Here is a 54,591-nt window from a genome sequence, read left to right on the forward strand (position 1 = left end):
CTACGTAAGTAGTAAGACCCCTTGAAGACGACGAGGTAGATAGGTCAGAGGTGGAAGTGTGGTAACACATGGAGCTGACTGATACTAATCGGTCGAGGGCATGACCAAGCAAGGTGATAGGTGAATGGATGATTTCTTGTATGCAGTTTTGAAGGTACATGACAGTCAACGATATGTTGACTGTTTTTTATTTTATAGAATTCTTCTTTTAGGAAGATTTTTTTGTAAAAATGTGGGGGAAAAAATGGAATATAAAATTAGAGAAATTGAAAGAAAAGATAATCAGAAAGTAGAAGATTTAATAAGAGGTTGTTTGATAGAATTCGGAGCGAATCATGAGGGGACAGCCTGGGCTGATCCGGATCTGGGAAGATTTTCAGAAATATATAATTCAGAAGGCAGCAAGTATTGGGTTGCAGAAGATGAGAATGGACGAATAGCAGGAGGAGTTGGAATCGGTCCGCTTACCGGAGTGAAAGATGTTTGTGAATTACAGAAAATGTATTGCCTTCCGCATGCAAGAGGAACTGGGGTGGCCCACTCTCTGATCAAGATTGCATTGGATTATGCAAAGAAATATTATGTGACTTGTTATTTAGAAACGATGAAAAATATGACAGCTGCTCAAAAATTTTATGAAAAGTATGGATTTCAGAGGACATGCAATTCTCTGGTGAAGACAGAGCATTTTGCTTGTGATATTCATTATGTGAAAGAATTAGAAAGATAGCGGCAGCTTGGAATTTCTTGGATCATTTGTTTGTTTGATACATTATAGAAAATCCTTCGCATGGCTAATGTCATACGAAGGATTTTCTATATCAGAATATTTATTTGTGTTCCAGGATTTTATCAATGCTTACTAATTTTACACTTAATACAAATACCTGGACTGCTGTTTTTAATTCTTCCAGTGTCGGATAAGACGGAGCAATTCGTATATTGCTGTCTTTTGGGTCTTTTCCATACGGGAAAGTTGCACCGGCATTTGTCATGATCAGTCCGGCATCTTTTGCTTTTGCTACGATGGCTTTTGCACACCCCTCTAAAGAATCAAAGGAGATAAAGTATCCGCCACGTGGTGCAAGCCAGCTGCCGATTCCAAGACCTCCGAGTTCACTTTCCAGTGTTTCCAGAACAACATCAAATTTCGGCCGCATAATGTCTGCATGACGTTTCATATGCTGTACCATACCATGGATATCTTTAAAATATCTTGCATGTCTTAACTGGTTCACTTTATCGTGTCCAATTGTCTGAATCTTCATCTGTTTTCTGATTTCTGCAAGGTTTGCATCAGATGCAGCGATTGCAGCAATTCCGGAACCGGGGAAACTAATCTTGGAAGTAGAAGAGAACTTATAAACCATATCCGGGTGTCCTTCTTTTTTACATTCCATTAAGATTTCAAGCAGATAATCCTGTTTATCCTCATATAAATGATGAATACCGTATGCATTATCCCAGAAGATTCGGAAATCTTCCGCTGCAGGATTTAATGCGGCAAAACGATGAACCGTTTCATCTGAGTAAGTGATTCCCTGTGGATTAGAGTATTTTGGAACACACCAGATTCCCTTAATTGCAGGATCAGAGCTTACCAGCTTTTCTACAATGTCCATATCCGGTCCGGTAGATGTCATAGGTACGTTAATCATCTCAATTCCAAAATATTCAGTAATAGCAAAATGTCTGTCATATCCCGGTACAGGACAGAGGAACTTTACTTTGTCAAGCTTGCTCCACGGAGTGCTTCCCATTACACCGTGAGTCATGCTGCGTGCAATTGTATCATACATGACATTCAGACTGGAATTTCCAAAAATAACGATATTATCTTTCGGAACCTCCATCATATCTGCAAGAAGCTGTTTTGCCTCTCTGATTCCATCCAGGACACCGTAATTACGGCAGTCGACACCCTCTTCACATATCAGGTCAGAGTCACTTCTCAATACATCCATCATTTCCATAGAGAGATTCAACTGTTCCGCAGACGGCTTACCTCTTGACATGTCAAGGTTCAGATTCTGTCTTTTTATTTCTTCAAATTGTGCTTCAAGATCGTTTTTCAATTGTAATAATTCTTCTTTAGATAATTCTTCGTATGCAGCCAATGTTCTATCCTCCATAATATATTCCACTCAATTTTAATATTCTATCATATTTTGACATTTCGTCAATGGGTTCTTGCAAATTTATTGCATTAAAATCAAATTTTTGCCGATTCTTTAAATAAAAATGAAATATCATGTTAAAAAATATGCAAAAATGATCTTTTTTGAAAGCAATGGGGAAGAAGATTGCAGTTGTAAATCAGAACATGGTATTGTATAATAAAACAGTAAAAACGGGGTGCTTACGGAAAGTAGGCTGAGAGTAAGCTGTGTTGCTTTGACCCATAACCTGATTTGGATAATGCCAACGTAGGGATATACAGTGTTTTGTAGAATTATTTCTGGCTGCTGTAATGCGAGTGCGTTGCAGCAGCCTTTTCTGTCGTTTTCGACAGATGTACCCCTCCGAAAAGTGCATGCCGCAGGGAAATCTCATTTATTATATATGTAGTAGAGAAAGGAGTAAACAAATGAGAGAGTACACAACACAAATGGAAGCTGCAAAAAAGGGAATCGTAACAAAAGAACTGGAGATTGTTGCAAAAAAAGAGCAGATGACGACAGAAGAATTGATGCCGCTGGTTGCATCCGGCAAAGTTGCCATCTGTGCAAACAAGAATCACAAGTGTCTGGATCCGGAAGGTGTAGGCTCCATGCTCAGAACAAAAATTAATGTGAATCTGGGCGTATCCAGAGATTGTAAGGATTATAATGTTGAGATGGAAAAAGTAATGGAGGCAGTTAATATGGGGGCGCATGCAATTATGGATCTGTCTTCACATGGAGATACGATTCCATTTCGAAGAAAATTAACCAGTGAATGTCCTGCAATGATTGGAACTGTTCCGGTATATGATTCTGTCATTCACTATCAAAGAGATCTGGACACGCTGACAGCAAAGGATTTCATAGATGTAGTACGTTTGCATGCTGAGGATGGAGTCGATTTTGTGACTTTGCATTGTGGAATTACCAGAAAGACAATTGATCAGATACGAAATCATAAGAGAAAGATGAATATCGTTTCTCGAGGAGGTTCGCTGGTGTTTGCATGGATGTGTATGACTGGGGAGGAAAATCCGTTCTATGAATATTATGACGAGATTCTGGATATCTGTCGGGAGTATGATGTAACAATTTCTCTGGGAGATGCATGCCGTCCGGGATGTCTTGCGGATGCTTCTGATGTCTGTCAGATTGAAGAACTGGTTCGTCTGGGAGAACTCACGAAACGTGCATGGGAGAAAGATGTGCAGGTTATGGTGGAAGGTCCGGGACACATGCCGATGGATCAGATTGCGGCGAACATGAAGATACAGCAGACCATCTGTCAGGGAGCTCCATTTTATGTACTTGGGCCTTTGGTCACAGATATTGCCCCGGGTTATGATCACATTACTTCTGCAATAGGAGGAGCAATCGCGGCTGCTTCCGGAGCTGCATTTCTGTGTTATGTGACACCGGCAGAACATCTTGCGCTTCCCAATGTAGATGATGTGAAACAGGGGATTATTGCTTCAAAGATTGCAGCTCATGCAGCTGACATAGCAAAAGGTGTCAGAGGCGCCAGAGAAATCGATGACCGGATGGCAGATGCCAGACGTGTGCTTGACTGGGAAGCACAATGGGCATGTGCGATGGATCCTGAGACAGCGAAGAGAATCTGGAATGAACGGAAACCAGAGTACGATGATACATGTTCCATGTGCGGGAAATTCTGCGCAGTCCGCAGTATGAATAAAGCACTTGCAGGAGAACATATAGATATTTTGTAAAACTAAGAGCAGGGGGCAAAATAATGTTGTTCCCTGCTCTTATATCAGAGTTATTTTTGGGGCTCCATTAATTCCAGAATCTTATCTGTCAGGCGAAATGCCACGTCTTCTTTACTCATTAATTCAAGTTCACATACAGAATCAGGAGTGATCATGGTTACGATATTCGTATCCGTCTCAAATCCGGCTCCTTTTACCTTAAGGTTGTTAGCTACAATCATGTCCAGATTTTTCTTTACAAGTTTCTTTTTTGAATTTTCAAGCATGTTCTGCGTTTCCATAGAAAAACCACACAGAAATTGACCGGAAGTTTTATGCTCGCCAAGATATTTTAAGATATCATCTGTACGTTCCAGCGCAATGGAGAGTTCAGCATCGGCTTTTTTCATTTTTTCGTCTGCAACAGAAGCCGGACGATAGTCTGCCACAGCAGCAGCTTTAATAATAATATTCATATCATTACTTCTGGAAGTGACGGATTCATACATATCTTTTGCAGATATTACAGGTACAACATCTACAAACATGGGCGGAGTGAGTGCAGTCCTGCCACTGACAAGTGTAACATCTGCGCCGCGCAGCATGCAGGCTCTCGCAATACAGTATCCCATTTTACCGGAAGAATGATTGGTGATATAGCGGACCGGATCGATAGATTCCTGTGTTGGGCCTGCAGTGACGAGAACCTTCAATCCTTTCATATCCTTTTTATGTGCAAGTTCCCGGTAGATATATTGAATCAGAGTTTCCGGTTCCGGCATTTTACCCGCACCGGTGTCTCCGCAGGCAAGGTGACCACAGGCAGGAGTGATTACTTCCATGCCGTACTTTCTTAAAAGATCCATATTATCCTGTGTGATTTGATTTTCATACATGGCGGTGTTCATAGCCGGAGCGATGATCTTGGGACAGCGACATGCAAGTACAGTAGTGGTCAGCATATCGTCAGCGATCCCATGCGCCAGTTTGGCAATGACATTGGCAGTTGCAGGTGCAATCATGACCAGATCGGCTTTTTTTGCCAAAGCCACATGTTCGACATTGAATTCAAAATTTCGGTCAAAGGTGTCTGTAACACATTTATGTCCAGTCAGAGTTTCGAAAGTGATCGGGTTAATAAAATTTTTGGCATTTTCTGTCATTAAGACATGTACCTGGGCACCTGCTTTTACCAGAAGACTGGCTAAAGAGGCACTTTTATAGGATGCAATGCCGCCGGTTACTCCAAGAAGGACTGTTTTTCCTTTTAACATAGTTCGATATCCTCATTTCATATAGTTCAGTTTATTCAGGTTAATGACTTGTACTAACACTATAGCTTTTTTTGAATTATCTTGCAAGAATTACTGTCAGGAGTTGCGAAAATAATGAAAAAGATATCATGTATCCATTTTTATACTTGTTACAAAAGACGTGGAATGATATAATGACCCGGTAATTGTATTGTATCCTGTATAACAGGAATGATAACAAGGAGGAAATGAAATTATGAAAACAAAGAAGCACGACACTCGTTGGATGGTCAGTGTTGCACTTATGGCGGCAATTATCATTGTCCTTGCGAATACACCGCTTGGCATGATTCAGCTTCCGGTAATTAAGGCGACAACTGTACATATTCCGGTCATTATCGGAGCAATTTTACTGGGACCGGGAGCAGGAGCGATTCTGGGAGCGGTATTTGGTATCTGTTCTTTGATCAGTAACACCATGGCGCCGACACTTTTGTCTTTTGCATTCTCACCGTTTATGAGCACAACAGGGATTGTGGGAGCAATAAAGGCAATCTGGATCTCTGTAGGATGCAGAGTTCTGATCGGTGTTGCGGCAGGATGGTTGTGGATATTACTTAACAAGCTGAAAGTGAATCAGACGATTGCACTTCCGATTGTTGGATTTGCAGGATCCATGGTAAATACGATAACAGTCATGGGAAGCATCTACCTCTTGTTTGCACAGCAGTATGCAGAGGCAAAAGAGGTAGCGATTACTGCAGTATGGGGACTGGTTATGGGCACGGTAACCGCATCGGGTATTCCGGAGGCAATCGCAGCTGCTATTCTGGTACTTGCAGTTGGAAAAGTGCTGATTGGAGTATTCCGCAGAATGAATATCGGTACTATCTAGTCGAGAAATGTTTTATATAATATGATAAAAAGGCGAAGACGCGTCGGGAAAGATGCTCTTTGCCTTTTTTTATATTTTAAGATTTTGGATATTGTAAAAAGGAAAAGGAAAGAGACCCATAGATTCTATGAAATATATGGGTTTGAGAAAAGCTGCTATGGATTTGAATTAATATTACAGAATAAAAAATAATCTCAGAAACGCCGAATTTACGTCATTTCTGAGACTTTGCGAGCAGGGGATGAGAGAATCGAACTCCCGCCAAAGGTTTTGGAGACCCCTATCATACCACTTGACCAATCCCCTGTGTATGCCTGTCGCACTAGATATTTATAACATATATGACCATGGTTTGTCAATCCTATTTTGGAAAAAATCTTATAAAATGTGAAAATGAACCACCTTTGCAATATTTTATAGACAATGCTATAATGAAACAGGAGTTAATCACCGGAAGAAAAACCATTGATAAAATTGTTAACTGGCCTGTAAGATAAGATCCAGGCCAGAGGGAGGCAGTACAGATGAAAGAAAAATTAATACAGGGTGGAATCGTGAATGGCGTGAAGATGCTGGTATGTCCGACCTGGGAGGATGATTTTCAGAAGGAGATACAGAAAACAGGGGGCTGTTTTCGGATTAATATTGATTATTCAGCAGTGGATGTTTCATTTTGGAGGGAACTGGAAGAGATTGCCATTCGTTTCGGATATAGTCTGGATACGGAAGCAAGAGATATGATACAGGAATATATAGACAAGTATAAGAAATACGAGGATCATTTCTGGGAATATGGAGAAAAGATCATTTCTTTTGAATCCTTTTGCAGAATGCTCAGTAAAAGAGCGGGGATCCAACCGAGGCAGGCGAAGGAATATGTTGTCTCCAATCTGCAGAATCTGGAAAACAAGGAAGTGCTGGATGCATTACTCTTTGCTCTGCAGCTGATCAAATCTGAAAATGGATTGGAAGGCACGCAGTGGACAAAGCCAACATGTGATTATATTAAAAAGGAATTTGAAAAAATGATTCTTTCATAATTTCATAATATGAAAAAAACTAATTTTTTAAGAAGGATTGAAACTAAGTTTTCATAAGCGTATAATATGAAAAAAGCATATTTTCGTAAGGAGGAGATTACATATGTTAGATAAAAAAGTAGTAGAATTATTGAACAACCAGGTGAATAAGGAGTTTTATTCCGCATATTTATATCTGGATTTTTCAAATTATTATTATGATATAAACCTGGATGGATTCGGAAACTGGTATAAGATTCAGGCGCAGGAAGAAAGAGACCATGCAATGCTGTTTATCCAGTACCTTCAGAATAATGGTGAAAAGGTAACGTTGGAAACGATTGAAAAACCGGCAGTCGAACTGACGAGTGCAAAAGCAATTCTGGCAGAAGGGCTGAAGCATGAACAGTATGTAACAGGCCTGATTCATAATATCTATGATGCAGCATATTCGATAAAGGATTTCCGTACCATGCAGTTCCTGGACTGGTTTGTAAAAGAGCAGGGTGAAGAGGAGAACAATGCGGATAATCTTGTAAAGAAGTTTGAGCTGTTTGGAGATGATCCGAAGAGCCTGTATATGTTGGACAGTGAACTTGGAGCAAGAGTCTACACAGCACCATCACTGGTTTTGTAAGAAAAAAGTGAAAAAGCTGGTAAAGAAGCTGGTGGATTAAGAATGAATAAAAATGGAGAGTCTGAGCGATTCTCCATTTTTTTGGTTAAATTGGGCGATTTCTGTATATGCTATGTCCGGAGGTAAGGATATGGACACATTATGGAACAGAATAACAGATTTTAATAAATATGAATCGCTTACGGAGGATGTCTGCGTAGATACGATTGTAATTGGTGCAGGTATCGCAGGCCTGATGACAGCATATTTTCTGAGAGACAAGGGGGTTCAGGTGGCTGTGCTGGAAGCAGACCGCATTGTGTCAGGTCAGACTGCCGGTACGACAGCCAAGATAACATCACAGCATAATATGATATATCAGCGTCTGATCCGGTGTTACGGAATAGAACGGGCCAGAATGTATGCAGGATGGAATGAATGGGCAATCTATGCATATGAGAAAATCATTGAAGATAAAAAGATAGAATGTAATTTTACGAGATGTTCCGCATACCTGTATTCCTGCAGAAAGGATATGGGGCTGGACCTGGAAGTGGAGTCTGCGAAAAAACTGGGGATTGATGCGGAATATAAGACAACGTGTGAGCTCCCTTTTCCGGTCAGACAGGCAGCAGAGTTCAAAAATCAGGCACGGTTTGATCCGCTGAGATTTCTGAAAGGAATTCTGGAAGGAATCAAGATCTATGAAAATTCAAGGGTATATAAGGTGGAAAGGATCAGAGAAGGTGAGACAAGACTATATACTTCGGGAGGAACTGTTACGGCAAGGAATGTTGTATTTGCATGCCATTTTCCATTTGTAAATATTCCCGGATATTATTTTGCACGGATGTATCAGTCAAGAAGTTATGTATTGGCGCTGAAAAATGCAGCACAATTCGAGGGATATTATCTTGGTGTGGAAGAAGATGGATATTCATTTCGAAATGAAGGAGAGTATCTGTTGTTTGGAGGAGGAAAACATCGGACAGGTGGGAATGCACAGGGAGGGAAGTATCATCTGCTGCAGAAAAAAGCGAAAGAATGGTGGCCGGAATGCGAAGAAATAGCCCACTGGTCTGCACAGGACTGTATGACGCTGGATGGGATTCCTTATATCGGAAGATTTGAGAAGAGGGCAGAAGACTGGTATGTGCTCACGGGATTTGGAAAATGGGGCATGACTTCTGCCCTGGCAGGTGCAAGAATCATATCGGATATGATTACCGGTAAAACAGTGGTAAATCAAGAGATCTATTCGCCACAACGTCGTATCTCCAATGCAATGGGAAAGGAATTTGCAAAACATAGTATGATCACAGCCGGAAATCTGTGCAGGGAGTTGCTGGCGGTTGAGAAAACGGTAAGATGGAAGACTACGGAACAGGAGATAGAATTGTCTTTGCGATGTCCGCATCTTGGATGCAGGCTTGCGTGGAACCCGGATGAAGCAACATGGGAATGTCCCTGTCATGGTTCGGGATTTGATCGTTTCGGAAATATATTGAACGGACCGGCACAAAAGGAATTATATAATCAAAGAAAAGCTTTTCTGGATGTAATGTTAACATTTATATCAAATACAGAAAACGGGAGAATACAAAATGCCAATCGGGAATATTATCAGAGAGAAGAGAAAAGAAAAAGGATATATACAGGAACAGGTAGCAGATTATCTTGGGGTATCTGCCCCTGCAGTCAATAAATGGGAAAAAGGGATAAGTTATCCGGATATCTCACTGCTTTCGCCGATCGCACGGCTTCTGGAAACAGATCTGAATACACTGCTGTGTTTTGAGGAAGAAATGACAGAAAAAGAGATGGATACATTCTGCAATCAGATGATGGAAGAAATCCAGAAAAATGGATTTAAAAGCGGATTCTGCATGGGTGAAGAAAAAATACGGAACTATCCGAATTGTGGAGTTTTTATCCAGAAGATCGCTGTTCTTCTGGATGGTGCACGTCTGATATATGGCTTGCCAGATCCTGCGGAAGATCAGCATTATTATGAAGAAAGAATTGAGAAATTTTACGAGAGGGCTTCCAGGGTGGGAGAAGGAGAGGCAAAAGCGTCAGCTTCTTTTATGCTGGCGTCCAAGTACATGGCAGGAGAACGATATGAGGAGGCGAGGGAACTTCTCGAGACGCTTCCGGATCGGTTGTCGATCGACAAACGTCAGATTGAAACACAGATTATGATCCGGGAAGAACGATACGAAGAGGCGAAAAAGCTTCTGGAACAGATGCTGGAAGCAGCTTTGAACATCTGGAATCTCAGAGATACATTTTTGTATCGGGATCTTGCAGTCAATACTTCACAGGAAGGAGAAAAGGAACAGGAAAGGAAAAAGTTGGCAGGAAAAATATCAGAAAAAGCTGAAGATGATGTGAAGGAAAAAGGAATAATAAGATCTGGAAAAGGAGAAAAATGCAGAGAATCTTATGCAGGGATAGATTCTCTGCATTTTCAATGTTATAATGGGAAACAACCGGGAGGTGTAAATATGAGAAATCATGAAGTGAAGACGAGACAGCCGCTTCTGGATGAAAACGGCAGTCTGCGGGAGCCTGGATGGTCCAGAAGTCAGGTACAGATCTATGACAGGAAACAGATTAAAGCCAGGAGATTTCGAATTAAAGAATGGGATTATTATCTGGTAATGAACGAAGAGTTTGCCGGGGCATTTACGATATCAGATGACGGATATATCGGTCTGCAGTCGGTCTCTCTTTTGAATTTTAAGGAAGGGTGGGAACATACGGAGACCATACTGAATCCGTTCCCGATGGGCAAGTTTCATCTTCCTGCATCCTCTGAATATGGAGATACGATTTATCGGGATGAGCGTCTGCATATGGATTTTCTGGTTACGGATGGGAAAAGACAGATCCTGTGTAATTTCAGGAATTTTTATCAGGGAAAGACATTTTCCTGTAATATTACTTTAGAACAGCCGAAGATGGATACGATGGTGATTGCAACTCCCTGGAAAGAGAAAAAGACGGCATTCTATTACAATCAGAAGATCAATTGCATGCCGGCATATGGAACCATGACTTTTGATGGAAAAACATATGAATTTTCAAAAGAGAGTGACTTTGGAACACTTGACTGGGGACGAGGCGTGTGGACATATGATAATCGATGGTATTGGGGATCCGGCAATACGAGAGTGGATGGAAAACCATTCGGCTTTAATATCGGATATGGTTTTGGCAATACGGAAGCAGCGTCAGAAAATATGTTATTTTATGATGGAAAAGCACATAAACTGGATGACGTAACATTTCATATTCCGGAAAATGATTATATGAAACCATGGAAATTTACTTCCAGTGACGGAAGATTTGAAATGGACTTTACGCCGGTTCTGGATCGTGCAGCCAGAACGTCGGCTCTGGTTATCCTGACAGATCAGCATCAGGTATTCGGACGGATGAGCGGGAAAGCAGTGCTGGATGATGGCAGAGTGATTGAAATGAAAGATGTGATGTGTTTTGCAGAAGACGTGCATAACAGATACTAGGAAAGAGGAGACTGATAAAAATGGAATTATGGGATATATATGATGAAAATAAAGAAAAGACAGGACGCACGATGAAGCGTAATGACTGGAATATGCAGCCCGGAGATTATCACCTGACTGTTCTGGGGGTATTGATGAGACCGGATGGCAAGTATCTTGTGACCAGGCGTAGAATGGATAAGGAATGGGCAGCAGGCTGGTGGGAAGTTCCGGGCGGCGGTGTCCGTGCCGGAGAAAGCTCAATAGATGCAGTGAGCCGTGAGATACTGGAAGAAACAGGTATTGACGTGACGGGAGCAGATGGCGGCTATGCTTTTACCTATAAAAGAGTAAATCCGGAGGAAAAGAACAATTATTTTGTAGATGTGTATAAGTTTATTCTTGACTTTCAGGAAGAAGATGTGAAGAAACAGGAAGAAGAGGTGTCAGGATATGCAATTGTATCCCTGGAAGAGATTAGGGAGTATGCAAAACAGGGAATTTTTCTGCATTATGACAGCATTCAGAAAGTCTTTGATGAGAACTGTTAACGGACAAGAAAAGTGTGAGCGGAATGCCCACACTTTTTTTGTCAGGAACAATATTTTGCAAGATCTTCTTCAAAATGCAGAACCTGGTCCTCCAGTTTCTGGTTTTCATCATCATTCAGCGAAGAAAGAAGAGAAGACATATTTGCTTTGATTCCGGATGGATCATATGGAACCTCCAAAGCAAAATCACTGAAAGCACGAAGCTTCTGAAAATACATGTTTGTTTCAGGCTCTTCATTGCCGCTTCTGCATATCTGATACATGGTGACAGAGTCCGTGGCGTTGACATCTGAACATTCCTTGCATATCCATTTTCCGAGATAATAATAACGACTGCCGATTTGATAGAGAAAACCGGGCAGGGTAAGCAGACGATCCAGTAACATGATAAAAATCCTCCTTGTAAATAAAAATATAGACGGAAACGGGGAACAAGTCAAGAAGGGGACGGGGGATTTTTAAAAATCCCCCGTCCCCTTCTTTATCCACATTATCCACAGCTGATTTATCCCCCATGCACCGAATATTGTGGATAAGATGTAGATCAGGGATCCTGCCAGATCTCCACAATACAAGGCGATGGTACGAAAGACTTTCTGCTGCATGTGATAATGTGGACTGATATAGAACATGTTGATGTCTCCATAAGGGTAGAAAGCCAGATTGAATATGGTGGCAATCATACAGCAGGCGAGGTAGAGTGAGGTTGCCTGCATAAAATAGTTTTGTTTTTTTTCATAGCGGTAGTCCCTGCCGGCATGCAGACCGATCAGGATCAGCAGAATGTGCCACAGGTAAGAATGAACCGTAAGTGGAAAGTAGGAATAATGCATGCCGCTGGTGTCAAAAAAAGCAAAAAATCCGCCTAATAAGCCGTAATCCATCAAAAAGACAATCAGAACGCTGCGTAAGACTGTGTTTTTAATAAATGGTATGATCAGGCAGACATACATCGGGATGCTGCATAGCTGAAACGGAAAATACCACCAGATATAAGTCCCGTCATTTGACAGAAAAGTCAGGGTAATCTGTTTCCACAATTCACTTGTAAGAAGAAGCATTCCACAAAGAAGGTAAAAGAGATTATTTGATTCTGACAGGGGTTTTTTATTCATAATGAAAACATTCCTTTGTGTTGGTAAGATAAGTAAGAGTGCTATTTGTCTTTCATTATAGCTTTCCGCATTATATATATCAAATAAAATGTTGAAATTACCAGTCGTTATGAATTATAATACAACAGTATGCCAATCGTATTCGGAAGATGATATGACAGTATGAAAAGACATTCGGAAGATTTGAGTAATGGAGTGTGGAATATGAGACCGAAAAATGCAGCGATTTTGATGTTGACAGCTTTCATATGGGGAACTGCTTTTGTAGCACAGAGTGTAGGAATGGATTATCTGGGTCCATTTACGTTCAATGGAGTAAGAAGTCTGATAGGAGCAGCAGCACTTTTGCCATGTATATGGCTTTTACAGATTTTAAATAAAAAAGAAGGAACTGTTAAGGAAGAGGGGAGTCGTAAGGATCTGATCATCGGAGGTATTGCGTGTGGCCTTTTATTATTTGCCGCCAGCAGCCTTCAGCAGATCGGGATTCAGTATACTTCAGCAGGAAAAGCCGGATTTATTACTGCATTTTATATTGTGATCGTACCGGTTCTCGGGATTTTTCTTCATAAAAAAATCGGATGGAAGGTATGGATTGCGGTGCTGCTTGCATTGGCAGGATTGTATTTTTTGTGTATTACGGAAAAATTTACAATTGGAAAAGGTGATATTTTTATATTTTTGTGTGCGCTTGTGTTTTCGTTACATATTATGGTGATTGATCATTTTTCACCAATGGTAGATGGTGTGAAAATGTCATGTATACAATTTTTGGTCTGCGGAATTGTCTCTATACCGTTTATGGTATTGACAGAAACACCCAGACTGGATGCAATGCTGGCGGGGTGGTTCCCGTTGGTGTATGCAGGAGTATTCTCCTGCGGTGTGGCATATACGCTTCAGATTGTCGGACAGAAGAATGTCAATCCGGCGATTGCATCACTGATATTGAGCCTGGAATCCTGTTTTTCCGTATTGGCAGGCTGGATGATTCTGGGAGAACGGCTGTCTGTGCGGGAATCGGCAGGCTGTATACTGATGTTTGCCGCGATTATCCTCGCTCAGCTTCCGGATAAAAAGACGGAAGAATAGAAGGATATAATCTGCAGATATACATAAAGAATGAAAATACAGAGCATGATATGGAGGATGAATGTATGAGATTTGTGATTCAGAGAGTAACGGAAAGTGAAGTTCAGGTGGATGGAGAAGTGCTGGGAAAGATCGGCCGTGGATTTATGGTTCTGATCGGTGTCAGTGATTCAGATACAAAAGAAATTGCCGACAAGATGGTGAAAAAAATGCTTGGTCTCAGGATATTTGAGGATGAACAGGGAAAGACCAATCTGTCACTGGAAACGGTTGGAGGAGAACTGCTTCTGATTTCCCAGTTTACACTGTATGCAAACTGTAAAAAAGGAAATCGTCCGAGTTTTATTGAAGCAGGAGCTCCGGATATGGCAGAAGAGATGTACGAGTATATTATCAGTAAATGTAAGGAGCAGGTACCGGTAGTGGAAAGAGGTCGGTTTGGAGCAGATATGAAAGTCAGTCTGATCAATGACGGACCATTTACGATCGTTCTGGATTCCGATAAACTATAATACGATCAGGTGCGGTGCGTGGCATAATATATAGGGGAAAAGGAAAAGTTAGAATTCTGCAGAACAGATAACAGGAAACAGGGGGTTCGGAAAATCTGTTCTGCAGATTTTTTTCGCTGTTATTTTGTTAAAAAACTAATTAATTATTTGTAAAAAAATACTTATATATTATTAAAAAACCATTAATATGTTGACAGATATAGGAATAATGCATAGTATATTCGTTAGAAAACTAATTAAATGAAATATTACATTCACAGGAGGATATATTTTATGAATATGATGGATGATTCCTCGATTTTTGTACTGCTGTTTCAGATCATGCAGTTGACCAAGTATCAGGCAATCAGACGTATGGATGAATTAAAGCTGAAACCGAGTCAGGCGGCGATTCTGTTTGTTTTGCATTGTAAAGGAAACATGTCCCAGAGAGAACTGGCCGAGGTAATCGGGATCACACCGCCATCTATGACGGTTGCATTAAGAAAGATGGAAGATCAGGGTTACGTTCTCAGGAAACCGGATCATAATGATCAGAGGATTATGCGGATCCATCTTGCTCCCAAAGGCATTGAATGTGTAGACGGAGTAAAGTGTGTGATAAAAGAAATGGAAGAACTGACTTTGAAAGGCCTGTCGCAGGAAGAGACGCTTTTTATGCGGAGACTGCTTTCTGAAATGAAGAAGAATCTTCTGGAATCAAGAGATTTTAAAGGTATGAATCTACAGGAAATTATGGACGTGACAAAGCCATCTTTAAAGAATGAATTATAAAACGGTAGAAAGGAAAGGCAAAACATGAGGAAATTACTGAAATTTTTAAAGCCATATGCCGGAGGTGTTGTGGCAGTGATCTGTGTTCTGGTTGTCCAGGCATTTTGTGATCTCTCCTTGCCGACATATACTTCTGATATTGTAAATGTAGGAATCCAGCAGGGGGGCATCGATGAGACCGTTCCGGAGACAATCGCAAAAGAAGATCTGGAAAAACTACTTTTGTTTGTTCCTTCAAAAGAACAGGAAATTGTAATGAAAGCATATACTGAGACGACAAAATCGTATGGATATGACGGGATCGTTATGGAATTAAAATCTTCTGTTCAAAAAAACGAAGAAAAAATGGAACAATTATCGTCCGTGCTTGGAAAACCAATGTTTCTTGTAACCGGATTTGATTCTGACAGTGATATGACAAAACAGATGAAAGAGCAGATGCAGGAGCAGATTGATGAAAAAATAAGTGATATGCCGGATTCCATGATCGAGCAGGCAGCTGCATCTTATATCAGAAATGCATATGAACATATCGGAATGGATGTGGATGAGATCGAGATCCGCTACATTCTGCGCACAGGAGGAAAGATGCTTGCGCTGGCTGCACTTGGCATGGTGGCAAGTATTCTGGTAGGACTTATGGCATCCCGGATCGGTGCCGGCGTAGGCCGTGGACTGAGGAGAGATGTGTTCCGGAAGGTAGTAGGATTTTCCAATGGGGAATTTGATAAGTTTTCCACAGCATCGCTGATTACAAGAAGTACGAACGATATACAACAGATACAGATGCTTGTCGTCATGATACTCAGAATGGTTATGTATGCACCGATCATGGCAATCGGCGGTATCTGGAAAGTATTTCATACGAATGTGGACATGTCCTGGATCATTGCACTTGCAGTCGGAATCATCGTGAGCATCGTAGCAGTACTGTTTATTGTGGTTATGCCGAAATTTCAGATCATGCAGAAACTGGTGGATCGGCTGAATCTGGTAAGCAGAGAGATTCTGACCGGCCTTCAGGTTATCCGTGCTTTTGGTACACAGAAACATGAAGAAGAACGATTTGATGTGGCGAATAAAGATCTGGTAAAAACGAATTTATTTGTAAACCGTGCAATGACTCTGATGATGCCTCTTATGATGTTTATCATGAATGGCATTGGAGTTCTGATTGTATGGGTCGGTGGGCACAGTATCAATGATGGGGCAATGCAGGTCGGAGATATGATGGCATTTATCCAGTATACTATGCAGATTATCATGTCGTTCTTAATGATTTGTATGATTTCTGTTATGCTTCCAAGAGCTGCAGTGTCTGCAGAGCGTGTAGATGAAGTATTGAAGAGCGATACGATGATACATGATCCCAAACAGCCGAAAAGGCTTTCAGAAGACGGAAAAGGTGAGGTCGTGTTTGATCATGTGTCTTTCCGATATCCGGGGGCTGATGAAGATGTTCTGCATGATATATCCTTTACTGCAAAACCTGGTGAGACAACTGCATTTATCGGCAGTACAGGATGCGGAAAATCAACACTTGTTAATCTGATTCCCAGATTTTATGATGTGACAGAAGGAAGAATTACCATTGACGGTAAGGATATCCGGGAAGTGTCTCAGCATGAACTTCGTGAAAAGCTGGGATATGTGCCGCAAAAAGGGATTCTGTTTTCCGGAGATATTGCTTCTAATATTATGTACGGTAATCCGGAAGGAAGTGAAGCAGAGATGTTGGAAGCAGCTTCCATCGCACAGGCAACAGAGTTTATTGAACAGAAGAAGAAAAAGTATCACAGTGCGATCTCACAGGGAGGGTCTAATGTATCCGGAGGTCAGAAACAGCGATTATCGATTGCGAGAGCGATTGCAAAGCATCCGGATGTGTATATCTTTGATGACAGCTTTTCTGCACTTGATTACAGAACAGATGCAACACTTCGGGCAGCGTTAAAAGAAAAGACGGCAGACAGTACGGTTATGATTGTCGCACAGCGAATCAGTACTATTCTGCATGCAGAACAGATCATTGTTCTGGAAGACGGACAGATCGTCGGAAAAGGGACTCATAAAGAACTGCTGAAAAACTGTGACGCATATTATCAGATTGCTTCTTCGCAGATGTCAGAGCAGGAACTGGAAAATGATATGAAGGAGGTGGGCTAATATGGCAAAAGGTATGGGACATGGAAAACATATGTCAACTGAGAAAGCAAAGGATTTTAAGGGCACGATGAAAAAACTGGCAGGATATCTTGCAGAATATAAAGCAGCGTTGTTCTTTGTCTGTGTATTTGCCATCGGAAGCACGATCTTCAATATTGTTGGTCCAAAGGTGCTTGGAAAAGCTACTACGGAAATATTTAACGGACTGGTAAGAAAAGTGTCCGGAGGAAGTGGAATAGATTTTGAAAAGATCGGAAAGATTCTTCTGCTCCTTCTGTGCTTATATATGGCCAGTGCAGCGTTTTCCTTTATACAGGGATATATCATGACGGGAATTTCGCAGAAGCTGACATATCGTATGCGAAAAGAGATCTCAGAAAAGATCAATCGTCTGCCGATGAATTATTATGACAAGATGACACACGGAGAAGTGTTATCCAGAATTACCAATGATGTAGATACACTGAGTCAGAGCCTGAATCAGAGTGCAACGCAGCTCATTACTTCGATTACAACGATCATAGGTGTATTGATTATGATGTTGAGTATCAGCCCTCTGATGACAGTGGTCGCCCTTTTGATCCTCCCGATTTCCATGGGAATGATATCTGTGATTGTAAAGCACTCTCAGAAATATTTTAAAAATCAGCAGGAATATCTGGGACATGTAAACGGACAGGTAGAAGAAGTTTATGGAGGACATAATATTGTCAAGGCTTTTAATAAAGAGGAAGATGTAATCCGGGCATTTGATGAAGATAATGAAATGTTGTATCAGTCCGCGTGGAAATCCCAGTTTTTGTCAGGAATGATGATGCCAATCATGCAGTTTGTCGGCAATCTCGGTTATGCCGGTGTCGTTATTCTTGGCGGAGTCCTGACAATGAAACAGGCGATTGAAGTGGGGGATATACAGTCATTTACACAGTATGTCCGGAACTTTACGCAGCCGATTCAGCAGGTGGCACAGGTGGCTAACATGCTGCAGTCTACAGCGGCAGCTTCGGAGAGGGTATTTGAATTTCTGGAGGAACGTGAGGAAGCGCAGACCGTTCCTGACCCGGTATCGATAGAGGGTCTGGAAGGAAATGTAGAGTTTGATCATGTTCAGTTTGGTTACAATCCGGATCACATTATCATCAAAGACTTCAGTGCCGGAATAAAACAGGGGCAGAAGATTGCAATTGTAGGTCCTACTGGCGCAGGAAAGACAACTATGGTAAAATTGTTAATGAGATTTTATGATGTCAATCGTGGTGCAATCAAAGTGGATGGTCATGATATCCGCGACTTTAACCGGGAAGAGCTCCGTCAGATGTTCGGTATGGTTCTGCAGGATACCTGGCTGTTCAAAGGAAGTATTGAGGATAATATCCGGTACGGAAAACTGGATGCAACACATGAAGAGGTTGTGGAAGCCGCAAAAGCAGCGCGTGTCCACCGGTTTGTTCAGACACTGCCGGGTGGCTACAATATGGAACTGAATGAAGAAGCAAGCAACGTTTCCCAGGGACAGAAGCAGCTGCTTACTATTGCAAGAGCAATTCTGGCAGATCCAAAGATACTGATACTGGATGAGGCTACCAGTTCCGTAGACACAAGAACGGAGATACAGATTCAGAAGGCGATGGATACCCTGATGGAGGGAAGAACCAGCTTTATCATCGCGCACCGGTTGTCGACGATTCGGGATGCAGACCTGATACTCGTCATGCGGGACGGAGACATTGTAGAACAGGGCAATCATGAAGAATTGTTGAAAAAGAACGGATTTTATGCAGAATTATATAATTCACAATTTGCAAAGACTGCATAACGTTAAAGCGATAAAAAGGGGACGGAGGATTTTTAAAAATTCCCCGTCCCCTTTTTATCACGTTAAAGGAGGAAAGTGATAATGGAACGTTTAGATCAGCAGTTTAATTTTATCAGGGAAATTGACAAGGAGAAGTTTATTGGCCGTCAGACTTATCTGACGGATGGAGAACGTAAGGAAAATGATGCAGAACATGCATGGCATATGGCGATTATGACGATCCTGCTGAGTGAGTATGCGAATGAGGAGATAGATGTGCTGAAGACGGTGACCATGCTTCTGATCCATGACATTGTTGAAATCGATGCCGGGGATACGTATGCTTATGATGAGGAAGCTAAAAAAACGCAGAAGGAACGCGAACAAAAGGCGGCAGAGAGAATTTTTGGCATGCTCCCGGAGGATCAGGGAAAGAAAATGAAGGATTTGTGGGAAGAATTTGAGGCCTGTGAATCGAAGGAAGCGAGATTTGCAAGGACAATGGACAACCTTCAGCCGATCATGTTAAATGATGCTACGGATGGAAAAGCATGGGAGGAGCATAATGTTCATCTGAGCCAGGTGATGGGAAGAAATAAAAATACACACAAAGGATCAGAGGTTTTATGGAAGTACGCCCTGGATCATTTTATCAGTCCTAATGTTGAGAAGGGACATTTGAGTACGGATGAACAGATCGGATAGATGCAAAAAACTTCAGAAAAAAGCGCTGGCAGAAGAAGATCTGGCAGCGCTTTATATAAAGCACAGAACGTGCAGAAGTGTGAAGGATAGAAAGTATCCTGTATGTGGATAGATTCCATGCAAAAAAGGACATAATAATACTATATAAAAATCAACCAATTGGGAAAATTGTAAAAATTTGAAAAATGCTTTACGAACGAAGTACTGAAAAAAGTACTAAGAATATAATTAGATTGTCTAAATTATAGCATACATATTGAAAAATGTAAATAAAAAACAGCAATTATTACAAGTTTTCTGCATAATTGCTGTTTTTTGAAAAATATAATATTATTTCATGGATAATCCTGCAAGAACGGATTTTACATGATTAATTTCCTGCTGTGTTGCTTTTGCGGCAGGAACATAATAGCTTTTTTCTCTTGCAACCTGATAAAGTTGTTCCTGAGACATTTCACACTGATTGCGGATCTGTTTCAGGCACTGTTTTAACTCCTTGTTTTCTGTCTGAGAGATCATCTCTCCATAGCGGACGAGTTCTCCGTTGACGCCTGCCAGAGCGTCACTGACCATTGTTTTTTCGTCTAACATATCAGAACCTCCTATAAGAATTTCATCAAATCCTGTTTGTTTTTCATGGCGGATTCGGCGGCATCCTGGAAAAGCTTTTTAACCTCCGGGTCTTTTGCCTGAGAAGCATAATCCTGCATTTTGCAGTGGCTGGTGTCATATCCGCCGATCAGATGGCGGAGATTTTGTAAGTCAAGTACAGATATTTCGGCCATAATAAATTCCCCCTTTTTTGAATTCAAAATTAGTATGTCTGGTTGTCGGAGAAAATATAATGTAAATTTTTGGAATTTTTGGAACTATTGATAAAAGAATTAAATATATATTTCATGTCTGGTGATGAATCAAGCATACATTCGGGGTGCCACTGAACACCACACGTATATGTATGATCTGTCGTTTCAATTGCTTCTATGATTCCATCTGATGCAATTGCACTGATCTTCAATCCTTGACCGAGGACATGAATGCTTTGATGGTGAAAACTGTTTACAAGAACAGAATCCTGAAGAAACGGATACAGCATACTGCCGGGGGAGACGGTAATTCGATGGCAGGTATCCGACCGGTTTTTTGATGTTTGCATGTGATTCAGAGAAGGAGAAGGGCGAAGAGAGATGTCCTGGTAGATAGTTCCGCCAAGTGCCACGTTTAAGACCTGCATTCCACGGCAGATTGCAAGAACGGGAAGACGAGAATTCAATATGTATTTCATGAAGGATAGATGAAAAATGTCTGTCCGGGTATCATAGCTTCCTTTATCTGTCCGGGATTCTTCTCCGAATAGCAGAGGATTGATATCATCGCCACCACAGAAAAGAAAGCCATGGCATATCTGGGTATAAGAAGAATAGAATTCTTCGTCGGATGTGATTGGAAGAATGACGGGAATGCCGCCGCAGGATTCAACTGCACATAGATAGGAAGCAGGCACATATTGATGGCTGCCGGTATATCCACAGGAAATAATTCCGATAATTGGTTTCATGGATGCTCTCCTTTTTGCTGATAATCTGATATAATTTTCATATATATTTTATGTGGCAGTTATGGCTGTATAGTAGTAGAAAGTAAAAGGGAGAAGAAAAGATGAAGTTGATCGATATGCATTGTGATACCTTGTGGAAACTGTTGGACCTGGATAAAGAAGGGGACCTGTCGAAGAATCATTGCAGTGTCAGTATTCCTTATATGAAGGCGGCGGGAACAACGGTGCAGTTTTTTGCCTGTTTCACATGGTTCGGAGAGTATGAAAATGCCGGAGGTTATGACAGCGCTTATGAACATGTCAGAACGATGATTGCGTATATGAAGCGTCAGACAGAGCACTTTTCGGAAGAACTGTCGCTGGCAGATTCCTGGAGTAAGATAGAAGACCATATGAATCAGGGGCGGATATCTGCAGTGCTGACAGTAGAAGAGGGAGGAGTTCTGAACGGCAGGATGGAACGTCTGGAGGAATTGTACCGGGAAGGGATAAGGCTGATTACACCGGTATGGAATTATGAAAACTGCATTGGATTTCCGAACAGTCAGGATGCGTCGATCATGGAAGAAGGGCTGAAGCCTTTTGGAAGAGAGGTCGTGGAATATATGGGGCGGCTGGGGATGATCGTAGATGTGTCGCATGCTTCTGATGGAACATTCTGGGATATACTGGAATGTGCCGGGGGACCGGTGGTGGCTTCTCATTCCAATTGCAGGGCACTTACAACTCACCCAAGAAATCTTACAGATGATATGATACGTGCACTGGCCGGGAGAGGAGGCGTTGCAGGAGTGAATTTTTATGGACCTTTCCTCGGAAATCCAAAGGTGTCTTCCGTTGACCAGATGGTTCGCCATATCCTTCATATGCTGAAAGTGGGTGGAAGTGAATTTCCGGCAATTGGCACGGACTTTGATGGTTTTGACGGGATGGAGATTATGGAGATTCCGGATGTATCACAGATGGAAAGATTGTGGGATGCATTGAAAAGATCGGGTGTGGCAGAAAGTCAGATTGATAAGATCTGGTATGGAAATGCGGCAAGAATCCTGCAAAGTGTATAATCATATTCTGAAAAAAGAGGTTCCTGATCCGTTTGAAGATATTCTGATATATACAATTTTCATATATGCAATTCCCTCAGGGATGCCACAATGGACATTTGCCTGTACGGCTTTCCCCGGGGAAATTGCATGATTCACGCTGGCAGAACGATTATTATTCTACCATGATGTCTGCGCTGGTCTGTATAGATTCTTTTGTATTTTCCGGTTTTCTTCTTCGAATGCTTGCAAATATGGAACCGGAAATATTGTGCCACACACTGAAGATTGCTCCGGGAAGTGTAGCCAGTGGATACATGGCAAAATGTGCAGCTGCCAGAGAAGTGGCAAGTCCGCTGTTCTGCATTCCGACCTCAATGGCCAGGGCAGTTGTCTTTCGATCGTCCAGATGTGCTGCATGTCCGATTCCCAGTCCAAGTAACAATCCAACCAGGTTGTGAAGCATGACGATGAGCAGCACAAGGAAACCACAGCCTGTGATCTTGGAAGCATTGGCTCCTACGATACCAAGGAGTACGGGAAGCAGTACGATCTTTACAGTGGACAATACCATACTGAGGAAAGAGACTTCCACCCAGGTACCGCCAAGCAGATAGACCAGTGTAGGTGTTGCGACCGGTGCAATCAGAGTGGAAACGGTTGTCATACCGACAGACAATGCCACATCTCCGCCTGCGATATAGGTGATGACGTTGCTGGCGGTTCCGCCCGGGCAGCATCCAACCAGAATAACGCCGATGGCGAGCTCCGGACTGAGTGAAAAGAGTTTTGCCAGTGCATATGCAGTCAGCGGCATAATGGTAAATTGAGACAGACACCCGATCAGTATCTCCTTCGGGTGTGTAAATACTATTTTAAAATCATCCAGGGTAATGGAAAGTCCCATTCCGAACATGGCAGCGGCCAGAAAAGCTGAAGTATAGTTGGTTGCCCAGGAAAAGGATTCCGGCCGGAAGAAAGCAATGATGGAAAAAATGATGATTACAATTCCGATGTTACGGGATAAAAAGCTGCTGATTTGTCCGATTTTTTCATAATATAAATCCCTTCTGATTCATGCGCACGTAAAGCTGCAGCCTTCTGTAATCAGTTCCTGTCCCTTTTTGACAGCGCGGGAAAGGCAAAGGGCGGCCTGTCTTTCCTCCGGGTTCAGATAAGTGTTGCGGGAAGATTTTGCAAGTCCGTCATGTGTCCCTCATGCAGATAGCCCATTGTAGGAACCAGTCCTACAGAAGGGCCTTCCTTTTTCCATGCTTTTACCAGTTCTCTTGTTTCTTTGATGGTTGTTGCTACTTTCATTTGTTGTATCTCTCTTCGTATTATTATTCGAAGATAGTCATCTGATGATTATTGAATAAATAAAAAAGACGCTGCATATGGACATACTTTTACCATGATCATATACAGCGATATTATCATTTCACAGAAAAAAGTACAAAAGAAGTGTAAGATATCAAAAAAACGTTTCCGCATTTTTTCCGGAAACGTTTTTTATGAGGGTGAATATTAGATTGAATTCTGATTGGTTTCGACTTCCTGCATTTTCAGAGCACGAACTTTCAGAGGAAGTCCGAACAGATTAATGAAACCGCTTGCATCATGATGATCATACAGATCGCCTGTTGTAAAGCTTGCAAGGGATTCGTTGTACAGGGAATATGGAGAAGTAGTACCTGCTTTTGTGATATTTCCCTTATAGAGTTTGAATTTTACTTCGCCGGTTACATATTCCTGTGTGCTTTCAATGAATGCCTGAATGGCTTCGCGCAGAGGTGTGAACCATTTTCCCTCGTATACAACCTGAGATAACTTATTGCTCATCATTTCTTTTACCTCATAAGTTGCACGGTCTAATACAAGTTCTTCCAGCTGCTGATGAGCTTCGTACAGGATGGTTCCGCCGGGAGTCTCGTAGACACCACGGGACTTCATTCCAACAACACGGTTCTCTACGATATCGCAGATACCGATTCCATGTTTGCCGCCAAGTTCATTTAACTTGCAGATGATGTCAGATACCTTCATCTCTTCTCCGTTGATGCTTTTTGGTACTCCTTTTTCAAATGTCATAGTCACGTATTCGCCTTTGTCAGGTGCTTTTTCCGGTGGAACGGTCAGTACCAGCAGATCGTCGTAATTAGGTTCCTGAGAAGGATCTTCCAGTTCCAGACCTTCATGGCTGATATGCCATAAGTTACGATCACGGCTGTAGCTGTGTTTTGCGTCGAAAGGAAGATCAATACCATGCTGTTTGCAGTATGCGATCTCATCTTCACGGGATTCTATGGTCCATACATCCGTCATTCTCCAAGGAGCGATAATCTTGATATCCGGAGCGAGAGCGCGGATGCTGAGCTCAAAACGAATTTGATCATTACCCTTTCCGGTTGCGCCGTGGCAGATGGCAACAGCTCCTTCTTTTCTCGCAATCTCAACCAGACGTTTTGCGATTGCCGGACGTGCCATGGCTGTTCCGAGAAGATATTTATTCTCATACACAGCATGTGCCTGTAAACATGGAACAATATAATTATCACAGAAATCATCTATGATATCTTCAATATATAACTTTGAAGCACCGGACATTTTTGCTCTTTCATCCAGGCCATCCAGTTCTTCTCCCTGTCCGCAGTTAATACAGCAGCAGATAACCTCATAGCCGAAGGTTTCTTTCAACCACGGAATAACAGTTGTGGTATCAAGACCACCGGAATATGCTAATACAACTTTCTCTTTCATCTTATATATCCTCCTGATGTAAAATAGTTTATCTGAGTAATATTTACTTTTTGAATTGCAAAAATTACTATACACCATAACTTATAAATATGCAAGAAAAAATTATATAAAACTTAAAAAAGTGGTTTTTATGCATAAAATGTATAAAAATATGCATATAAAATTCAAAAAAATACTTGAACAATATTCGATACAGATGTATAATTATGCAAGTTCTTAAATTGGGGACAGGGTATTTTGAAAAAGGGACAAGGGATTTTTAATTTGGGACGGAGGATTTTTAAAAATTCCCCGTCCCCACCCCGGAAAGGATGTTTATATATGATTAAGGCAGGCATTATTGGCGCAACCGGCTATGCCGGCGGTGAACTGGTAAGATTATTGATGGGACATAAGGATGTGGAAATTGTCTGGTATGGATCCAGAAGTTATATAGATAAGAAGTATGCGGATGTATATCAGAATATGTTCCGGATCGTGGATGCAAAATGTATGGATGATAATATGGAAGAGCTTGCAAAGCAGGCGGATGTGATCTTTACGGCGACGCCGCAGGGATTCTGTGCTTCAATGCTTACGGAGGATATTCTGTCAAAGACGAAGATCGTGGATCTGAGTGCAGATTATCGTATTAAAGATGTTGCGACGTACAAGAAATGGTATGGGATTGAACATAAAAGTCCACAGTTTATAAAAGAAGCAGTATATGGATTATGCGAGATCAATCGCGAAGATGTGAAGAAAGCAAGACTGGTTGCCAATCCGGGATGCTATACAACATGTTCGATTCTGACGGCGTATCCGCTTGCAAAGGAAGGAATCATTGATATGAATACTCTGATCGTGGATGCAAAGTCCGGAACTTCCGGAGCGGGCAGAGGGGCCAAGGTTCAGAATCTGTTCTGTGAGGTCAATGAAAATATGAAGGCTTATGGTGTTGCCACACACAGACACACGCCGGAGATTGAAGAACAGCTTGGCTATGCGTCAGGAGAACAGGTCATCATCAACTTTACTCCACATCTGGTACCGATGAATCGTGGAATTCTCGCAACAGAGTATGCATCACTGAAAAAGGATGTTACATATGAAGAAGTAAAAGCAATATATGATAAGTATTATAAGGATGAGAAATTTATCCGTGTGCTGGAAAAGGATGTCTGTCCGGAGACAAAGTGGGTGGAAGGCAGCAACTATGTGGATATTAATTTTAAGATTGATCCCAGAACAAATCGTATTATTATGATGGGGGCAATTGACAATCTTGTGAAAGGTGCCGCAGGGCAGGCGGTTCAGAATATGAATCTGATGTTTGGCCTTCCGGAGAGCGAGGGACTGGAACTGGTTCCGATGTTCCCGTAAACATAAGGAGGAAGGAGAAAACGATGTTGATAAGAGTAATGACGATTGAGGATTATGATCGGGTCCGTGCTCTCTGGATGAAAATCAAAGGATTTGGAATCCGCAGTGTAGATGATTCCAGAGAGGGTGTGGAGCGATTCCTGAAACGAAATCCTGAAACCAGTGTGGTGGCAGAAGAAGACGGAAAAATTGTAGGTGCGATTCTCTGCGGACATGACGGCAGGCGGGGATGCCTGTATCATGTATGTGTAGATGAGCAGTATCGGATGCGAGGAATCGGGAAAGCAATGGTAGTATTTGCCATGGAGGCATTGAAAAGGGAACAGATCAATAAAGTATCCCTCATTGCATTTACAAAGAACGATATCGGCAATGCATTCTGGAAAGAGATCGGATGGACTGGAAGAGAAGATCTGAATTATTATGATTTTACACTGAATGAAGAAAATATCACTGCATTTATTCAATAAAAAGGATGAAGAAGAAACAGGTATAAAGAAAGGAAGAGAAGAATATGAAACAGATCAAAGGCGGAGTAACCGCAGCAAAAGGATATGAAGCAGCATCAACAGCAGCAGGGATCAAGTATACAGACAGAACAGACATGGCGATGATATACAGCCAGGTTCCATGTGTGGCAGCAGGAACATTTACCACGAATGTAGTAAAAGCCGCACCGGTAAAATGGGATCAGCAGGTGGTAAAAAGCGGTGCAAAAGCGCAGGCAGTCATCGTTAATTCCGGAATTGCCAATGCATGTACAGGTGCCGAAGGATTCGGATACTGCAAAGATACTGCAGAGGCAGCAGCAAAGGCACTGAATATCTCCGCAGATGGTGTGCTTATCGGTTCGACAGGCGTCATCGGAAAACAGATTCCGATCGCGAAACTGACAGCCGGAGTGGAAGTGCTGGCCGGTAAGAAAAATGCTTCTCTGGAAAATGGTACAGAGGCGGCAAAGGCAATCATGACGACAGATACCTGCGAAAAAGAGCTGGCTGTTGAGATTGAAGTGGGCGGAAAAACGGTTACCATCGGCGGTATGGCAAAAGGCTCCGGTATGATTCATCCAAATATGTGCACCATGCTTGCATTTATTACAACGGATGCGGTGATTACAAAAGATGCACTTCAGAAAGCCCTGAGTGAGGATGTTGGAGATACGTACAACATGATTTCCGTTGATGGAGATACTTCTACAAATGATACGGTGATCCTTCTGGCCAATGGTCTGGCAGAGAATCCGGAGATTGTATACGGAAGTGAAGATTATCAGACATTTGCAGATGCACTCCATGTAATCAATGAGTATCTTGCGAAGAAAATCGCGGGAGATGGAGAAGGAGCAACAGCATTATTTGAAGTAAAGGCTGTCGGATGTGAAAGTACAGAACAGGCAAAGACACTTGCAAAATCTATTGTATGCTCGAATCTTACTAAGACAGCGATTGCAGGACATGATGCAAACTGGGGAAGAATCCTGTGTGCCATGGGATATTCCGGAGCGCAGTTTGATCCGGAAAAAGTAGATCTGTTCTTTGAGAGCAAGGCCGGAAAGATCCAGATCATTGAAGATGGAACGGCAGTCGATTACAGTGAGGAAGAGGCGACCAGGATCCTGTCTGAATCAGAAGTTACCGCAATTGCTGATGTGAAGATGGGAGATAAGAGCGCAACTGCATGGGGCTGTGATCTGACCCATGGATATATTGAGATTAATGCGGATTACAGAAGTTAATGACTGATTACAGGAATGAAATAACGACAGCATAGTTATCAGGAAACAGGCTTGCAGAAAGAAACGGAAGGAATGTGATAATATGGAAAAATCAATGCAGAAGTATCTGGACAAAGCAGAAGTGCTGATTGAAGCACTGCCATATATTCAGCGGTTTAACCGGAAGATTATTGTAGTAAAATATGGCGGCAGTGCCATGATAGATGAACAGCTTAAGGCACAGGTCATTCAGGACGTCACTCTTCTTAAGCTGGTTGGATTTAAGCCGATCATTGTGCATGGCGGAGGAAAAGAGATCAGCAGGTGGGTTGGAAAAGTAGGAATGAAACCACAGTTCATCAACGGGCTTCGCGTAACAGATGATGCCACAATGGAACTGGTAGAGATGGTTCTTGGAAAAGTAAACAAAAGTCTGGTACAGCTGGTAGAAGAACTGGGAGTTCGTGCCATCGGTATCAGTGGTAAGGATGGAGCGCTTCTGAAAGTAGACAAAAAATATGCGGATGGTGAAGATATTGGCTTTGTTGGCGATGTCAAAGAAGTGAATGCAGACATTCTTTTTGATCTTCTGGAAAAGGATTTCCTGCCGATTATCTGTCCGATAGGCCTGGATGATGAATATAATACCTATAATATCAATGCAGATGATGCCGCCTGTGCGATTGCAAAAGCTGTGAAAGCTGAAAAACTGGCATTCCTTACGGATATCGAGGGGGTATATAAGGATCCGGATGATCCGGACACACTGATCTCCGAGTTGAAAATATCTGAAGGCAGGAAATTAATGGAAGAAGGATATATTGGCGGAGGAATGCTTCCCAAAATTCAGAATTGTATAGATGCGATTGAGGCTGGCGTATCCAGAGTACATATACTGGATGGACGGATTCCACATTGTCTGCTTCTGGAAATCTTTACAAATAAAGGAATCGGAACGGCGATTCTGAATGATATGGATGAGAAATATTATCAGGGAGAATAGGATTATGAATCGATATATGGAAGAGACCAATCAGGCTTTGTTACACACCTATAACCAGTTCCCTGTTGTATTGGAACGGGGAGAGGGTGTATATCTGTATGATACAGAAGGGAAAAAATATCTGGATTTTGCGGCGGGATATGCGGTATCTTCGCTCGGGTATGGAAACCAGGAGCTGAACGGTGCATTAAAGGCACAGATCGACAGACTGTTTCATACATCGAACCTTTATTACAATACAGTATGCGGTGAGGCGGCAGAGGCACTGAAACGGGTCAGCAAAATGGACCGGATCTTTTTCACAAACAGCGGAGGAGAGGCTGTGGAAGGTGCACTTAAGGCTGCAAGGAAATATGCATATAAAAAAGGTACCGGACGATATGAGTTTATTGCCATGGAAGAGTCTTTTCACGGAAGAGGCTTTGGGGCAGTATCAGTGACCGGACATACGTCTTACCGGGAACCTTTTGAGCCGCTGGTTCCGGGCGTCTCATTTGCAAAATATAATGATCTGGACAGTGTCAGGGCACTGGTTACGGATAAAACCTGTGCTGTGATCCTGGAGCCTTTACAGGGAGAAGGCGGAATACACCTTGCAACGGAGGAATTCATGAAAGGAATCCGGAAACTCTGCGATGAAGAGGGAATTCTGATGATCTGTGATGAGGTGCAATGTGGAATGGGACGTACCGGATCCATGTTCGCATGGCAGTCCTATGGTACCAGACCGGATATTATGACGATGGCAAAAGCAATCGGAAGCGGAATTCCGGTAGGAGCATTTGCGCTGACAGAAGAGGTTGCCGCATATTCTCTGGAACCGGGAGATCATGGAACGACATACGGAGGCAATCCGCTGGCATGTGCTGCCGTCAGTAAAACAGCAGAGATATTTGAAAAAGAAGAAATAGCGGCACATGCAAAAGCGATGGGGCAATATCTGAAGGAAAAGCTTCAGATGCTGGTTCAGGAATATGACTGTGTAACGGAAGTAAGAGGAACCGGCCTGATGCAGGGAATCCGGGTCACAAAACCAGTATCCGGGATTACAAATGCCGCACTGAAGGAGGGGCTTCTGATCATCGGGGCCGGAACAGATGTCATTCGTTTTGTACCACCGCTCGTCATTGAGAAGGAGCACATTGATGAGATGATCGAAAAACTGAAGAAGGTATTATAGTTCCAAAGCAGGGACATAAAAAACCAATCATTGGATATACTAATTACAGGAATGTAGGAGGTGAATGTCATGGTTGGTTTTTTGATTGCGTTGTTGTCCGGTGCATTGATGAGTATTCAGGGGGTGTTCAATACACAGGTTACGAAAGTAACAGGCATGTGGGTCAGTAATGCATGGGTACAGTTCAGTGCTTTTGTATTGTGCCTGTTCATCTGGATGTTGACAGGAAGAGACAGTGTTTCAGCACTTTGGAAAGTGGAACCACGCTATATGCTGCTGGGAGGTGTGATAGGAGCAGGGATCACATGGACAGTGATAAAAAGCATGGAGCAGCTTGGGCCTGCGAAGGCAGCACTTCTGATCGTGATCTCACAGTTGATCGTAGCGTATCTGATAGAACTTCTTGGACTCTTTGGTGTGGAAAAAGAACCGCTGGAATGGAGAAAGGTGATCGGAATGGGGATTGCCCTGATTGGTGTTGCATTTTTTCAGTGGAAATAGTACAATAAATCTACCTAGGCATAAGCGGGATATTTGCAGTTACGACAGACTGCAAAGGAGAATTATGCATGAGTATGATCAGGCGATTGATACAGTATCTATTGTTTTTTTCAATCTTGATCTGGGTATCAGGGTGTTCATCAGATATCCCGGATCAGAAGGAAGAACTGACAGTAATTGAGGAAGAAGTAAAGCAGGAGGAAAGGCCGGAAGAGGAACGAGAGGACCAACAGGAGATGATATGCGTTCATGTGTGCGGAGAGGTATGTAATCCGGGAGTTTATGAGCTGGAAGCCGGCAGCCGGTTGTATGAGGCGATTGAAGCTGCCGGAGGAATGACGGAAAAGGCGGCGAAAGATTATCTGAATCAGGCAGAAAAGGCGGAAGACGGACAGCAGATATACGTACCTTCTGACGAGGAAGTGTCATGGTCGGATGAGCAGAGCGCTTCCGGGGATGATCTGGATGATGGAAAAGTCAATCTGAATACTGCCTCGAAGGAGCAGTTAATGACATTGAGCGGTATCGGGGAGGCGAAAGCATCTGCTATCATCAGTTACCGTGAAGCACATGGCGGCTTTCAGAATATTGAAGAACTGATGCAGGTAGAAGGTATCAAGGAGGGTGTGTTTCAAAAAGTAAAGGACCAGATCAAAGTATAGTAATAAGGGAGTAATAAAATGGGTAGACGAGTACTGGTTGTAGATGATGAAAAACTGATTGTGAAAGGAATAAGGTTCAGCCTTGAACAGGATGGAATGGAAGTGGATTGTGCTTATGACGGTGAAGAGGCACTGAAGCTTGCGAAAGAGAATGCATATGATATCATTCTTCTTGACATCATGCTTCCGAAGTATGATGGATTTGAGGTGTGTCAGCAGATCCGGGAATATTCGGATGTTCCGATCGTGATGCTTACTGCGAAGGGTGATGATATGGATAAGATACTGGGACTGGAATATGGTGCGGATGATTACATTACGAAACCATTTAATATTCTGGAAGTAAAAGCAAGGATCAAAGCGATCATCCGAAGAACCAGTAAGCGTGATAAGGATCAGAGCAGTGATAAGGTCATCAAAAAAGGCGATATGCAGATTGACTGTGAGAGTCGTCGTGTTGTGATCGGAGACAGAGAGATTAATCTGACGGCAAAGGAATTTGATCTTCTGGAGCTCCTTGCCATGAATCCGAATAAAGTATACAGTCGAGAAAACCTTCTGAATATTGTATGGGGTTATGAATATCCGGGTGATGCAAGAACGGTGGATGTACATATCAGAAGATTGAGAGAAAAGATCGAAGCGAATCCAAGCGATCCGAAATATGTATATACGAAATGGGGCGTTGGTTATTATTTTAGGGGTTAAGACATATTTTAGAAGAAATATATTCAAGAGCCTGCGTTTTCGGATAATCCTGCTGGTGATACTGGCAGGAATTATTCCGATGCTGATCATGAAAACGCTGCTTCTTGGAAGTTATGGAAAACGTGCAGTAGAGGTACGAACTGCAGAGATTCAGAATCAATGTACCATTCTATGCAATCAGCTGAGTAATTCCGGTTATTCTACCGGGAGTACGACGGAAGTGATCCGTACGGAGCTTATTCAGCTGTCCAATATCTACAATGGCCGAGTGATGGTCATAGACAAAGATTTCCGTATTGAAGAAGATACATATGACATGGATGTGGGAAAGACGATTGTATCGGAGAATGTTATTCGATGCTTTCAGGGAAAAGGAACCACGGATTATGATAAGAAGAATCATTATATTGAAGTGACGTCTCCGATTCCGGGCACCGAAAGAAATCAGGTGGCAGGTGTTATGCTTGTGAGCGTGTCTACGGATTATATTGAGGGAAATCTGGCAGTTCTGAATAATAAGGGAAATGTGATACTCCTGATTGCTTCTTTGGGTATCCTGCTTGTGGCTTTTCTGTCAGGCCTCAGGATGACAAAGCCGTTTATACGAATTACAAGGTCGATCTCGGCGGCTACAGAAGGATATAATGAAGATTATCTTCATGAAAATACTTATACAGAGACGATGGATATCTCGGATGCATTTAATAAGATGTCAGGAAGAATGAAAGCACTGGATGATTCAAGAAATGAATTTGTATCAAATGTCTCGCATGAATTAAAGACGCCGATCACCTCCATGAAAGTTCTGGCAGACTCTCTTTTGTCCCAGGAAAATGTTCCGGTTGAGCTTTATCAGGAGTTTATGGGAGATATGTCAGAGGAGATTGAAAGAGAGAATAAAATTATTAATGACCTTTTGTCTCTGGTCAAGATGGATAAGACAGCGAATTCCGCCAATACGATGAATATCAAAACGGAAAATATGAATGAGCTGGTGGAACGTATATTAAAGAGGCTGAGACCGATCGCGGCAACCCGGAATATTGAAGTAGTGTATGAGAGTTTTCGTCCGGTGACAGCAGAGGTTGATGAGACGAAGCTCTCTCTTGCAATCTCTAATCTGGTGGAAAATGCGATCAAATATAACAAGGAAAATGGATGGGTTCATGTTTCTCTGAATGCAGATCATAAGAATTGTTATATTGAAGTGGCAGATTCGGGTATTGGAATTCCGGATGAGGCGAAAGAGCATATTTTTGAGAGATTTTACAGAGTGGACAAGTCTCATTCCAGGGAGATCGGCGGAACGGGTCTTGGACTGGCTATCGCAAGGAGTGCAGTGGTAATGCACAGAGGTGCGATTAAAGTGTTCAGTCAGCTGGGAGAAGGCACTACATTTACCATACGGATTCCGCTCACGTATGTCAGATAACCTGGGAGGAATGCAGAATGAGCAAAAAAAGAAGATATCAGATTGTACTGAGTGTTGCTGTATGCATTATTATGGTGACGGGATGTGGAAGAAAAGAGCAGCTGAGTGATTCGGATCAGGGACTGTATTATGCGAATCAGGAGGGTACGGCGCTGGTCAAAGAAGAATATAAGACATCAGGCAGTACAACAGAGGAGAAGATTGAAGATGTCTTGAAAGAGATGCCAAAGAAAACAGATGCCGAAGACTACAGAAGTGTGTTCCCGGAAGGTGTAAAAGTGACCGGATGGGAATATTCAGACGGAAAACTGGAAATATGTTTCAACGGTCAGTATCAGGAGATGACACCTTCACAGGAAGTTTTGCTTCGGGCAGCAGTGGTGCAGAATCTTGGGCAGATACAGGGGGTGAATTATGTATACTTTCTGATAGAAGGCGAACCGCTGAAAGACAGTCAGGGAAGTGATGTGGGATATATGAGAGCAGAAGATTTTATTCAGAATACGGGCTCTACACTTCATTCTTACCAGACTGCAGAACTGAATCTGTATTTTCCGAACAGTCAGGGAGATAAGCTTGTAAAAGAGTCGGTCAGTATCCGCTACAATAGTAATATGTCGAAGGAGAAACTGATCGTAGAGCAGCTGATCAGGGGGCCTTTGGCGGAAGGAGCACAGCTCGCTATTCCTTCGGAAACAAAAGTTATGAGCGTTTCTGTGAAGGATCATATCTGTTATGTCAATCTGGATGAGGGATTCTTGAATAATTCGTATCTGATTAATCCGGAGCTTACGGTGTATTCTATTGTGAATTCTATCGTGGACGGAGGCAGTATCAGTAAGGTTCAGATCTCTGTGAACGGACAGTCTGACATTAATTATATGGGACAGGTGGATCTGAGCAAACCGTTGTCCCGGAATCCGGAACTCGTGGAATAATGACAAGGCGATCTGCCGGATGGGAGAAAAAGATGAAAAACAGACCGCTATTCACGGTATGCCTAATCATTCTGTCTGTGATCGTGCCTGCGGTTGGATGGGGAGGGCAGAGGTTTCTTAAGGAACTTAAGCCTTCTCTGCTTGAAAAATATGTACAGGAGCAGGAGGTGCTGACTGTCAGTGGAACCGTCAGCTACATAGATCAGAAGGATACATATCGTGCAATTTATCTGAAAAACAATTCTGTTGATTCTAAAGACCGATCATTTCGGGAATCAAATATTCTTATTTATACAGACTCCGATATAAAACTGCATATTGGCAATCAGGTTACGGTGCTGGGAGAGGCGGCGTTTTTTGATCATGCAAGAAATCCGGGGAATTTTGATCAGAAGCTTTATTATCAAAGGCAGGATATTCATGGAATGGTATGGGCATCACAGATAAAGCTTGCGGATTCTGATGTCTGGAAGTGCCGGGATATGCTGTATCGGTTCCGGATCGCATGGAAGGAAAGACTTCAGAAGACCATGGGAGAAAAGGAAGGAGGAATCTTAAGTGCCATGCTGCTGGGAGACAGAACCGGTATGGATCAGGATGTGAAAGATCTGTATCAGGCCAATGGGATCGCCCATGTTCTGGCTGTTTCGGGACTTCATCTGTCCTTTGTGGGTCTGGGGATCTACCAATTGCTTCGCAGAATGACCGGGTCTTATCTGGCCGGAGGTGCTGGAGGCATTCTGATTCTGGGTCTGTATATTCTTATGATTGGATGTACCGTTTCTGTGGTGCGCGCGCTGGTTATGTTTCTGCTTCGTGTGGGAGCGGATATTGCGGGAGCACACTATGACAGCCCGACCGCACTTTCCCTTGCAGCTGTTATTGTGTTGTGTTGGAGACCGCTCAGTCTGACAGACGGAGGATTCTGGATGTCGTTTGGTGCGGTTCTTTCCATGATGCTTGCGTCATCTCTGTCTGGGAATATTCCGGCAGGAGGAATATGGGGAAGTATCAGTATACAGATTGTATTGCTTCCGGTTCTTCTGTATTATTTTTATGAGATACCGATGTATTCTGTTCTTCTGAATCTGTATGTGATACCGTTGATGTCTGTGCTTTTGTTCTGTGGAATGCTTGGAAGTCTGGTGAGTATTTTCTGTGCCCCTGTATCGGAAGTGATTCTTGGATTCTGTGGATGGATTCTGAAAATGTATGAAAAAAGCTGTGCATATGTGCTGAAAATCCCAGGTGCAAGGCTTGTACCTGGAAAGCCGGAGATCTGGAAGATCGTGGTGTATTATAGCATACTTGCAATCGTTATATTGATGTTGAGAGGTAAAGCAAAGGGATGGAAAAAATATGTGTATGCATGTGTGTTGTGGGGAGCAGCAGTATGTATCCTGACCTGCAGACCGGAAGAGAGGGGAATGCTTCAGGTAACGATGCTGGATGTGGGACAGGGAGACTGCGTTGTAATGCAGGGGCCGTCCGGGGGAACCTATATGATGGACGGAGGCAGCAGTGATGTGAAACATGTGGGACGTTACCGGATGGAATCCTTTTTAAAATCCAGAGGAATCTATCAGCTGGATTATGTATTTGTGTCACATGGAGACAGTGATCACATCAATGGGATAGAGGAACTGATCGAACGACAGCGTCTGGGAATTAAGATTCATACACTGGTATTCCCGAACCGGAAAACATGGGATGACAGTCTGGAAGCGCTGTACAAGCTTGCGAAAAGTGCTCAGATCCGGGTGGCAGTCATGGAACCGGGTGAGACAATCCGGGAAGGAGAGATGACGCTGACCTGTCTGTTTCCCAAAGCGGAAGAACCGCAGGAAAAGGGAAATGCGTCATCTCTGGTACTGAGTCTGCAGTATGACATGTTCGATATGCTGCTTACCGGAGATCTGGAAGGGGAGGGAGAGGCATGTCTGACGCAGATTCTGAAAGAGCAATACAGAGATACCCGGTGGGATGTTCTGAAGGTGGCGCATCACGGTTCCGGAAATTCGTCGGGAGAGGAATTTCTGGAACAGGTACAGCCTGCGTATGCGCTGATATCGGCCGGAAGAAATAATCGTTATGGGCATCCGCATCAGGAGACACTGGAACGTCTGAGAAGATCCGGATGTCAGATACGCTCTACAAAGGATTCTGCGGCACTGGGCATCCGGGTAAAGAAAAATATCATGATGGTTGAATTCAGATGAAAAATTCAGTATACTTTTAGGAAGAGGCATTTTTGAAAGAAGAGAGGAAAATGGATTATGACATACGAAGAAGTGTTACAGAATGCAAAAACATGTATGGGCCCGCATTGTAAGGCATGTCCTGTCTGCAATGGAAAGGCCTGTGGCAGCAAGATGCCGGGACCTGGAGCAAAGGGAAGTGGAACCGTAGCGATCCGCAATTATGATAAATGGCAGGAATTGTGTGTGAATATGGATACAATCTGTGAGAACAAGACAGTAGATACTTCACTGGAACTGTTCGGAGAAACGTTTCGCTATCCGATCTTTGCAGCTCCGATCGGGGCGATGAAGCTTCATTACGGAGACAAGTATGACGATCTGGAATACAATGATATTCTGGTATCTGCCTGTGCAGATGCAGGAATTGCAGCATTTACCGGTGATGGAACCAATCCGGCGGTGATGGTTGCTGCAACAAAGGCGATCCGGCAGAAAAACGGAAAAGGGATCCCGACGGTAAAGCCCTGGGATATTGATACATTGAAAGAAAAGCTTGCGATGATCAAGGAATGCGGATCGTTTGCTGTCGCAATGGATATTGATGCTGCGGGACTTCCGTTCCTTCAGAATCTGACCCCGCCGGCAGGAAGTAAGACGGTAGAAGAGCTGCGTGAGATCATAGAGGCAGCAGGTGTTCCGTTTATTATCAAGGGTGTAATGACGGTCAAAGGCGCACTAAAGGCGAAAGAAGCAGGAGCATCTGCCATTGTGGTATCGAACCACGGAGGAAGAGTCCTGGATCAGTGCCCTGCAACGGCAGAAGTGCTTGGAGAGATCGTGGATGCTGTCGGTGGAGATATGAAGATTCTGGTTGACGGAGGGATTCGTTCTGGTGTGGATATCTTTAAGGCACTTGCTCTTGGTGCAGATGCAGTATTGATCGGACGTCCGTATGTAACCGCAGTATATGGAGGGGCAGCTGAAGGTGTGGAAGCCTATACTTCAAAACTTGCGGCAGAGTTAAAAGATACGATGGCAATGTGTGGTGCTCATTCCCTGAACGAGATTTCAAGAGATATGGTTAGATAGTGAATGAAAAGCTTAAATGAGGATATAAAGTCAGGAGTATTCAGACAGACTTATCTTTTATATGGAGAAGAGGCCTATCTGAAAAAACAGTATAAGGACAAGCTGACGAAGGCGATCCTTCCGGAGGGAGATACCGTTAATTATGCTTATTATGAGGGCAAGGGAATCCAGCCCGGGGAATTGATCGATCTTGCAGAAACCATGCCGTTTTTTGCAGAGCGTCGTCTCATTGTTGTGGAGAATTCCGGTTTTTTCAAAAATGCATCGCCGGAATTGGCAGACTATATCAGGACGATGCCGGAAACAGCGTGTTTTCTCTTCGTTGAAAATGAGGTAGACAAGCGTGGAAAACTCTATAAGGCAGTCAAGGAAAAGGGCCGGATCGCAGAGATGGGCCGTCAGGATGAAAAAACGCTTTTGTACTGGATTGCCGGTAATGTAAAAAAAGAAGAACGTCAGATTAAGGAATCTACTGCAAGATATCTGATCTCTTTGGTCGGAACGGATATGGAAAATCTGGAAAAAGAGATGGAAAAGCTTTTTTCTTATACGCTGGGAAAAAGTGAGATCACGATTCAGGATATTGATGATATCTGCACAAGCCAGGTTACGAATCAGATCTTTGCCATGGTGGAGGCGGTAGCGGCGAAGCAGCAGAAGAAAGCTCTGGATTATTATTATGATCTGCTGGCGCTGAAGGAACCACCTATGCGGATATTGTATCTGCTTTCACGTCAGTTTAAATTATTAATGGAAGTTCGGAATCTGGCCGGAAAAGGTTTTGACAAATCCCAGATTGCGAAGACGGTGGGGCTTCATCCGTTTGTGGTGGGCAAGTATATGCAGCAATGTCGTGATTTTTCAGAGACAGAGTTAAGGTCAATCCTGGAAGATGCAGCAGATACGGAAGAGATGGTTAAGACAGGAAGATTAAATGATATGATGAGTGTGGAACTCTTTATTGTAAAATACAGTGTCTGAACCGTTGTCAAAAAGAATCTGCCGTGATAAGATAAGGATTACTGTAAAAACAAAATGTGAAATAAATGTAAGGAGAACGAGATAAGTGTCAATAATAGATCAGAGTAAAATTCGTAATTTTTGTATTATTGCCCATATTGATCATGGAAAATCCACTCTGGCAGACCGTATCATCGAGATGACAGGTCTTCTTACCAGCCGTGAGATGCAGTCGCAGGTTCTTGATAATATGGATCTTGAGAGAGAACGGGGGATCACGATCAAAGCACAGGCGGTTCGTACTGTCTATAAAGCGAGAAACGGAGAAGAGTATATATTTAATCTGATTGATACTCCGGGACATGTGGACTTTAATTATGAGGTATCAAGAAGCCTTGCAGCCTGTGACGGAGCGATCCTTGTGGTCGATGCTGCACAGGGAGTTGAGGCACAGACACTGGGCAATGTATATCTGGCACTGGATCATGATCTGGATGTCATGCCGGTGATTAATAAGATTGATCTTCCGAGTGCGGAACCGGATCGTGTCATTGAAGAGATTGAAGATGTGATTGGAATCGAAGCAACAGATGCACCGCTGATATCTGCAAAAACCGGGCTGAACGTGGAAGAGGTGCTGGAACAGATCGTAGAAAAGATTCCGGCACCGCAGGGGGATCCTCTGGCTCCTTTGCAGGCGCTGATCTTTGATTCCCTGTATGATTCCTATAAGGGAGTCATTGTATTCTGCAGAATTAAGGAAGGAACTGTACGAAAGGGAACGCCGATTCTCATGATGGCGACCGGAGCAAAAGCAGAAGTAGTGGAAGTAGGATACTTTGGAGCAGGTCAGTTCATTCCGTGTGAGGAATTAAGCGCCGGAATGGTTGGGTATATTACGGCAAGTCTGAAGAATGTGAAAGACACCCGTGTCGGAGATACGGTTACCAATGCATCCCGCCCATGTGAGAAGCCGCTTCCGGGTTATAAGAAAGTCAATCCGATGGTGTATTGTGGAATGTATCCGGCAGACGGAGCCAAATATCCGGATCTTCGGGATGCGCTGGAGAAGCTGCAGCTGAATGATGCCTCTCTGCATTTTGAGCCGGAGACATCAATCGCACTTGGATTTGGCTTCCGATGTGGATTCCTTGGTCTTTTGCATCTGGAAATCATACAGGAGCGTCTGGAGAGAGAATATAATCTGGATCTGGTAACGACAGCGCCAAGCGTTATCTATAAAGTGCATAAGACGAACGGGGAGGTTATCGATCTGACAAATCCGTCGAACCTTCCGGATCCTTCTGAGATTGAATATATGGAAGAACCGATCGTAAAAGCGGAGATTATGGTTACTTCAGAATATATCGGGGCGATTATGGATCTTTGTCAGGAAAGAAGAGGAATCTATGATGAGATGGAATATATCGAAGAGACCCGTGCGGTGCTCAGATATCATCTGCCATTGAACGAGATTATCTACGATTTCTTTGACGCGCTGAAGTCAAGATCCAGAGGTTATGCTTCTTTTGATTATGAGCTGGCCGGATATACACGTTCAGAGCTGGTAAAATTGGACATTCTGATCAATAAAGAACAGGTGGACGCATTGTCCTTTATTATCCATGCCGACAATGCATATGAGCGTGGAAGAAAGATGTGCGAAAAGCTGAAAGAGGAGATCCCGAGACAATTGTTTGAGATTCCGATCCAGGCAGCGATCGGAGGCAAGATCATTGCAAGAGAGACTGTGAAGGCCATGCGAAAGGATGTGCTCGCCAAGTGTTACGGCGGTGATATCAGCCGAAAGAGAAAGCTTCTGGAAAAGCAGAAAGAAGGAAAGAAGCGTATGCGCCAGGTTGGTAATGTAGAGATTCCTCAGAAAGCATTTATGAGTGTGTTAAAGCTGGATGATAAGTAATGAAACCGTTAGAGTTATATATTCACATTCCATTTTGTGTGAAAAAATGCAGATATTGTGATTTCCTGTCGGCGCCTGCAGACGCAGGGGAACGACAGGAATATATAGAACAACTTTGTGGGCAGATACGCTCATATGATAAACTGGCAGAGGATTATCATATTACCAGTATTTTTCTTGGAGGAGGGACACCTTCCATCCTGGAGGCCGGACAGATCAGGGATATTTTTGATGCGGTCAGAGGGACGTTTCCGGTCGACTCTGATGCAGAGATCACGATTGAAGTCAATCCCGGAACTGTGGACAGAATCAAGCTGATCTCCTACAGACGTGCCGGGATCAATCGCCTGAGTATCGGTCTTCAATCTGTGCATGATCAGGAACTCAAAATGCTGGGAAGAATCCATACATTCCGGGAGTTCCAGGAGACATTTACGCTTGCAAGAGAAAAAGGGTTTGACAATATCAATGTGGATCTCATGTCCGGAATTCCGTTTCAGACACTGGACGGCTGGGAGAGTACACTGAGAACGGTGGCAGAACTTGGACCGGAGCATATCTCTGCATATAGCCTGATTATTGAAGAGGGAACCCCTTTCTATGAGAAATACGGCGAGGGAGAGAGGGCAGAAGCAAGGAGAAGAAGAGAACTTCCGGATGAAGATACGGAGCGTATGATGTATCAGTATACAAAGAATATACTCAGGGATTATGGTTACCACAGATATGAGATTTCAAACTATGCAAAAGACGGATATGAATGTCGGCATAATCTTGGATATTGGAACCGTGACGAGTATCTTGGAATCGGAACCGGAGCAGCGTCATTCATGAATAACAGACGCTGGACACAGGGAGAAGATTCGGAGACCTTAAGCATTGAAAACCAGATGGAAGAGTATATGTTTCTGGGACTTCGAAAGATGAAGGGAATCTCTGTCGCCGGATTTTATCAGTCCTTCGGTAAAAGTATACAGGATGTGTATGGAGATGTTCTGCATAAGCTTTTGCAGGAAAAACTGATAGAAAAATCCGGAGACAACATACGCCTGACCGAACGTGGCATTGATATCAGTAATTATGTTATGAGTGAATTTTTATTTTAATCGTTATCTATAACTGGAACAGGATTCCAATGACTGCACCTGCTGCAATCCATACAAGCGGGTGCAGTTTTTTTAATTGTTTGATCTGAAGCAGTAAAAATGCTGCCAGACAGATCAGGGCACTCAGAATATCAATCTGAGAAACGCCGTTCCTGGTGACAACGATCGCAATCTGCAGAAGTTCCCATACTGCATATCCGATTAATGCGGCAACGGTTGGGCGAATTCCGTAGAAAACGGATTTTACCGTCGGATTTTCACTGAAGTTTTCGAGAAAACGGGCAATGATCACGATAATCACCAGTGCAGGTGCTGTTAAGGACAGTGTGGCAACGATTGCACCGGGAATTCCGGCTGCAGAGTATCCGGCATAGGTCGCCATATTGACGCCGACCGGTCCTGGGGTGCTTTCACTGATGGCAATCATGTTGGCAAGTTCGTTCGCGGTAAACCAGTCATATTTGGTCGTAAGATCCATTAAAAAAGGAACCGTCGCCATGCCTCCGCCTATGGAGAACAGACCAATCTTAAAGAATTCAAATGCAAGTGTAAGATAGATCATTTCCTGGTCCTCCCTTCCACAGAGCGTGCGATAACGCCGATGATTCCTGCCAGTACGATAATGAGTGCGGTTGGTACCGGAGTAAAGCAGGCAAGGATGAACGCCGCAACAAAAAGAATTCCTCCCAGAATGTCAATGATTCCTTTTCGTGCCATAGTTACGACTGTGTTCAGCATCAATGCACATACAATGATGCGGATACCGGCAAGCGCATGTTCCACTGCAGGCAGATGAATAAAGTTCTGAAGAATGGATGCAACAAGGCAGATAATTATGATAGAAGGAGATATGACGCCGAGTGTAGCGGCCACTCCACCAAAAAAGCCTGCCTGTTTATATCCGACATAGGTGGCTGTATTGACGGCGATGATGCCGGGGGTACACTGGCCGATTGCGTACATGTCCAGAATCTCTTCTTCGGTACACCAGTGATGGGTTTCCACGACTTCGCGCTGAAGCATGGGAAGCATCGCAAGACCTCCGCCGAAAGTCAGTCCTCCGATTTTGAAAAAGCTGATATAAAGTTGTGCCATTTTTTTAAGTTTCATATTGTTTATTCCTTTTCGTCAAGATTTATAACAAATGTGTCATGATTAATGCGTAGATTTCCTGATTCTTTTTGGTCCAGTTATTGGCAATTGTCTCAGCCTCTGCTTCTGTTGGAGCAGTGAGCGTCAGATCGATCAGAGGAAATCCGTGTTCGAGTACCTGACATCGTACAGAATATTCCCTGTTTGAATTCTTATAATAATCAGATTTGACCGAAACTTCGTTTTTTAATTCATATTGTTTGGCTTTCAGAAAAGCATTGATATCTTCCTGAATAGCGGGTGAGATATCATTTTTAAAAAAATGAATGGTCTCGGCACCTTCTTCGGTAAGGTGGTAGAAGGTACGGCTGTGTGTGGATTCTTCACGGATAAATCCGGAATCGATCAGCTCTGAAATAGCCTGTTGCAGGTTGAAATAAGTGGTGTAGCCTTCGTCCAGAATGAACTCAGATATCTGAGAATTCGTCAGAGGGAAGTCTACTTTATTTAACATATATAAAATGATAAGCTTGTATAACTTGAATGATTGGGTCATAATGAAAACTCCTTTCCCTGCCAGATGTCGTGTGCTTTAAAATAAGCCTGCATGGTATTTAAGACCTGACGTTTATTGGCTGTCCACAGGGGGGCGAGCAAAAGTGATTTTGGCCCGTCACCGGTCAGACGATGGATGACAATATCCGGGCGAAGCTCTTCAAGACATCTGCCGAGCAGTTCAAAATATTCCTCCATCTCAGGAAGTTCAAACGGGTGGGAAAGGTAGGCATCCGCCAGATCCGTTCCCTTTAGTATGTGCAGAAGCTGAAGCTTTACTCCCTGGATATCCTGTGTGTTCAGATAATGCATGGTGTCAAGCATATCTTTGGTGCTTTCGCCCGGAAGACACAGGATAGTATGAACGATTACCTCGATATTGCGGGCACGCAGTTCCTTTACAGCCTGTTCAAAGACTGGAAGATCATATCCTCGTCGGATATAGAGTGCCGTATCAGGATGAATGGTCTGAAGTCCAAGTTCAATCCAGACAGGCTTTATCTGATTCAGTTCACTGAGCAGATCCAGAATCTCTGAATCCAGACAATCCGGTCTGGTTGCAATTGACAGGATGCGGATATCCGGATGAAGAATTGCTTCCGTGAAGATCTGCCTCAGGTATTCTACCGGTGCAAAAGTGTTGGTATAAGCCTGAAAATAAGCGATATAGGAAGTACCCGTCTGCTTCCCTGCTACTCTGGCTTTGCCGTGCTCAATCTGTTCCGTGATAGAAAGAGCCGGTGCCTCTGCAAAATCACCAGAACCGCCGGCACTGCAGAATATGCAGCCCCGGCGTCCCAGAGTACCATCTCGATTGGGGCACGTCATTCCCCCGTTCAATGAGATCTTATATATTTTTTCACCATATGTTTTCTTTAGATAATAGTCCAGAGAATAATATCTTTTCTCGTCCCAGCGAACGGTCATATCAGATCAGTTCCTTTACCGCACGGCTTACGACATCTGATACACGAGGATCAAATGCTTCCGGCAGAATGTTATTTTCGTTCAATTCATCATCAGAAACCAGTCCGGCGATGGCTTTTGCGGTTGCAAGCTTCATCTCTTCTGTGATGGAAGAAGCACGTCCTTCCAGTGCACCTCTGAAGATACCGGGGAAGGCAACCACGTTATTTACCTGATTCGGAAAATCAGAACGTCCGGTACCGACTACTTTTGCGCCTGCAGCTTTCGCGAGGTCCGGCATGATCTCCGGAACCGGGTTGGCCATTGCAAAGATGATCGCATCTTTGTTCATGGATGCAACCATTTCCTGAGTCACGATATTCGGAGCAGACACACCAACGAAGATATCAGCGCCTTTCAGGGCATCGGCAAGAGTACCTTTCTGATTGTCGAGGTTTGTGACTTCTACCATTCTCTGCTGCATCCAGTTCAGATTCGGAGAATCTTTTCCGATAATTCCGTTGATGTCGCACATGGTGACATGTCTGAATCCATAGGTAAGGAGAAGCTTCGTGATTGCGACACCGGCAGAACCAGCACCGTTAATGACAACCCGGGAATCTTCCTTGTTCTTTCCGGTTACTTTCATGGCATTGATGATGCCGGCGAGAACGACGATTGCCGTACCGTGCTGATCATCATGAAATACCGGGATATCAAGGAGTTCTTTTAATCGTTCTTCAATTTCAAAGCATCTTGGAGCACTGATGTCTTCCAGATTGATGCCGCCAAAGGCAGGTGCGATATTTACCACCGTTTTGATGATTTCTTCTGTATCCTGAGTATCCAGACAGATAGGAACAGCATTGACGCCGCCAAATTCTTTAAACAGAACCGCCTTTCCTTCCATTACCGGCATTGCAGCAAGGGCTCCGATATTACCAAGTCCCAGTACGGCACTTCCATCAGATACGACAGCAATTGTGTTGGATTTTATCGTATAGGTGTATGCCGCTTCTTTGTCTTTGGCAATTACCTTACATGGCTCCGCAACTCCGGGAGTATAGGCAATTGCCAGATCTTCGCGGGAGTTTACATGAGATTTTGCGGTCGTTTCTATCTTTCCCTGCCATTCTTCGTGCATCTTAAGCGCTTTTTCACTATTTGTCATTGGAATACCACCTTTTCATATGTTCTTTCTTATTATAATTATAAATTGCAAACCGTGTATTGACACTGTCGGTGTTTACGGGATAAAAAGCATTTGTACACCGACGCTATAATAATAGCATCACTGCCAGATCAAGTCAATAAAACATAATGATTCAGAAAACCCTTTAAAAATATGAATTTGTGTTGTATAATATCCTATATTAATATTTCCATATCGTCATTTCAGACGAATTTCTCCAGTAATAATACATGATTAATATGAAAATTAATATGAAATATAAAAATATTATTATGAAAGGATAGAATAGAATGAGAGAAAAATATGAATCATTACCTTTGGCAACATTAAAGGATCTTGCAAAGGCAAGAGGATTAAAGGGAATATCTGCAATGAAAAAAGCAGAGCTGATTGAATGTATGCTTGAGGAAGATGAAAAAGAAAAAAAGGCATCCAGAGAAACCGTAAAGGAAATGTCTGCAAATACAGGAGATAAAGAAGTCCATGATATAGACAAGCTTGACAGTGGTGTAACTGCACATGGAATTCTGGAGGTTATGCCGGATGGATATGGATTTATCAGAAGTGATAACTACCTTCCGGGAGAAAATGACGTATATGTGTCACCTTCCCAGATCCGCAGATTTAACCTGAAAACAGGAGATATTCTGGAGGGAAATACTAGAATTAAGACACAGCAGGAAAAGTTCAGCGCACTTCTATATCTGACCAAAATTAATGAAATGGATCCGATGAGGGCAATGCGGAGAGGAAATTTTGAAGATATGACTCCAATCTTTCCGGATGAAAGGCTTCGCCTTGAGTGCGGTAAGACCAGTACGGCAATGCGGATCGTGGATCTGCTGTCTCCGATCGGAAAAGGACAAAGAGGTATGATCGTATCCCCTCCGAAAGCAGGAAAGACGACACTCTTAAAACAGGTGGCATTGTCTGTTCAGAAAAATAATCCTGAGATTCATCTGCTGATTCTCCTGATTGATGAACGTCCGGAAGAAGTAACAGATATCAAAGAGTCTATTGCGGGGAAAAATGTGGAAGTTATCTATTCTACGTTTGATGAGCTTCCGGAGCATCATAAACGAGTATCTGAGATGGTGATCGAACGTGCAAAACGACTGGTGGAACATAAAAAGGATGTTATGATCCTTCTTGACAGTATCACAAGACTGGCAAGAGCATATAACCTGACTGTACCGCCATCAGGAAGAACGCTGTCAGGAGGTCTCGATCCGGCTGCACTTCACATGCCGAAACGATTCTTTGGAGCCGCAAGAAATATGCGTGAAGGCGGAAGCCTTACCATCCTTGCGACGGCACTGGTAGATACCGGAAGTAAAATGGACGATGTTGTATATGAAGAGTTTAAGGGTACCGGTAATATGGAACTGGTACTGGATCGTAAGCTATCAGAAAAAAGGGTATTTCCGGCAATTGATATTCCGAAGTCCGGGACGAGAAGGGAAGATCTTCTGCTTACCAGAGAAGAGCAGGAGGCAGTGGACAGCATGCGCCGTGCTTTGAACGGGCTGCGTCCGGAAGAAGCGGTAGATAATATTCTGAACATGTTTACCAGAACGCATAATAATGCAGAACTGATACAAATGGTAAAAAAGACAAAATTAATCTAGACAAAGGCAATTATATGTGCTACAATAACAAAGCTGTTTAATTTAATGAACATTATTGCACATATGATGCATGTGACAAAATAAAGAAGAGGTGAAAATCATGAAAGAAGGAATACATCCAAAATATTATCAGGCAACTGTAACTTGTAACTGTGGTAATACATTCGTAACAGGATCTACAAACGAAGAAATCCACGTAGAAATCTGTTCTAAATGTCATCCATTCTATACAGGACAGCAGAAAGCAACTCAGGCTCGTGGCCGTGTTGATAAGTTCAATAAGAAATACGGAATGGGAAAATAAGTTAGCAAGTAATGGGTTGAGGTTGTTTAATCTCAACCTTTTTTGCACTTTGGGATAAAAAGGAGTAATACATGAAATCATCTAATATTGGCGGTCAGGCCGTTCTGGAAGGAATCATGATGAAGCATAAGGATGATTATGCAGTCGCAGTACGTAAGCCGGACGGCGGGATCGCAGTTCAGAAGGAAACTTATCACAGCATCACCGGAAAGTGGAAAAAGCTCACAACGATACCGTTTATCAGAGGAGTGTTTAATTTTATCGATTCTATGGTGCTTGGAATTAAGACAATGATGTTTTCTGCGAGCTTTTATGAAGAAGAGGAAGAAGAAAAAGCGTTGACAGACGAAGAGACCAGAAAGAAAGAGAAGCAGGAAAGCGTTATGATGGGAGCAACTGTGGCAGTTTCTTTTGTAATTGCAATTGCGATCTTTATGGTGCTTCCGTACTTTCTGTCATCACTTTTAAAACCACTGATCGATTCTTATGCTGTGCGAACAGTGATAGAGGGATTCGTAAGAATTGGCATTTTTATTCTGTATGTGCTTCTGATTTCCAGAATGGAAGATATTCAGAGGACATTCATGTACCATGGAGCAGAGCATAAATGTATCAACTGCATTGAACACGGTCTTCCGCTTACGGTGGAAAATGTAAGAAAGAGTTCCAGACAGCACAAGAGATGTGGAACGAGCTTTTTGTTCTTTGTACTGGCAATCAGCATTCTTCTTCTCCTGGTGGTACGTGTAGAGTCACCGGTTATGAGAGTGTTTGTCAGGATTGCACTGCTTCCGGTAATTGCAGGGATATCGTATGAAATCCTGAGACTTGCCGGACGAAGCGAGAATCCGCTGATCAATCTGTTAAGCAAACCGGGACTGGCAATTCAGAAGATGACGACAAAAGAGCCGGATGATGGAATGATAGAGGTGGCAATTGAGGCGGTAGAGGCAGTGTTTGATTGGAGAGCGTATGAGGAAGAAAACTTTCACACTTCAGCAGATATATAAAGAAGGAATCGAAAGGCTTCGGGAAGCAGGGATAAAAGAGGCAGAACTGGATGCATGGTATCTGTTGGAGTATACTACAGGCATTACAAAAGCTTCTTATTACGGAGAGCCTGCAAAAGAAGTGGATGAAGAGAAAGCGCTGGAATATCTGGAAAAGATTCGGATTCGGAGCACCAGAGTTCCTCTGCAGCACATCACCGGTGAACAGGAATTTATGGGGTATCCGTTTCTGGTCAACGATCACGTCCTGATCCCGAGACAGGATACGGAGACTCTGGTAGAAGAAGCGCTGAAAATATCTTATACGGGAATGAAGATGCTGGACATGTGTACCGGTTCGGGATGCATTCTTTTCAGTATGCTGAAGATGAAGCCGGGAATTGAGGGAACCGGCTGTGATATCTCTGAAGAAGCGCTGAAGGTCGCGGAAGCGAACCGGAAACGACTGGAAGTAAATGCAAAATTAATACAGAGTGATCTGTTTGAGCATATTGAAGGTACTTATGATATGATCGTGTCGAATCCGCCATATATCAGAACGGCTGTGATTGCAGAACTTCAGGATGAAGTGAGACTGCATGATCCATGGATCGCACTGGACGGAAAAGAAGACGGGCTCTTCTTTTACAGAAAAATTGTGTGTGAAAGCGGGCAATATCTCAGAAAAGGCGGTGCTTTACTGTTTGAAATCGGTCATGACCAGGGAGAGGCGGTTTCAGAGCTTATGAAGGCTGAAGGATATTCTGACGTGAGGGTAAAAAAGGATCTGGCAGGACTTGACCGAGTAGTAATCGGCATGTACAATAAAGAATAATGGTGTTTTAAGCTGGTTAAGAGAAAAAGGATAGAAGATAGATACGAGGAGGAAAAATTATGTTTGATAAATTAGAAGATCTGCTCATTCGCCTGGAAGAAATCTTAAGCGAACTTCAGGAACCGGATGTTGCAAATGATCCGAACAGATTCCGGAAATTGATGAAGGAGCAGAATGAGCTGACTCCGATTGTGGAGGCATACAAGGAATACAAGGCATGCAAACAGGCAATCGAGGACAGTCTGGAGATGCTGAATGAAGAGACGGATGAAGAGATGCGTGAGCTCGCAAAAGAAGAGCTGAATGATGCAAAGAAGAGAGTTGAGGAACTGGAACAGGAACTGAAGATTCTTCTTCTTCCGAAGGATCCGAATGATGATAAGAATGTTATCGTGGAGATCCGCGCCGGTGCAGGCGGAGATGAAGCAGCATTATTTGCAGCAGAGATCTATCGTATGTATCTGCATTATGCGGAGAGCCAGAGGTGGAAGGTTGAACTGGTGGAATGCGAAGAAATCGGTATCGGCGGTATGAAAAACGTGACATTTATGATAAACGGAAAGGGAGCATATTCTGTAATGAAATATGAGTCCGGTGTACATCGTGTACAGAGAGTTCCGGAGACAGAATCCGGCGGACGAATTCATACTTCAACCATTACAGTTGCAGTAATGCCGGAAGCCGAAGATGTAGATATTCAGATCGACGAAAAAGATATTCGTATCGATGTAATGCGTGCATCGGGTAATGGCGGACAGTGCGTCAATACGACAGACTCTGCGGTTCGTCTGACTCACTATCCGACGGGAATTGTAATTTACAGCCAGACAGAAAAGTCACAGCTGCAGAATAAAGATAAGGCATTCGCACTTTTACGTGCAAAATTGTATGACATGGAGTGTCAGAAACGGCATGATGCGGAAGCTGAGGCAAGAAAGAGCCAGATCGGAACAGGAGACCGTTCTGAGAAAATCCGTACTTACAACTTCCCGCAGGGTCGTGTCACAGATCATCGAATCGGCCTTACATTATACAAACTTGACAAAATCATGAATGGTGACATTCAGGAAATCATCGACGCATGCATCGCAGCTGACCAGGCTGCAAAACTTGCAAACATGAACGAATAACACGAACGCGCCAGATATGAAAAAAAGGACGACGCAAATGTATTTGTGTGCGTCCTTTTTTCATATCTGGCATGTGAGTGAAACGAACATTGAGGAGAAACGAGGGGAGTATAATGAAAGAAAAACTGAAAAAATTATTTGCATATTACAAACCATATCGCTTCCTGTTTTACAGCGATATGCTATTTGCCGTTCTGGGTGCTGTGATTACCTTGATCATTCCCCTGATCGTTCGCTATATCACGAATGAGGTGGTGTATTTTGAAGCCGGGGATGCTGTAAAGATGATCACAGAACTGGGAATCGTTATGATTCTTCTGGTCTTTCTGGAGATTTTCTGTAATTTTTACATCGGATATTTCGGGCATATCATGGGAGCAAAGATGGAAGCAGATATGCGAAAGGATATTTTCGGACATTATCAGAAGCTGACGTTTGCTTTTTATGACAATCAGAAGGTCGGACATCTGCTGTCCAGGATCACAAGTGACCTGTTTGATATCAGTGAGCTTCTGCACCACGGACCAGAGGATCTGGTGATCTCTGTAATCAAGATCATCGGTTCTTTTTCGATTCTTCTGATGGTGAATGGAAAACTTGCACTGATTGCGTTTGCATTTATCCCGGTGATGCTTCTGTTTGCTTTTTATTATAATCGGAAGATGAAGGCTGCATTTAAGAAAAACAGAGAGAAGATCGCGGATATCAACAGCCAGATCGAAGACAGTCTTGCGGGGATCCGGGTGGTAAAGTCTTTTGCAAATGAAAAAGTAGAAATGAAAAAGTTCAATGTGGGAAACAATAATTTTGTGGAAGCGAAGAAGCTGAGCTACCGGTATATGGGAATCTATAATTCCGGGCTGGGTGCGATGACCACATTGATTACGGTAGTGGTTCTTCTGGCAGGAGTAGGAATGATGTTAAATGGAACCGTTGCACTTGCGGATCTGCTGACATTTTTCCTGTATATTAATAATTTTACGGATCCGGTGAAAAAGCTGGTCAGTTTTACGGAGCAGTTTCAGAATGGATATTCCGGGTTTGAGCGGTTTCTGGAAATATTGTCGATTGCTCCGGATATTGCGGATAAGCCGGATGCAGAGGCAATGCCCAAAGTACGCGGAGAAATCGAATTTAAAGATGTCTCTTTTGGATACGAAGAGCAGTCTGAAAGAGTATTAAGACATGTGAATCTGAAAGTAAAGGCGGGCGATTATGTAGCGCTGGTGGGATCTTCCGGTGTTGGAAAGACCACACTGTGCAGTCTGATTCCGAGGTTTTATGAGGTGTCAGATGGAGCGATTTTCATAGATGGGAAAGATATCCGGGATATCAGGCTGAATGATCTGCGCAATCATATCGGAATCGTGCAGCAGGACGTATATCTATTTGCCGGAACAATTATGGATAACATCAGGTACGGAAGGCCGGAGGCGACGGACGAAGAAGTGATCCGGGCGGCAAGAAATGCCAATGCACATGATTTTATCATGAGCTTCCCGGACGGATATGATACGGATATCGGACAGCGTGGAGTAAAACTTTCCGGTGGGCAGAAACAGAGGCTGTCGATTGCAAGAGTATTTCTTAAGAATCCGCCGATTCTGATTTTTGATGAGGCGACCTCAGCTCTGGATAACGAAAGTGAGCAGGTTGTTCAGAAGTCACTGGAGCATCTGGCGAAGAACCGTACAACATTTGTGATCGCTCACAGATTGACCACCATTCAGAACGCACAGCGAATTCTGGTGTTAACAGAATCCGGGATCGCCGAGGAGGGAACACATGAGGAATTGCTGGAAAAGAGGGGAATCTATGAGTCACTGTACCATAGAAACTTTGATACAGGCCTGTCCGGGGTTATGTCAAAAGAAGCTATTATAAAGGATGAATAAGGGGGATATGTCGGGAATGAATATAAAAAACAGAATGTCATCGGTAATGCTGATCATTATCATGCTGTGCAGCATGTCTGTAACATCGGTTCTTGCAGAGGATGAGAAGAATGCAGAAGAAGGGGTAACAATATTATTTACGCATGATATGCATTCTCATATGGATCCATACAAGGTATCAGATGAGGATGATCAGACGATTATGATCGGAGGACTGGGAAAGCTGAAGACACTTGCAGATCAGAAGAAGGCAGAGAATCCTGCAACATTTCTTCTGGACGGCGGTGATTTTTCTATGGGAACACTGTACCAGACCATCTATGAAACAGAAGCAGCTGAACTTGCTATGATGGGATATGTCGGCTATGATGCGACAACCTTTGGCAATCACGAATTTGATTATCGGAGTGAAGGAATCAGCAATATGCTGCATGCGGCAGTTCAGACTGCTGTACAGGATCCGCAGATAAAACTTCCGGTTCTTGTCAGCTCGAACATTGACTGGGAAAAGAATACTTCCGAAGACAATTTGCTGGTAAAGCAGGCGATGGATGAGTATGGTGCTTCTTCCTGCGCTGTGATTGAGCATGGAGGAGTACGAGTGGGCGTGTTCGGTGTCCTGGGAGAGGATGCAGATGATTGTGCTCCGGAAAGCGGACTGGAATTTGAAGATATCGTTGAAGCTTCGGAAAAAGCAGTGGATCAGCTTGAGGAAGAAGATGTCGATATGATCGTATGTCTGTCACACAGTGGGACGAATGAGAACAGAAAGAAGTCAGAAGACGAGATTCTTGCAGAGAAGGTTCCTGAAATCGATGTGATCATCAGCGGACATACGCATTCCACTTTGGAAGAACCGATTCAGTCCGGAGATACGTATATCGTGTCCGGGGGACCGTATTGTGAGAATCTGGGAGAACTTACCCTGACCGAAAAAGAAAACGGACGCTGGGAAATGAAATCATACAGTCTGAACCGGCTGGATGAAACGATAACGGTCGATGAAAATGTGACAGCAAAGCTTGAACAATATAAAAATAAAGTGAATTCAGAATATCTGTCCGGATTCGGATATACATTTGACCAGGTTCTGGCAGAGAATGAGGTTGAATTTACACAGATGGATGAGTTTGCAGAGACTCTTAAGGAGGATTCTCTCGGGAATCTGATTGCAGATTCATATGTATATGCGGTTCAGAAAGCCGAGGGAGACGATTATGAAAAGGTAGACGTGGCAATTGCACCGTCAGGAACCATCCGTGATACCTTCCAGAAAGGAGAACTGACGGTCTCTGATGCATTTAATGTCTGTTCACTCGGGATCGGTGCAGACCGGATTCCGGGATATCCTCTGGTCAGTGTATATCTGACCGGAAAAGAACTGAAGACAGCAGCAGAGATCGATGTGTCGGTGTCGCCGCTTATGACAGCGGCACAGCTGTATCCGAGCGGACTTACCTGGGAATATAATCCGAACCGGATGATCCTGAATCGCGTGACGGATGTAAAGCTGGTAACAAATGTCCCTTATTCCGAAGAAAAGGAATGGGTTACGATCAAGGATGACCAACTTTATCGTGTGGTGGCAGGTTTATATTCTGCACAGATGCTGGGCTCGGTAGAGGATACTTCGAAAGGAATCCTGAAAATCGTGCCAAAGGATCAGGATGGCAATGCGATCGAAGATTTTGAACAGTACATTATTCATGATCAGGGAGGTGCTGAGGTAAAGGAGTGGTATGCGCTTGCATCCTATCTGGAATCTTTTGAAAAGAATCAGAATGGAATCTCACAGGTACCTTCTTACTATGGCGAATATGAGGGAAGAAAGTGTGAAAATGACAGTAAGAATATCATAGATATTCTGAAAAATCCGAATAAAATTGCGGTGATTCTATACATGATCATCCTTGGAATTGTCGTAATTCTGTGTTGGGATACAATAGATAGGTAACAAATAAAATACAAGGATTCACTTCGATATGATATATTGGAGTTGACGAAAAACCAATGATCTTAACGAAAGGAGAATCCTTGTATGCCAAGTTTAT

The 54,591-nt window shown here is 43.1% G+C and carries 51 protein-coding genes, 1 tRNA gene, 1 rRNA gene, 1 pseudogene and 1 riboswitch; of the genes and pseudogenes, 38 read left to right on the plus strand and 16 right to left on the minus strand.

Features of this window, described 5'->3' with window-relative positions; translation table 11 throughout:
* Both ABE547_RS12320 and ABE547_RS12325 read left to right on the plus strand, forming a co-directional pair.
* Positions 1-108 (plus strand): 23S ribosomal RNA (locus ABE547_RS12320); the annotation flags it as partial.
* A gap of 136 nt (positions 109-244) precedes the next feature.
* Complete coding sequence (locus ABE547_RS12325; RefSeq protein ID WP_347379064.1) at positions 245-730, plus strand: GNAT family N-acetyltransferase; 486 nt, start codon at positions 245-247, stop codon at positions 728-730.
* Between the two features lie 100 nt (positions 731-830).
* On the opposite strand, the gene ABE547_RS12330 is transcribed toward ABE547_RS12325, so the two are convergent.
* Positions 831-2,117, minus strand: coding sequence for an aminotransferase (locus ABE547_RS12330; protein ID WP_347379065.1), 1,287 nt, complete (start codon positions 2,115-2,117; stop codon positions 831-833).
* Between the two features lie 224 nt (positions 2,118-2,341).
* A riboswitch (TPP riboswitch) is annotated at positions 2,342-2,450 on the plus strand.
* Between the two features lie 137 nt (positions 2,451-2,587).
* On the opposite strand from ABE547_RS12330, the gene thiC reads away from it, so the two are divergent.
* The gene (gene thiC, locus ABE547_RS12335; RefSeq protein WP_347379066.1) at positions 2,588-3,892 is read left to right on the plus strand and encodes a phosphomethylpyrimidine synthase ThiC; all 1,305 of its coding nucleotides are present in this window, start codon (positions 2,588-2,590) and stop codon (positions 3,890-3,892) included.
* 50 nt (positions 3,893-3,942) lie between these two features.
* On the opposite strand, the gene coaBC is transcribed toward thiC, so the two are convergent.
* Positions 3,943-5,145, minus strand: coding sequence for a bifunctional phosphopantothenoylcysteine decarboxylase/phosphopantothenate--cysteine ligase CoaBC (gene coaBC / locus ABE547_RS12340; RefSeq protein ID WP_347379067.1), 1,203 nt, complete (start codon positions 5,143-5,145; stop codon positions 3,943-3,945).
* Positions 5,146-5,380: 235 nt separating this feature from the next.
* On the opposite strand from coaBC, the gene ABE547_RS12345 reads away from it, so the two are divergent.
* Entirely contained in the window at positions 5,381-6,019 is a 639-nt protein-coding gene (locus tag ABE547_RS12345) for an ECF transporter S component (protein ID WP_347379068.1), read from the plus strand.
* Positions 6,020-6,254: 235 nt separating this feature from the next.
* Here ABE547_RS12345 and ABE547_RS12350 read toward each other — a convergent pair.
* Positions 6,255-6,325 (minus strand) — tRNA-Trp (locus tag ABE547_RS12350).
* Positions 6,326-6,543: 218 nt separating this feature from the next.
* Here ABE547_RS12350 and ABE547_RS12355 point away from each other — a divergent pair.
* The 5 genes from ABE547_RS12355 (at position 6,544) to ABE547_RS12375 (ending at position 11,714) form a co-directional block, all read left to right on the plus strand.
* Positions 6,544-7,059: a hypothetical protein gene (locus ABE547_RS12355; RefSeq protein ID WP_347379069.1), complete on the plus strand. Its 516-nt coding sequence runs from the start codon at positions 6,544-6,546 to the stop codon at positions 7,057-7,059.
* 103 nt (positions 7,060-7,162) lie between these two features.
* Positions 7,163-7,675: a ferritin gene (locus tag ABE547_RS12360; RefSeq protein ID WP_347379070.1), complete on the plus strand. Its 513-nt coding sequence runs from the start codon at positions 7,163-7,165 to the stop codon at positions 7,673-7,675.
* Positions 7,676-7,805: 130 nt separating this feature from the next.
* Positions 7,806-9,359: an FAD-dependent oxidoreductase gene (locus ABE547_RS12365; RefSeq protein WP_347379071.1), complete on the plus strand. Its 1,554-nt coding sequence runs from the start codon at positions 7,806-7,808 to the stop codon at positions 9,357-9,359.
* Entirely contained in the window at positions 9,259-11,184 is a 1,926-nt protein-coding gene (locus tag ABE547_RS12370) for a DUF2804 family protein (RefSeq protein ID WP_347379072.1), read from the plus strand. Before ABE547_RS12365 ends, ABE547_RS12370 begins: the two co-directional genes overlap by 101 nt.
* Positions 11,185-11,204: 20 nt before the next feature.
* The gene (locus ABE547_RS12375) at positions 11,205-11,714 is read left to right on the plus strand and encodes an NUDIX hydrolase (protein WP_347379073.1); all 510 of its coding nucleotides are present in this window, start codon (positions 11,205-11,207) and stop codon (positions 11,712-11,714) included.
* Positions 11,715-11,755: 41 nt separating this feature from the next.
* Here ABE547_RS12375 and ABE547_RS12380 read toward each other — a convergent pair whose 3' ends face one another.
* Complete coding sequence (locus tag ABE547_RS12380) at positions 11,756-12,100, minus strand: hypothetical protein (protein WP_347379074.1); 345 nt, start codon at positions 12,098-12,100, stop codon at positions 11,756-11,758.
* 72 nt (positions 12,101-12,172) lie between these two features.
* Entirely contained in the window at positions 12,173-12,829 is a 657-nt protein-coding gene (locus ABE547_RS12385; protein WP_347379075.1) for a hypothetical protein, read from the minus strand.
* Between the two features lie 204 nt (positions 12,830-13,033).
* On the opposite strand from ABE547_RS12385, the gene ABE547_RS12390 reads away from it, so the two are divergent.
* From ABE547_RS12390 to ABE547_RS12415, 6 genes are all read left to right on the plus strand, one after another.
* A complete protein-coding gene (locus tag ABE547_RS12390; RefSeq protein ID WP_347379076.1) occupies positions 13,034-13,921 on the plus strand; it encodes a DMT family transporter in 888 nt (295 codons plus the stop codon).
* Positions 13,922-13,986: 65 nt separating this feature from the next.
* Positions 13,987-14,433 carry a D-aminoacyl-tRNA deacylase gene (dtd, locus tag ABE547_RS12395; protein ID WP_347379077.1) on the plus strand — a complete coding sequence of 149 codons (447 nt, stop codon included), beginning with the start codon at positions 13,987-13,989 and terminating at the stop codon, positions 14,431-14,433.
* A gap of 273 nt (positions 14,434-14,706) precedes the next feature.
* Positions 14,707-15,207: a MarR family transcriptional regulator gene (locus ABE547_RS12400; protein WP_347379078.1), complete on the plus strand. Its 501-nt coding sequence runs from the start codon at positions 14,707-14,709 to the stop codon at positions 15,205-15,207.
* A gap of 24 nt (positions 15,208-15,231) precedes the next feature.
* Positions 15,232-17,373: an ABC transporter ATP-binding protein gene (locus tag ABE547_RS12405; protein WP_347379079.1), complete on the plus strand. Its 2,142-nt coding sequence runs from the start codon at positions 15,232-15,234 to the stop codon at positions 17,371-17,373.
* 1 nt (position 17,374) lies between these two features.
* Positions 17,375-19,189, plus strand: coding sequence for an ABC transporter ATP-binding protein (locus tag ABE547_RS12410; protein ID WP_347379080.1), 1,815 nt, complete (start codon positions 17,375-17,377; stop codon positions 19,187-19,189).
* Positions 19,190-19,270: 81 nt separating this feature from the next.
* Positions 19,271-19,873 carry an HD domain-containing protein gene (locus tag ABE547_RS12415; RefSeq protein ID WP_347379081.1) on the plus strand — a complete coding sequence of 201 codons (603 nt, stop codon included), beginning with the start codon at positions 19,271-19,273 and terminating at the stop codon, positions 19,871-19,873.
* 330 nt (positions 19,874-20,203) lie between these two features.
* On the opposite strand, the gene ABE547_RS12420 is transcribed toward ABE547_RS12415, so the two are convergent.
* The 3 genes from ABE547_RS12420 to ABE547_RS12430 are packed head-to-tail and all read right to left on the minus strand — an operon-like array spanning position 20,204 to position 21,431.
* Positions 20,204-20,464, minus strand: a complete 261-nt coding sequence (locus tag ABE547_RS12420; protein ID WP_347379082.1) for a spore coat protein — start codon at positions 20,462-20,464, stop codon at positions 20,204-20,206.
* Positions 20,465-20,475: 11 nt separating this feature from the next.
* Positions 20,476-20,658, minus strand: coding sequence for a hypothetical protein (locus ABE547_RS12425; protein ID WP_235251008.1), 183 nt, complete (start codon positions 20,656-20,658; stop codon positions 20,476-20,478).
* Positions 20,659-20,687: 29 nt separating this feature from the next.
* The gene (locus tag ABE547_RS12430; RefSeq protein ID WP_347379083.1) at positions 20,688-21,431 is read right to left on the minus strand and encodes a gamma-glutamyl-gamma-aminobutyrate hydrolase family protein; all 744 of its coding nucleotides are present in this window, start codon (positions 21,429-21,431) and stop codon (positions 20,688-20,690) included.
* A gap of 101 nt (positions 21,432-21,532) precedes the next feature.
* Here ABE547_RS12430 and ABE547_RS12435 point away from each other — a divergent pair, with 101 nt between their 5' ends.
* Positions 21,533-22,495 carry a dipeptidase gene (locus ABE547_RS12435; protein ID WP_347379084.1) on the plus strand — a complete coding sequence of 321 codons (963 nt, stop codon included), beginning with the start codon at positions 21,533-21,535 and terminating at the stop codon, positions 22,493-22,495.
* 154 nt (positions 22,496-22,649) lie between these two features.
* Here the strand turns inward: ABE547_RS12435 and ABE547_RS12440 are convergent, their stop codons facing one another.
* The 3 genes and pseudogenes from ABE547_RS12440 to ABE547_RS12450 all read right to left on the minus strand — a co-directional run bounded on the left by ABE547_RS12440 (position 22,650) and on the right by ABE547_RS12450 (position 25,234).
* A complete protein-coding gene (locus tag ABE547_RS12440) occupies positions 22,650-23,549 on the minus strand; it encodes a bile acid:sodium symporter family protein (protein WP_347379110.1) in 900 nt (299 codons plus the stop codon).
* 134 nt (positions 23,550-23,683) lie between these two features.
* Positions 23,684-23,794, minus strand: a pseudogene (locus ABE547_RS12445) (pantoate--beta-alanine ligase); the annotation flags it as partial.
* 207 nt (positions 23,795-24,001) lie between these two features.
* Positions 24,002-25,234, minus strand: a complete 1,233-nt coding sequence (locus tag ABE547_RS12450) for an argininosuccinate synthase (protein WP_347379085.1) — start codon at positions 25,232-25,234, stop codon at positions 24,002-24,004.
* A gap of 321 nt (positions 25,235-25,555) precedes the next feature.
* On the opposite strand from ABE547_RS12450, the gene argC reads away from it, so the two are divergent.
* From argC to hemW, 15 genes are all read left to right on the plus strand, one after another.
* Positions 25,556-26,596 (plus strand): N-acetyl-gamma-glutamyl-phosphate reductase, encoded by a 1,041-nt coding sequence (gene argC / locus ABE547_RS12455; protein ID WP_347379086.1) that lies wholly within the window; start codon positions 25,556-25,558, stop codon positions 26,594-26,596.
* Between the two features lie 26 nt (positions 26,597-26,622).
* Entirely contained in the window at positions 26,623-27,066 is a 444-nt protein-coding gene (locus tag ABE547_RS12460; RefSeq protein ID WP_347379111.1) for a GNAT family N-acetyltransferase, read from the plus strand.
* A gap of 44 nt (positions 27,067-27,110) precedes the next feature.
* Positions 27,111-28,334, plus strand: coding sequence for a bifunctional glutamate N-acetyltransferase/amino-acid acetyltransferase ArgJ (gene argJ / locus ABE547_RS12465; protein WP_347379087.1), 1,224 nt, complete (start codon positions 27,111-27,113; stop codon positions 28,332-28,334).
* 82 nt (positions 28,335-28,416) lie between these two features.
* Complete coding sequence (argB, locus tag ABE547_RS12470) at positions 28,417-29,316, plus strand: acetylglutamate kinase (RefSeq protein ID WP_347379088.1); 900 nt, start codon at positions 28,417-28,419, stop codon at positions 29,314-29,316.
* Between the two features lie 4 nt (positions 29,317-29,320).
* Positions 29,321-30,496 (plus strand): aspartate aminotransferase family protein, encoded by a 1,176-nt coding sequence (locus ABE547_RS12475; RefSeq protein ID WP_347379089.1) that lies wholly within the window; start codon positions 29,321-29,323, stop codon positions 30,494-30,496.
* A 69-nt stretch (positions 30,497-30,565) separates the two neighbouring features.
* The gene (locus ABE547_RS12480; RefSeq protein ID WP_347379090.1) at positions 30,566-30,997 is read left to right on the plus strand and encodes a DMT family transporter; all 432 of its coding nucleotides are present in this window, start codon (positions 30,566-30,568) and stop codon (positions 30,995-30,997) included.
* Between the two features lie 68 nt (positions 30,998-31,065).
* On the plus strand, positions 31,066-31,659 hold the full coding sequence (locus ABE547_RS12485) for a helix-hairpin-helix domain-containing protein (RefSeq protein ID WP_347379091.1): 594 nt from the start codon (positions 31,066-31,068) through the stop codon (positions 31,657-31,659).
* 18 nt (positions 31,660-31,677) lie between these two features.
* On the plus strand, positions 31,678-32,367 hold the full coding sequence (locus tag ABE547_RS12490) for a response regulator transcription factor (protein WP_347379092.1): 690 nt from the start codon (positions 31,678-31,680) through the stop codon (positions 32,365-32,367).
* A complete protein-coding gene (locus ABE547_RS12495) occupies positions 32,324-33,799 on the plus strand; it encodes an ATP-binding protein (RefSeq protein ID WP_347379093.1) in 1,476 nt (491 codons plus the stop codon). Before ABE547_RS12490 ends, ABE547_RS12495 begins: the two co-directional genes overlap by 44 nt.
* Before the next feature lie 17 nt (positions 33,800-33,816).
* Positions 33,817-34,737, plus strand: coding sequence for a GerMN domain-containing protein (locus ABE547_RS12500; protein ID WP_347379094.1), 921 nt, complete (start codon positions 33,817-33,819; stop codon positions 34,735-34,737).
* 32 nt (positions 34,738-34,769) lie between these two features.
* Complete coding sequence (locus ABE547_RS12505; RefSeq protein WP_347379095.1) at positions 34,770-36,956, plus strand: DNA internalization-related competence protein ComEC/Rec2; 2,187 nt, start codon at positions 34,770-34,772, stop codon at positions 36,954-36,956.
* A gap of 57 nt (positions 36,957-37,013) precedes the next feature.
* Positions 37,014-38,027: an alpha-hydroxy-acid oxidizing protein gene (locus ABE547_RS12510; protein WP_347379096.1), complete on the plus strand. Its 1,014-nt coding sequence runs from the start codon at positions 37,014-37,016 to the stop codon at positions 38,025-38,027.
* Positions 38,028-38,030: 3 nt separating this feature from the next.
* Positions 38,031-39,008, plus strand: a complete 978-nt coding sequence (gene holA / locus ABE547_RS12515) for a DNA polymerase III subunit delta (RefSeq protein ID WP_347379097.1) — start codon at positions 38,031-38,033, stop codon at positions 39,006-39,008.
* An 85-nt stretch (positions 39,009-39,093) separates the two neighbouring features.
* A complete protein-coding gene (gene lepA, locus ABE547_RS12520) occupies positions 39,094-40,908 on the plus strand; it encodes a translation elongation factor 4 (protein ID WP_347379098.1) in 1,815 nt (604 codons plus the stop codon).
* Positions 40,908-42,014, plus strand: a complete 1,107-nt coding sequence (gene hemW / locus ABE547_RS12525) for a radical SAM family heme chaperone HemW (RefSeq protein WP_347379099.1) — start codon at positions 40,908-40,910, stop codon at positions 42,012-42,014. Before lepA ends, hemW begins: the two co-directional genes overlap by 1 nt.
* Positions 42,015-42,021: 7 nt before the next feature.
* Here hemW and ABE547_RS12530 read toward each other — a convergent pair whose 3' ends face one another.
* The 5 genes from ABE547_RS12530 to ABE547_RS12550 are packed head-to-tail and all read right to left on the minus strand — an operon-like array spanning position 42,022 to position 45,738.
* Positions 42,022-42,576, minus strand: a complete 555-nt coding sequence (locus ABE547_RS12530; protein ID WP_347379100.1) for a chromate transporter — start codon at positions 42,574-42,576, stop codon at positions 42,022-42,024.
* Positions 42,573-43,124, minus strand: a complete 552-nt coding sequence (locus tag ABE547_RS12535; protein WP_347379101.1) for a chromate transporter — start codon at positions 43,122-43,124, stop codon at positions 42,573-42,575. The genes ABE547_RS12530 and ABE547_RS12535 overlap by 4 nt, the downstream gene beginning before the upstream one ends.
* Before the next feature lie 25 nt (positions 43,125-43,149).
* Positions 43,150-43,662 carry a DUF4364 family protein gene (locus ABE547_RS12540; protein WP_347379102.1) on the minus strand — a complete coding sequence of 171 codons (513 nt, stop codon included), beginning with the start codon at positions 43,660-43,662 and terminating at the stop codon, positions 43,150-43,152.
* Positions 43,659-44,588 carry a TIGR01212 family radical SAM protein gene (locus tag ABE547_RS12545; RefSeq protein WP_347379103.1) on the minus strand — a complete coding sequence of 310 codons (930 nt, stop codon included), beginning with the start codon at positions 44,586-44,588 and terminating at the stop codon, positions 43,659-43,661. Before ABE547_RS12545 ends, ABE547_RS12540 begins: the two co-directional genes overlap by 4 nt.
* A 1-nt stretch (position 44,589) precedes the next feature.
* Entirely contained in the window at positions 44,590-45,738 is a 1,149-nt protein-coding gene (locus ABE547_RS12550) for an NADP-dependent malic enzyme (protein ID WP_347379104.1), read from the minus strand.
* 311 nt (positions 45,739-46,049) lie between these two features.
* Between ABE547_RS12550 and rho the strand changes: the two genes are divergently transcribed.
* From rho to ABE547_RS12585, 7 genes are all read left to right on the plus strand, one after another.
* Positions 46,050-47,387 (plus strand): transcription termination factor Rho, encoded by a 1,338-nt coding sequence (rho, locus tag ABE547_RS12555; protein WP_347379105.1) that lies wholly within the window; start codon positions 46,050-46,052, stop codon positions 47,385-47,387.
* A gap of 100 nt (positions 47,388-47,487) precedes the next feature.
* Positions 47,488-47,691: a 50S ribosomal protein L31 gene (gene rpmE, locus ABE547_RS12560; RefSeq protein WP_235248735.1), complete on the plus strand. Its 204-nt coding sequence runs from the start codon at positions 47,488-47,490 to the stop codon at positions 47,689-47,691.
* A gap of 71 nt (positions 47,692-47,762) precedes the next feature.
* Positions 47,763-48,701: a DUF1385 domain-containing protein gene (locus tag ABE547_RS12565; protein ID WP_347379106.1), complete on the plus strand. Its 939-nt coding sequence runs from the start codon at positions 47,763-47,765 to the stop codon at positions 48,699-48,701.
* On the plus strand, positions 48,664-49,515 hold the full coding sequence (prmC, locus tag ABE547_RS12570; protein ID WP_347379107.1) for a peptide chain release factor N(5)-glutamine methyltransferase: 852 nt from the start codon (positions 48,664-48,666) through the stop codon (positions 49,513-49,515). The genes ABE547_RS12565 and prmC overlap by 38 nt, the downstream gene beginning before the upstream one ends.
* Before the next feature lie 59 nt (positions 49,516-49,574).
* Positions 49,575-50,645 carry a peptide chain release factor 1 gene (prfA, locus tag ABE547_RS12575; RefSeq protein ID WP_235248738.1) on the plus strand — a complete coding sequence of 357 codons (1,071 nt, stop codon included), beginning with the start codon at positions 49,575-49,577 and terminating at the stop codon, positions 50,643-50,645.
* Positions 50,646-50,758: 113 nt separating this feature from the next.
* Entirely contained in the window at positions 50,759-52,540 is a 1,782-nt protein-coding gene (locus ABE547_RS12580; protein WP_347379108.1) for an ABC transporter ATP-binding protein, read from the plus strand.
* A gap of 16 nt (positions 52,541-52,556) precedes the next feature.
* Positions 52,557-54,494 (plus strand): bifunctional UDP-sugar hydrolase/5'-nucleotidase, encoded by a 1,938-nt coding sequence (locus ABE547_RS12585; RefSeq protein ID WP_347379109.1) that lies wholly within the window; start codon positions 52,557-52,559, stop codon positions 54,492-54,494.
* Positions 54,495-54,591 lie beyond the last annotated feature (97 nt).

The sequence above is a fragment of the Dorea sp. YH-dor226 genome, assembly GCF_039832105.1.
GTDB lineage: Bacteria > Bacillota > Clostridia > Lachnospirales > Lachnospiraceae > Dorea_A.

What these genes read in the sequence shown, in the direction of transcription:
- ABE547_RS12435 (WP_347379084.1), top strand. Translation starts at nt 21,533, where the DNA reads ATGAAGTTGATCGATATGCATTGTGATACCTTGTGGAAACTGTTGGAC.
- ABE547_RS12540 (WP_347379102.1), bottom strand. Translation starts at nt 43,662, where the DNA reads ATGACCCAATCATTCAAGTTATACAAGCTTATCATTTTATATATGTTA.
- ABE547_RS12360 (WP_347379070.1), top strand. Translation starts at nt 7,163, where the DNA reads ATGTTAGATAAAAAAGTAGTAGAATTATTGAACAACCAGGTGAATAAG.
- ABE547_RS12480 (WP_347379090.1), top strand. Translation starts at nt 30,566, where the DNA reads ATGGTTGGTTTTTTGATTGCGTTGTTGTCCGGTGCATTGATGAGTATT.
- argJ (WP_347379087.1), top strand. Translation starts at nt 27,111, where the DNA reads ATGAAACAGATCAAAGGCGGAGTAACCGCAGCAAAAGGATATGAAGCA.
- ABE547_RS12545 (WP_347379103.1), bottom strand. Translation starts at nt 44,588, where the DNA reads ATGACCGTTCGCTGGGACGAGAAAAGATATTATTCTCTGGACTATTAT.
- holA (WP_347379097.1), top strand. Translation starts at nt 38,031, where the DNA reads ATGAAAAGCTTAAATGAGGATATAAAGTCAGGAGTATTCAGACAGACT.
- ABE547_RS12425 (WP_235251008.1), bottom strand. Translation starts at nt 20,658, where the DNA reads ATGGCCGAAATATCTGTACTTGACTTACAAAATCTCCGCCATCTGATC.
- ABE547_RS12370 (WP_347379072.1), top strand. Translation starts at nt 9,259, where the DNA reads ATGCCAATCGGGAATATTATCAGAGAGAAGAGAAAAGAAAAAGGATAT.
- ABE547_RS12390 (WP_347379076.1), top strand. Translation starts at nt 13,034, where the DNA reads ATGAGACCGAAAAATGCAGCGATTTTGATGTTGACAGCTTTCATATGG.
- ABE547_RS12530 (WP_347379100.1), bottom strand. Translation starts at nt 42,576, where the DNA reads ATGATCTATCTTACACTTGCATTTGAATTCTTTAAGATTGGTCTGTTC.
- ABE547_RS12365 (WP_347379071.1), top strand. Translation starts at nt 7,806, where the DNA reads ATGGACACATTATGGAACAGAATAACAGATTTTAATAAATATGAATCG.
- coaBC (WP_347379067.1), bottom strand. Translation starts at nt 5,145, where the DNA reads ATGTTAAAAGGAAAAACAGTCCTTCTTGGAGTAACCGGCGGCATTGCA.
- ABE547_RS12420 (WP_347379082.1), bottom strand. Translation starts at nt 20,464, where the DNA reads ATGTTAGACGAAAAAACAATGGTCAGTGACGCTCTGGCAGGCGTCAAC.
- ABE547_RS12325 (WP_347379064.1), top strand. Translation starts at nt 245, where the DNA reads ATGGAATATAAAATTAGAGAAATTGAAAGAAAAGATAATCAGAAAGTA.
- ABE547_RS12410 (WP_347379080.1), top strand. Translation starts at nt 17,375, where the DNA reads ATGGCAAAAGGTATGGGACATGGAAAACATATGTCAACTGAGAAAGCA.
- ABE547_RS12550 (WP_347379104.1), bottom strand. Translation starts at nt 45,738, where the DNA reads ATGACAAATAGTGAAAAAGCGCTTAAGATGCACGAAGAATGGCAGGGA.
- ABE547_RS12355 (WP_347379069.1), top strand. Translation starts at nt 6,544, where the DNA reads ATGAAAGAAAAATTAATACAGGGTGGAATCGTGAATGGCGTGAAGATG.
- thiC (WP_347379066.1), top strand. Translation starts at nt 2,588, where the DNA reads ATGAGAGAGTACACAACACAAATGGAAGCTGCAAAAAAGGGAATCGTA.
- hemW (WP_347379099.1), top strand. Translation starts at nt 40,908, where the DNA reads ATGAAACCGTTAGAGTTATATATTCACATTCCATTTTGTGTGAAAAAA.
- ABE547_RS12385 (WP_347379075.1), bottom strand. Translation starts at nt 12,829, where the DNA reads ATGAATAAAAAACCCCTGTCAGAATCAAATAATCTCTTTTACCTTCTT.
- ABE547_RS12490 (WP_347379092.1), top strand. Translation starts at nt 31,678, where the DNA reads ATGGGTAGACGAGTACTGGTTGTAGATGATGAAAAACTGATTGTGAAA.
- ABE547_RS12565 (WP_347379106.1), top strand. Translation starts at nt 47,763, where the DNA reads ATGAAATCATCTAATATTGGCGGTCAGGCCGTTCTGGAAGGAATCATG.
- ABE547_RS12485 (WP_347379091.1), top strand. Translation starts at nt 31,066, where the DNA reads ATGAGTATGATCAGGCGATTGATACAGTATCTATTGTTTTTTTCAATC.
- argB (WP_347379088.1), top strand. Translation starts at nt 28,417, where the DNA reads ATGGAAAAATCAATGCAGAAGTATCTGGACAAAGCAGAAGTGCTGATT.
- rho (WP_347379105.1), top strand. Translation starts at nt 46,050, where the DNA reads ATGAGAGAAAAATATGAATCATTACCTTTGGCAACATTAAAGGATCTT.
- ABE547_RS12475 (WP_347379089.1), top strand. Translation starts at nt 29,321, where the DNA reads ATGAATCGATATATGGAAGAGACCAATCAGGCTTTGTTACACACCTAT.
- ABE547_RS12505 (WP_347379095.1), top strand. Translation starts at nt 34,770, where the DNA reads ATGAAAAACAGACCGCTATTCACGGTATGCCTAATCATTCTGTCTGTG.
- ABE547_RS12580 (WP_347379108.1), top strand. Translation starts at nt 50,759, where the DNA reads ATGAAAGAAAAACTGAAAAAATTATTTGCATATTACAAACCATATCGC.
- ABE547_RS12535 (WP_347379101.1), bottom strand. Translation starts at nt 43,124, where the DNA reads ATGAAACTTAAAAAAATGGCACAACTTTATATCAGCTTTTTCAAAATC.
- ABE547_RS12380 (WP_347379074.1), bottom strand. Translation starts at nt 12,100, where the DNA reads ATGTTACTGGATCGTCTGCTTACCCTGCCCGGTTTTCTCTATCAAATC.
- prfA (WP_235248738.1), top strand. Translation starts at nt 49,575, where the DNA reads ATGTTTGATAAATTAGAAGATCTGCTCATTCGCCTGGAAGAAATCTTA.
- ABE547_RS12430 (WP_347379083.1), bottom strand. Translation starts at nt 21,431, where the DNA reads ATGAAACCAATTATCGGAATTATTTCCTGTGGATATACCGGCAGCCAT.
- ABE547_RS12495 (WP_347379093.1), top strand. Translation starts at nt 32,324, where the DNA reads ATGTATATACGAAATGGGGCGTTGGTTATTATTTTAGGGGTTAAGACA.
- ABE547_RS12510 (WP_347379096.1), top strand. Translation starts at nt 37,014, where the DNA reads ATGACATACGAAGAAGTGTTACAGAATGCAAAAACATGTATGGGCCCG.
- ABE547_RS12450 (WP_347379085.1), bottom strand. Translation starts at nt 25,234, where the DNA reads ATGAAAGAGAAAGTTGTATTAGCATATTCCGGTGGTCTTGATACCACA.
- ABE547_RS12400 (WP_347379078.1), top strand. Translation starts at nt 14,707, where the DNA reads ATGAATATGATGGATGATTCCTCGATTTTTGTACTGCTGTTTCAGATC.
- dtd (WP_347379077.1), top strand. Translation starts at nt 13,987, where the DNA reads ATGAGATTTGTGATTCAGAGAGTAACGGAAAGTGAAGTTCAGGTGGAT.
- ABE547_RS12500 (WP_347379094.1), top strand. Translation starts at nt 33,817, where the DNA reads ATGAGCAAAAAAAGAAGATATCAGATTGTACTGAGTGTTGCTGTATGC.
- ABE547_RS12585 (WP_347379109.1), top strand. Translation starts at nt 52,557, where the DNA reads ATGAATATAAAAAACAGAATGTCATCGGTAATGCTGATCATTATCATG.
- rpmE (WP_235248735.1), top strand. Translation starts at nt 47,488, where the DNA reads ATGAAAGAAGGAATACATCCAAAATATTATCAGGCAACTGTAACTTGT.
- ABE547_RS12415 (WP_347379081.1), top strand. Translation starts at nt 19,271, where the DNA reads ATGGAACGTTTAGATCAGCAGTTTAATTTTATCAGGGAAATTGACAAG.
- ABE547_RS12375 (WP_347379073.1), top strand. Translation starts at nt 11,205, where the DNA reads ATGGAATTATGGGATATATATGATGAAAATAAAGAAAAGACAGGACGC.
- ABE547_RS12405 (WP_347379079.1), top strand. Translation starts at nt 15,232, where the DNA reads ATGAGGAAATTACTGAAATTTTTAAAGCCATATGCCGGAGGTGTTGTG.
- argC (WP_347379086.1), top strand. Translation starts at nt 25,556, where the DNA reads ATGATTAAGGCAGGCATTATTGGCGCAACCGGCTATGCCGGCGGTGAA.
- prmC (WP_347379107.1), top strand. Translation starts at nt 48,664, where the DNA reads ATGAGGAAGAAAACTTTCACACTTCAGCAGATATATAAAGAAGGAATC.
- ABE547_RS12345 (WP_347379068.1), top strand. Translation starts at nt 5,381, where the DNA reads ATGAAAACAAAGAAGCACGACACTCGTTGGATGGTCAGTGTTGCACTT.